A 53,432-nucleotide genomic window follows, 5' to 3' on the forward strand; every position below is an offset into this window, starting at 1 on the left:
AAAATAAAATCCCATTATTGCTTGAAATTAAAAAATAAGAGTTTTAAATTGAAAATTCAATATTCAATTTTTCCCTTTAAAAAAATAATAGGAATGGGAAAAATCCCATTTAAACTTTACGAATATTTTCAAAAGCCTTTTCAATAGCTTCTTTTTGATTCATGTCTTCACATGCTTTTTTAACACGTTCCAAATCTGCGCGGGTTTCAGGATATTTAGGAACCGCACTGCATCCTCCGTCATCAATTTTGGATATTTCAAATGTACCTATTTTTTTAGCAATTTCTGTAATCTCTTCCTTATCCAATCCTATTAACGGAGACAATATAGGCATTTCAACACCATATCTTGTTGCAAGAATGTTTGACAGAGTCTGTGAAGCCACCTGCCCGACACTGCTTCCGTCAACTATAGCATCAGCACCCAATTTGAGGGCTAACTTTTCTGCTATGTGATACATTCCAGATTTGCATAAAACACAGGTCATTTTCTCAGGAGCGTAATCTTTAGCAGTCTGAAGATATTCTCCATAATCCACAATACGTTTTTTAATTGGAACTCCCTGAGCATATATGTTGAGCTGGTCAACCAATGCATTGAAGTTTTCTGTAACTTTCGGACCTGAAAAAGGATCATTGTTACAGTGAAGAGCCACCACTTCACATCCTCTTTTCATCATCAGGTATGCTGCAACAGGAGAGTCTATACCGCTTGACAATAGCACAATAACTTTTCCCTGTGTTCCTAACGGCAATCCACCAGGACCCCTGATTTTTTCATGGAAAATATAAGTATCATTTTCTCTTACTTCAACAAAAATTGTTAAATCCGGATTTGTCAAATCAACTGGTGCCAATACAACGTTTCTTACAACACCACCACAGTGGGCCGCCATTTCCTGTGAAGTAAAATCATGTTTTCCAACACGACGGCATTTAATTGCAAATTTGGTGTTTTCATCGATTAATCCTTCTGAAACCAACTCTTTAACATAAGCAGATAATGTTTCATCAATTTGCTCATAGGTTGTTTGTGTGGAAGTTGCAGGAGAATATGAAACAACACCAAAAACCCTGTTGAGTTTTTCAATTCCATCTTCAAAGTCTTCAGGATGAATATAAATTCTTCCCTGGTTTCTTTCTACATCGCATTCAAAAGTAGCTTTAATATTTTTAACTAGCTTTCTTTCAAAACGTGACCTTATCTTTGGACTTTTGAGTCCTATTTCACCATATCTGGCAATAATTAAATCATAATTCATAATAACATCTCTTTTTAGTGCACGCTGAAAAAAATAGCAATCCCTTCTATACTAGTTTTTTAAAATATAACAGCAAGTATATTTTTAAGGTTAATGATTATAAAAGTTTTTGTAAAAAAAGAAAAGGAGGATATAAAATATCCTTAAATTAAATCAACAGCAGTTTGGATAGCTTCATCCATCTTGTCAGTGTTTTTACCTGCACCTTGTGCTAAAGTCAGACGGCCTCCGCCGCCACCGCCAAGCACACCTGCTGCAGTTTTAATGATTTCATTAATCTTAACACCACTGTCAATTGCACTTTGGGAAGCTGCTCCTACGATTTTACCGTCACTGTTACCCATAATGACAACATCAGCCTTGCCGTTGTCGGTAAAGTCAGTAGCCATTTTCTGAAGCTCCTTGAAGTCAGCTTCGATTAACTGATGAACGACTTTAAGGCCATTGATTTCATCATACTCATCTGCAAGGGAGTTCATTTTCAGTGATGCAATTTCGGATTTCAAGCGGTCAATTTCATTTTTCTGTGCTTTCCATTCTGAGAAGAATCTGTCACAGGTTTTTGGAAGCTGGTCGTTTTCGACCTTGAATATTGATGAGCTTTCACGTAATATTTCACCGTCATGCTGCATTGAATCGATTGCTGCAAGACCTGCTGAAAAGTCAATCCTTTCAACACCGTCCTGAACCCTTTCGGTCTTGTTGATTTTAATCGGTCCGACAACACCTGTTCTCAGTACGTGTGTACCTGCGCATGCCTGTACGTCAACTCCCGGGATTTTAACTACACGAATCATTTTACCCGGAACGATACCTCCCTGGTAAAGGACAAATCCATATAATTCCTGTGCCTCGTCCCTTGTGTGGAATTGAATGTCCAGGTCAATGTTAGCCATAACGTATTCGTTAGCCAGTTTTTCGATTTCATTGAGCTCTTCCTGTGTAATACGTTTGTAGTGTGACAGATCTATACGTGCACGGGTCAGGCCGTTTTGTGATCCCGCTTGCCAGATGTGCTGGCCCAATACTTTTCTTGCAGCTGCAATCACCAGGTGAGTTCCTGTGTGGTGGCGTGCAAGGGTGATTCTTCTTGTCCAGTCAAGTTTACCTTCGACTTTTTTGCCAACCACATCATCTTCGAGGTCGCCATCTACATGATGCAATACGACATTGTCGATTTTTTCTGCATGTTTCATGTTAATGTCATTTCCGTCAATGGAAATGATACCAATATCGGAAGGTTGACCTCCTCCTTCAGGATAAAATACTGTTTTATCGAAGATTAAACATTTGTCCCCATCCTTTTCAACTAATCCTAAAACTTCGGCTTCAAATTCTTTTTGGTAGAAATCTTTATAGAACAATAAGTCTGTTTCAGGGAAGTCTACTTTGAATGTGGATTTTTTGTTTGATGTATCCTTTTCGTGAGCTCCTGCTACTTGAGTAAAGAAGTTATCCGGAACATTTACAGTAAAACCGTCACCTGCCATTTCAACAACGGTTTCAGGAGGAATTCCATGAGCATCATATAAGTCAATTAACATTTCAAGAGGCATTTCAGATTTTCCTTCTTTTTTAAGCCTTTTGATTGATCTTTTAACAATGCTTTTTCCTTTTTTAACTGTTGCAGCATATCTTTCCTCTTCCAAGGTGATGATGTTCATGATATGCTCTTCGGAATCTCTGATTTCAGGATAAAACTTGGATAGGAAATCAAGTTGAATTGCCATTACATCAGCTAGGGACTCTTTCATGTCCAACTCTTTCATGAATCTTATGGTTCTTCTTAAAACCAGTCTTGCCAAGTAACCTTCTTTAACATTGGATGGAATGATGCCGTCAGCAATCATGAATGCGAGACATCTTGTGTGGTCTGCAATGATGTAGATAGCTTCCATCGGTTCGGCAGCTTTTAAGTATTCTTCTAATGATAAATCTAAACTGTCTGCAACTTGTTGTCTGAGTTCCTTTAAATCACCGATATCTTCGATATCCATCATTCCTGCAATCTGAGCGTTTCTTCCTTGGATATCCTCATTTATTTCAACACCAGTCAATTCTTTGAGTTTGTCAACAACAGGTGCGAAACATGCATCGTATGCAGTTGGAGTTCCCTGTGAAATCCATGCAATACGTTCTAAACCGTAACCTGTATCCACAACCTTGATTGGAATTTCTTTTTTAGAACCGTCTTCCAATGTTTCGTATTGGATGAAAACCAGTGTTGCAAGTTCCACTCCTCTGCAGCAGACTTCGTAACATGGCCCTTCGTTACCTCCACCACTCCACCAGGATTTGATGAAAGTAATTTCTTCAGTGTTAATTCCGATATGATCAAAGAATTTATGACATAATTCTATTGTACGGTCTTCCCAGTAAATGAAGTCATCTTCCTTGTTAATTACAGTATGGGTCCCCATTGTAAAACAGGTCATATGACGGCCGGTTCTTCCAACATTGTCAACATCGTTGAGTCTGATTGAAGGCTGAGCCATTTCAATAGGGTTAGCCGGAGGTTTGACAAGACCTGATGTAATCCAAGGCTGGAAACAGAATATAGATGCTCCAACTAAAAATACATCATCCCTCCATCTTTTAGCCAGTACGGGATATCTGTGGACATGAGTGTGTCCTTCACTTTCTAAAAATTCTCTAAAAACTTTCTGGATTTCATATAAATTGTATGGTTTATCGGTTGCAGGATTTGCAATAAACTCATACTCATCACACGGAGCATCACCACAAGTATCTCTATCTACTTGAGAGTAAAACTCCTGTCCGCAAGTTTTACATGTTTGTTTTTTGTAACCAAGTTCATCAAAAATTTCTACCATATAAATCAGTTCTAATAATTTATTAGTATATAATATATTTTTAATTTAATAAATAATTAGCGAAAAATTTGATAAAAAAGGTTGTAATGAAAAATAGATTTAAAATTAGTAAAATAAGTCAGTAAAAAAAGATAAAAAAAGAAAGGTGATAGATTTAAAAAATCTATCCGAAGAGAGCTCCTAATCCAGCCATAGCTTCTTCTTCAGAAGCTTCTTCTTCTTCCTCTTCTTCTTCCTCTTCTTCTTCAACAGCTTCAGCTGCTGCAGGTGCAGCTGCAGGTGCTGCTGCTGCCATAGCAGTAGTTTCCATAGCTTCGTCGATGTCAACATCTTCTAAAGCTGCGATTAAAGCTTTGATTCTAGCTTCATCAGCTTCAATTCCTGCTGCTTCGATAATACTTTTAACATTTTCTTCGTTAATATCTTTTTCTGCACTGTGCAAAATCATTGCCGCATATATATATTCCATGTTATCACCATTAATTTTTTAAAGTGTTAGTTTTTATAATAATAAAAATTTTAATTTTAACCGAAGAGAGCTCCTAACCCAGCTGCTGCTTCTTCTTCACTATTTTCTTCTTCTTCCTCTTCTTCCTCTTCTTCTTCGACAACTTCTTCGACTACTGGAGCAGCTGCTACAGCAACACTAGAAAGTTTTTCAGCTAATTCGTCATCGATAGCACCAGGTGCGTCAGCAACTTCGGATGCTAAAGCTAACATTTTAGCTTGTGCTAAACCAATGATTGGTTCTGAAGTTTCAGAAGTCATTATTGCTGCTTCTACACCGACATTAATTGCTCTGGTGTATGCAAGAGTAATGATTGTGGAAATAGTTTCATCAGTAGGGATAGCTGCGTTTACAGATAAGTTGAATGCACTTCTAAATGCATTTTGTACGTCAGCTAATGTTTGTTCTTCGTCGATTGCTAGTACATCGGAAGTATAAATTGATCCTTCTTCATATACTGCTTTTAAGTCCATTCCTACTTCCATTGGATTAATTTCCAATCTGGATAAGGTTGCTGCTACTTGTTTGGATACTTCTTCGCCAGCTTTTACGACAACTGTTTCTTTTTGTACGCAAATTTTACCTTTATCAATTTTAGCAGGAATTCCAACTTGTTGTAATTCACCTAAAAATGGACCTGGTTCAAATCCTGTGTCCCCTTCAGGTACAACAATATCGTCTACAGCAATTGATCCTGGTTTTGCAGGAGCAGAAGTTTTACTGTCTTCTAATATTTTGTACAATTTGAAAGGATTCATTTCAGTTGCAACGAGTGCAATTTGACCATCCATATGTTCTGATAAATCAACAATGTTGGTTTTTTCAGCATTACAATCTTCAAGAGCTAATTTAATAAGATTTATTTTAGACATTCTGATTACAGCATTACCTTTTAATGTTTTTCTCATTTCTTGGAGCTGTTTTGCAGGAATGTTTTCTAAATCAACAAGACCAATAACATCGTATTCGTCAATTATTGCTTTAAGCTCTTTAACTTCTTCCTTTTTCCATTCAGCAACATGAGCCATTAGATCACCCTCACTACTGGTCCCATAGTTGTTTTAATAAACATGGACTTGATTTGACTTCTTCCTTTTTCTAAATTGCGGTCTAAGACTGTAAGAACAGTTTCTACATTTTCAGCTATATCTTCGTCTGACATGTCTTGGCTTCCGACAACAACCTGAATACTTGCTTGTTGTTTTACACCAACTTTGACAGTGTTCTGTAACCTTTCTAAAAGAGGAGCTAATTTGATACTTGCAGGCACTGGTTTTGGCATTTTTCCACGAGGACCTAAAACTGGACCTAGGAATCTACCAACGAGTGGCATCATATCAGCTTGAGCTACTAAGAAGTCAACAGAGTTAGCCATTTTTTTAGCTGCTTTTCTGTCTTTTCCAAACTCTTCTAAATCTCCTTTATTAATTACAGTGTCAAGACCAGCATCTTTAGCTTGAACAATGAGTTCCCCATCAGCAATGACTCCGATTTTAACATCTTTGCCACGGCCGTTAGGAAGAGTAACTTCCTCATTAAACCTATTTTCTGGCTTTCTGACATCTAAGTCACGGATATTAATAATAATATCTACGGACTCAGTGAAGTTTCTCGGCTTAGATTGTTCTTTTGCCTCCTTCACCGCGTTAATTACATCTTGTGTCATATTCATCCCCCATGAACATAAGTTCATTGGATTTTTTTGGTTTCATGAGAATCATTACAAGAAAAAAATTCTTAAACGATTGCATGAATTAAAAACAGTATATCAATTATAATAAAATTATAACGTCATATACACTGTTACTGTTAACTTAAATTTAAATTTTGTAGACAATATCTATTCTACTAAGATATCGTCGTATTCACCAGCATCTACTGCTTTTTGTGCTTCTCTAGGGTCTTTACCATCTACAGAAATACCCATACTTACACAGGTTCCCATAACTTCTTTTACACCTGCTTTGTAATCGTTAGCAAGTAATGAATCAAATTTCATTCTAGCGATTTTTAAAGCGGTTTCAATTGGTAAGTCATTTACAATGTCTAAACCTGGTTCATGAGAAGCTTTTTCGATGCCTAATTCTTCCATGATAAGTGAAGTAGTTGGAGGAGTACCAATTTCAATTTCGAATTCTTTAGTATCCCTATCAACACTAACGATAACAGGTACTTTCATTCCTGCAAAGTCAGCGCTTTTTTTATTAATTTCTTCTACTACTTGCATCATGTTAATACCGAGAGGTCCTAAAGCTGGGCCTAATGGAGGTCCAGGAGTAGCGCTTCCACCTTCGATAAGAACTTCGACTGTATCTTTAGCCATCAGTCAGCCTCCTTTTGAATTATTCTTATTTGATCAGCTTTAACAGTAACTGGAATAGGTACTGCTGCCTCTATTAACTCAAGGACGACTTCTTCACGTGATTCATCAATACGAACCACTTTCGCCCTTTCACCTTTGAACGGACCAGAAATAAGCTCAACAATACTTCCTTTTTGTATAGAGGAAATAATTGGCTCTGGTTTTAAGAATCTTTTTGCTTCATCGAAAGTAATGCCAACACTACCTTCAACTACCCCTCTTAAATGTTGTACTTTTAAGTCAGGGTTTCTGAGATCTATTTTTGTTGAAGATTCAACTAAAATATATCCTTTTAAAGATTCTGGGACAAGAATTGAGGAAATACCTATACCATCAATGGTTCTAGCTTTACGAGCTAAAAGTCTAGCTACATTCCTTTCTTGACCTGCAGAGGTCTTAAGAGCATATATGGAACTATTAGATTCTTCCATGAAAAATTCACCTATTTTAATATTTGACTAAGTTAATGAAGTCCCACGCAATGTGGTTCTTAGGTAATTCACAATATATTGTGAAAATTTACTAAGCTATCCCCCACCTTCAATTGGGTTTAAAACAATCATCTATTTGATTAATTTACTTATAAACTTTTTAAAGTCTTATTTTCGTTAATCCAAAAAGATAAATTCATACATTAAGTTAAAAGTTATTATAAAAGCCATAATTATTCAAGAATATATAAATTCCCGAAAATTAGAATTCTATAATATGAATATCTATTGCTTTAATAGTATATAAAAGTTTTCAAAAAAATAGAATTTTGAAATAAAATATAAAATTACAAAAAATTTTATTATAAAAAAAAGGGATCAAAAAAATGAAAATTGGTTTTAGATACCAATTAAGCTACCTGCTAAAACGATAACAAAACCAATAACACCAACGATTAAAACACCGATGGAAACAACTTTGGCCAGTTCTCTGTATTCTTTAGCATCAGGTTTTCTTGAAACTTTTAATACTCTTTTACTGTCTTTTATAAATTTATCAAAACTTTCTTGCACGTTCATTTAAATACCCTTTAATAAAAAAACTATGAAATAATCATAATTTAATGAATTATAATAAAATAATAGTAATATAATAATTTATATTTTATACATTAATAAATGTTTGTATTTTTTAAAAAAAATAAGTAAATGGAATTAGAAAATTCCATCAATGAAATCATCCAATTGGTCATTTGCAGGTTCTGTTTCCGGAACATCTTCAACATAATCATCATCAGAATCTTCACTTGGATTATAATTGGATTTAATACCAGAAACAACCACAGTAGTCCTGACCATATTTTGGAGACTTTCATCAATTTGAGTACCCCAAATAATATTAGCTTCAGGATCAAGTTTATCAGCAACAACTTGGACAATTTTTTCTGCTTCATGTAATGTTAAGTCTGAACTACCAGATATGTTTACTAAAGCACCAGTTGCATTTGAAATATCAATGTCTAATAATGGGCTGCTTAAAGCTTCATGTACAGATTCTAAAGCTCTGTCTCCAGAATCAGATTCTCCCATACCAATCATAGCCATTCCAGAACCGCTCATAATGCTTCTGATATCAGCAAAGTCTAAACTTACAAGACCTTTCTTGGTAATCAATTCAGTAATTCCTTTAACTGCTCTTCCAAGGATTTCATCAGAAACCATGAATGCTTTGTTCAATGGCAAGTTAGGAGCAACTTCTAATAATTTATCATTAGGAATAACAATGACTGTATCTGCGGATTCTTGAAGTTTTTCTAAACCTTGTTCTGCATTTTCTCTTCTTTTAATTCCTTCTGCAGAAAACGGCATGGTTGAAACAGCGACTGTTAATGCTCCTAATTTTTTAGCTATTTTAGCAATGATTGGAGCTGAACCAGTACCAGTTCCACCACCAAGACCACAGGTAACAAATACCATGTCTGCGCCTTCTAATTCATCCCTAATTTCATCTTCACTTTCTTCAGCGCATTCTTCACCAACAGATGGTTCTCCACCTGCTCCTAATCCTTTGGAAGTTTGTCTTCCTAAAAGGATCTTTTTGCTTGATTGACTGTAAAATAAATCTTGAGCATCAGTATTGACTGCGATAGTTGTAGCGCCTTCAATACCCATTTCGTTTAATCTTGAAATAGTATTGTTTCCTGCTCCACCAGCACCAACAACAAAAATATTAGTTTTTACGCCTTGAATAATACTAATTAAATCTTCATCTATATCAGAAGAGATTTTTTCTGGCTGTTTCTCTTCCATTCTTTGTTCGGATTCTTTGATTGCATCATCTATAATTTTCACAAGTTAACCCCACTTACTCTGCTAATAAAATTAATTGTTAAATATTTCTATCGTAACTAATATTTAAATGCACCTACTATTTAAAGTATTATGAAATTTTTACAAAAATCAAAAAAATATTTAATCCCTTGGCATTGCAATAATTTCATGGAACTGAAGGTTGAATAAATTCTTGGAATTGACCGGAGTTAAAATAACTGCAGTGTCAACACCATGTGCCCTTCCTCCGATAGCAATTATTTCTTCACCGACAGGAATTAAACCTGCATCACAAGCCATTAAAGAGATTTCAGCTGCAACTTTAACACCATGGGAAAACATTCTTAAAGTGTCGGCTACAACATCCAAAGGTGAATATCCTCCATACTTATTAGTAACACCCCTGGCAGCACCGCTGAAAGCATGCAATCCCTGGAAGGTTTTGATTCCTTCATTTTCCAATTCCTTAATCATTTCCTCTGAAATGTCTGACTCGTTGTCGCCGCTGAATCCCACATTGTGTGAAACATTGACTATTGTAATACTGTCATCGTCAATAGCCTGGCTTAACTTCAATGCGGATTCGCCTGTGGAAGATGCAATTAAAATATATTTTATATTGTCTGCAAGTTCCAATTTGTCTTTAACAGCCATAATCAATTCATCAGTATAATCATCACCTTGTTTATCAAAATATGTTATGAATTTTCTTGCCATAATCACACGACCTAAAATAGATAATTATTATAATCCCTATTATGTTATATTAGTATGTAATTAATTTTTATTAAAGATTTTTATGAAAGATTTGAAAAATATAAAACATGTAACAAATGGAGAATACATAGTTATTCCAATAGAAACAGGTTATATAAAGCCCAATGAAGATTTAAGTTCAATAATAAATCCTGCCATTGAATTGATGGAGGATGGCGATTATCTAGTTATTGCAGAAACACCGATTTCAGTTTCCCAAAACAGACTGGTGGATGAATCCCAATACAAACCGTCACTTACAGCAAAATTCCTGACAACAGTCTGGAGCAAATACCTCTGGGGATATGTTTTCGGCCCAATTTTGGGAATTAAAGAAAGGACAATAAAGAATCTTAGAAGATTGCCTGAAGAAACAAAATCCCACAAGGAGGTCGTGCTTCAATTGTATGGTTTAAAACATGCCCTGAAACCGGCTTCAGAAGCGGGAATCGATTTGAGCAATGCGCCTGGAACTTTCGTCTCATTGCTTCCTGAAAATCCCGAAAAGGTTGCAAAAGAAATTAAAAATGAAATAGGAAAAAATGTTTGTGTCATGATTATCGACACCGATGCGACATACATGAAAAACGGAAAATATTTTACAGGACTTCCGATAGCCATTGACGGGATTGATGCCGACAACGGATTTTTCGGATATGTCAGGGGCCAGCTTTCTGAAAATATGGGATCAACACCTTTGGGATGCAGTGAGAAGATGGATGTTGAAACTGCCCTGAAGATAGCCAACATTGCAGAAGATTATCAAAGGTCACTGTCCACGGAAATGAAAACAATTCACAGCGTCAAAGAGGTGCTGGGCAGTGAAATCGATGAGGTTACCATAGAGGCACTTGATTCAATAACCCACACCCCTGCCGTCATCATTAGAAAACAATAAATATTAAAAAAAATAAATCTTAACATTAATATAATATATTTTATTTTTTGTTTCATAATAGAATATAATAACATTAAAGCGTTTAGGGGAAATTAAATGATAGATGATCCATTAGTAAAGACATTATTAACAAACGTTGTTGAAGATGAAAGTAACTTACCTATTGTTGAAGCATTAATCGATGGTGTGGAAACCGATGAAGAAATAGCAAAAAAAACTGAAATCAAATTAAATATTGTTAGAAAAGTGCTTTATAAACTTTACGATTTAGGATTAGCCAGTTATAAAAGAAGCAAAGACCCCGAAACCCAATGGTTTACATATTCTTGGAAATTTGAAAAAGACGAAGTAATCAACCATATTAAAAAAGATTCAGAGCAATATTTAAAAATGCTCACTGATGAGCTTGAACATGAAGAAAACAACATGTTTTTCATTTGTCCTGACGGCCATGTGAGATTTGATTTTGATGATGCTTCAGATTATGAATTCCTGTGCCCTGTTTGTATGAACGAATTAGAATTCCAAGACAATGCTGAAAACATCAAACAGCTCAAGGAAGACTTGAAAATGGTTGAAAGTAACTTTAATTCATTCAATAAAAAAAATATTTAAACCGATAAAATGGAGATAGAATTACTCAAAAAAGAGAAAACTCCTGAAAATGTTATTGAACATTCAAAAGCAGTTTATAATAAAGCTATGAAAATAGCTTCTAATTTTAATCAAGCAGATTTGGATTTAATCCGCAAAGGCGCACTTTTGCATGACATTGGGCGGTCAAAAACCCATGGCATAACCCATGCAATAGTAGGTGCTGAAATCGCCCGCTCTTACGGTTACAGTCAGGATGTGCTCAATATTATTGAAAGACATATCGGTGCCGGCATAACCGAAAGTGAAGCTGTAAAACTTGGTTTGCCCGCTAAATCATACGTTCCCCAAACCTTGGAAGAAAAGATTGTGGCTCATGCAGACAATCTGATTAGCGGAAGCGAAGAGGTTGACGTTGATTTTGTCATTGCAAAATGGAAACGCAGAATTGAAGATCCCGACGACAATATTGAAAGACTGCTTAAACTAGATGAAGAATTAATTAAACCTTTTGAGGAATAAAATGAAAGTAATATGCTCAAGTGAAGAATCTTTGTACCGTCCTGAAGCAGTTAGATGGAGGCAAAGAATGGAAATGATGGAACCTCTTGGAGAGACCGTCGTTTTATTGCCGTGCAGTATGAAGAAACCTTATTCTAATTCCAAATCACACCAGAAATTCAGAAAATTAACAAGGTCATTTCAAGAACTTATTGTTACTTCCCCTTTTGGAATTTGCCCAAGGGAACTTGAAAATACATTTCCGATACAGTCCTATGACGTGAGCACCACAGGCAAATGGTCAGAGGATGAAATTGAAGAGAGCGGAAAACTGATAGAAAAATACACCAAGGGCAAGAAAATCGTGGCTAATCTTGCCGGAGGGTACTTGCAGTCCCTTGAAGCCTACTGTGATGATTTTGTTAATGTCTGTGTTGATGAAAGACCGACATCCCCTGAATCTCTTTACAACTTAAGAATGGAACTTAAAAAACATCAAAAGATTAACAGAAGGGACAAGACCCTGCATGAATTAAGATCAATTGCAAAATACCAGTTCGGTGAAAACGGTGATAAATTCATTCCGGACAATGTTAAAACCAAAGGAATGTACCATAAAAGAATCCTGTCCGACGGCAAACAGCTTGCATTGCTCAACAAGGATCATGGACTGTACAGGCTAAACCTTCCAGGTGGAGAAATATTGAAAGATATGGGAATAAATATAGTCAACATTGATTTTAATCTTGAAACCAATACCGTATTTGCACCGGGAATTGAAAAGGCAGACCACAGCATCATCCCGAATGACGAAGTTGTCGTGGTTAAAGACGATAATGTCATCGGAGTGGGCAAAGCCATTATGACCGGCTGTGAAATGGAAGAATGTGACAATGGTATTGGTGTGAAAATCAAACATAGATTTAAATAACATTTTGTTAATATAACAACATATATAAATACTAGAAATATTTATACTAATAAATACAAAAAATAGGAGACTACTTATGTCAGAAGATTTAGTAAATGATATTAAAGACGCAGTTTCTGTAATTAATGACCCTCACATGGGCATAAGCATTGTAGAAATGGGTATTGTACAAAATATTACCGTAGACGGAGATCAAGCTGAAATTATCCTTAAACCAACCAATCCTGGATGTATGAGTATCACCCGTATTGCAGCTGATGCAAAAGTAAGAGCTGAAAACGTCGAAGGTATTGAAAAAGCAAAAATTATCGTTGAAGGACATGCTATGGCAGAGTCAATTAACGAAATGATTAACAGATAAATTTTTAAATTTTAACTAAAAACTACGATATAACCGAAAGAGTTATATATAGTAATAAATATATGTATAAGTGTTGACAGTTAACTGTCACACTAATTATATAGGCTAGTGGCACAGCTTGGTTAGCGCGCTCGGCTGATAACCGGGAGGTCATGGGTTCGAATCCCATCTAGCCTACTTCTAACTATTTTTAAGATATTTTCATTTACATAACAATTTTATCTAAATTTTACCCGATTTTTTCACAATAATTATATACCATTTCGAACATATTATAACATAATTGTACAAAAAGTTGGAATGATGATTAAAATGTGGGAAAAAATAAATGAAAAATTTAAAAAGTATCCTGCACGTATAAGAGTTGCAGAAAAAATGATCGAACTTGGACTGTCCATTAACGAGGACGGGAAAATATACTGTGGAAATCTTAAAATAAGCGATAAAGCACTAGCAACAGCAGCAGACGTAGACAGAAGAGCCATTAAATCAACTATTGAAATCATCAAAGAAGACGAAGAATTAAACAACTTGTTTTCAAACATAATTCCCGCAGGAACATTACTAAAAAACATTGCAAAAAATCTGGAGCTAGGCGTAATCGAAATTGAAGTAGGTCCCGAAAGCGAAGGGATACTTGCAGCTACAACAAATCTAATAACAAAAAAAGGTATTGGCATCAGACAAGCATATGCAGAAGATACAGAGCTTCAAAGAACACCAATATTAACAATAATTACTGAAGAACCTGTAAAAGGGGATTTAATAAATGAATTTTTAAAAATAAAAGGAGTAACAAGAGTATCAATCTACTGATACAGACCGGAGTCGATTCTTGCTTGTTCCATTTCTTTATCTTCTTCTTCAAGAACTTCTAAAAGTTCTTCCCAAGCTTCTAAAGATTCTTTAGCAGCTTCTTCAGTTAATTTTTCTATTGCAAAACCTGCATGGATTAAAACATAATCCCCAACTTCTACTTCAGGTAAAAGGTCTAATTTTGCTTGTTGTCTTGCTCCACCAAAGTCAGCAACCAACAAATTTTCTTCCCTATCTATTTCAATAACATGAGCGGGTGCCGCAATACACATAATTCCATCTCCAAAATTTTAATATATACATTATTTACTAAATGATATTATATAAAATTATCTAAATAGGTGTTTTAATGAAGAATATTGTTATTGGTTCCGGCCCTGCAGGAAGATTAGGGTCTCTCGAACTTGGAAAATTAGGTGAAGACGTTACTTTAATTGAAAAAAACCATATAGCAGGTACTTGTTTGAATGAAGGATGTATGGTTGTATGTGCATTAACAGACATTACAAAATATATTGATCTGACCAACAGACTCAACAATCACGGATTCATCAAAAGCCAACTCGACATTTCATATGAAAAAATCGTTGCAAAAATAGTAGAAACCCAAGAAAAACTAAGGCATTTAAACCAGCTGGAAAATGAAAGTGTTGGAAACACTGTAATCTACGGTGAAGCCATCATTGATGAGGGAAATGTTAGTGTAAATGGAGAGAGCTTTGAATACGATAACCTGATGATAGCTACCGGTGCAAGACCATTCATTCCGGACATCAAGGGCAGTGAATATGGTCTTACCAACAAAGACATTTTAAAACTGGATGACATTCCTGAAAAACTGAACATCATCGGCGGAGGAATAATAGCCTGTGAAATAGCCAATATCTACTCAACATTAGGCAGTGAAGTCAATGTTATTGCAAGAAGCTCATTTTTAAAGGAAATCAGTGAAACCACCAAAAAATATGTTTTGGAAAACATAATCCCTGATGTTAATGTTTTGGAAAACACCAATGTCAGTGAAGTGTTTAAGGACAAGGTTTTAACTGATAACGGCGAGGAACTGGAAGGACAGGCATTTTTTGCTACCGGAAGGACCCCTAACAGTGAAATTGCAGAAGGCATCGTTGAGCTTAACAGTGACAAAACCATCAAAGTCAATGAAATGATGAAAACAAATGTTGAGAATATATATGCTGCAGGAGATGTTACCGGAGGATACCAGCTGACACCAGTAGCAAGAATGGAAGGTATCACAGCTGCAAGGAATATGGCAGGATATCCGAATAAAGTAAGCTACAATTGCATTCCTCAAACATTGAGTTTGAACATGGAAGTCAGTTTTGTTGAAAATGAAAAATCACAATGCAGTGAAGATGACAAGCAAACCATAGGAATTCCTGGAATTGCAGGACCTCACGCATTCTGGAACATTTTAACTGGAGATACCGGTTACACCGAAGTGGAATTCGATAAGAAAAACAATAAAATAAATAGAATCAATTCCATATCCCCATCATCCACAAGTGACGTGGCATATCTGTCATATTTAATGAGAATGGACTATGATTTGGATGATTATGGTGACTTTTTAGAAATACACCCATCTACTGATTCAAATTATAAAATAATAAAGAATTTGTGGTTATAATATAACCCTTATTCTAACTTTTTTAAAATTTTATCTATTAATTCATCACCAGCATTCAGGCATTTTTCAGCATAAATACGGTTATTTTTCTTCATGGAATCGTAATTTGCGAAAGCTTCATCAATACTTTTGCAGACATCTCTTATTTCAGATTCTATTATAGCTCCTTTATATACACCGGCCATATTCTGATATCTTCCCCATTTTACTTTAGTTAATGTGATTATAGGGATTTCGGAAGCGACTGCCTCTTCAAGTGATACGCCATCATCTGTGAGAACTGCCAAATCAGCATATTTGAACAGGTGGCTGATCCAGTCAATGTATCCTGCATAGATGATTTTTTCATTATCTATTGAATCCAGATACTCATCATGCAACGGCAAACCAAGCAAAACAAGATTATATTCATCACTGCATTTGGAAACAATGTTAATGGCATCTATCATTCCTTTAAAGATTGATGAACCTGATGAAAACATGATTGTTTTTTTATTTTCATCAAAATTAGGATATTCCTTAAGTTTTTGAAGTGCTATCTGGGCATCTCCCTTACCAATATTTTCCGCTAAAGGATAAAATGTCTTATCAATGTTTTTAGGTAATGTTTCCCATCTGAACTTGTCTATTTCAGGAAACAGATAACACTGATTGAATTTAGGACATACCTTTGAATCAAGCGGTGTTGAGATTAATGAAAATGCAGGTTTTCTTGCAAGTTTAGCACCTATTGAACCTACAATAGCTCCTCCGCCTAAAACACCAACAACAAAATCATAATTCTCTTTTTTAATCAGATTTCTTGCTTTGAATGTTGCTGCAACCAGTTTCAATGCACCTTTTGCAGCTGATAATTTGGTGGCCGCATGACCTCCTGCCTGAGGAATTGATATTTTATGCCATGAATAACCGTTTTTCTTAAACAGAATCCCCGGTGCGGATTCGTCAAGAGCTATTTCACATGTCACGCCTCTTTTTTCAAACAGTTTTATGACATTCAATGCAATAGCTGCATCACCGCCCAAACCTCTTCCGGTAACTACTACTAAAGCTTTCATGTTATGGCCTGCCTAACCTTAGTTTTGATTCTGATGGAACATATCTTTGAGGATGGTGCGCATGAGGATTGTACAGCAATCTTCTGAAACCTAAACTGATCAGTAAAGGATTGGTTACTTCATATTGCTTGTCTTTGAAAATCCATTTTCTGAACATGTCTCCTAATCCCCCGCCGGTCAGTACATCCATGAAATAATCTCCGAAAGTAGGGTCCAACAGCCTTAGATTTTGTCTGAAGAAGACTTTCAGGTTGTTTCTTCTAACGAATGCAATCAGTGCAGTGGTTACTATGAACAGTACTATTAAACTCCATAGTCCTCCGACCAGATAAAATGAAACTCCGAGTGCTATTGCAAATACATGGTTTCCGACTTCACCAAGCATGATTTTTCCAGCAAAGTCCAATGGACAGTACCCCAGACATACCACAAGAAGCAGGACAGGAGTGTAGAATGCAGGAAGTTCAGCAACATCCGGAGATCCGAAAATTACCATAAGAATCATTGTTAAAACAGACATTATCATTGTCACAATACATGTGGAACCAGGCTGCATGTCTGAAATGTTCAACGGTTGAACGAGAAGCGCGATAAATATTGAAGATACTCCCAAACCTAAAATGAAACCTGCAATCATCACAAGAATCATTCCGATTCCGCGTGAAAGCTGACCCCATTCAATTCCGAACGGAGATTTTTTTCTTCCGAGAATATCATCAATCAATGCAAATACACCGATAATTAAAATTAGGCTATTGTATCCCGGTAAAAAGTAGAGTGACAAAATAATGAATGGAATTATTCCTACTGCTCTTGGAATTCCGCCACGTACATTGGGAAATAAATTGCCCATATATCCCCTTTTACCAAGGAATCTGAAAATGATATCGACGATACCTGTTCCAATGAGGGAAAAGAGAAAAACAAAAATCAATGCTAAAAATATCGATGTATACATCATATAAATCACAATTCAAAATTACTATAAATAAATTTACTAGTTAATATTATATAAAATTAAGTTATTTCGTATCTTAAAATGGCCGCCATACCACCTAAACTTTCGAGCTGTTTACCGCCTTCATGTTCACTGCTGATAACCATGACTGTACCTTTCATATTTTCAACCATATCCATCAAATCACCCATATTTTCACTTGCGACCTTTGTATCGAGGATTAAAAGTTCACCAACGGCACCAAGGTTGATTGCGTTTTTGACTTCCTTTAAACCGTATGCAATTTTGGATGAATTTTTGCCTATTTGTTCGAGAAGCCTGTTGATGGCACCCATTTCGATAGCTACCCTGTTTTCGGCAGTCAGCTTCTCGACTGTGCCTTTTTTGAGAACTTCACTGATTCCGACACGGCCTCCTGAACCTGTCGGTTCAATGACGGACATCTTGGCCAAATCCTTATGCTTTTCCTTTAGATAATCATAAAAATCGCTTTTGACAAAACCTGGACCTGCAAGAACAATGTTTTGTATCGAATCAAATTTCACTATTGACTCAACTACTTTCTCATAAAATTTAATGATATTTTTCTGGCGGTTTTTATCCACAATTCTTTTTCCTGAAACGTTTCCCTTAATCGGACCATAATATTCGATTCCGAACTGTCTCATCAACCCTAAAGTTGCAGTGTCATCTTCAAGAACAACTATTATTGCGGATAATTTTTTAGAAGCGTCAATAGCCTGGTTAAGTCTTTTAATAGCCCATTTAGACCATCTTTCCTTTACAATCTTCAATGGAGTGTTGAGCTTAACCTCCAAGGTGTGGTGTGAACCTAAAGGAATCAGATCTTCCGGCCCTCTTGTGATTACTCCTGTCAGTCTTAATTTTCCTGTGAACAAATGAAAGGAAATGTTTTCAATTTCCAGACCCAGATAAAATGTTTTTTTAACTCCCCTGTCACTTCTGAGTTTATCTCCGGTATTGTCCTGAATACGACGGGTTGTCTTTGAGGATGCATTGTCTCCGACTTCAACGATATGGGAGAGATGCCATAAATCGTCCAGTGTTTCAGGCACAACCTCGATTATTCCTTCCTTTGTATCTTGATTTATAATTTTCATGCTTTCAAAAATATTATATTTTAACTTATTAATGAAATTTGCCCAAGGAGCATTTCACATTAACGGTTGAAAATTCCACATTGCATCCTAATCTTCATAAGGGTATATATCCCCATTCAAATTCAGACTGAATTTCAAAAATGCTTAATGTTAATGTAAATTACAGCTTATAATTCAACAAACATCCACTCAACAGTGCATTTTAATGAAGGTTATATATTTAAAGAGATAAACATTAAGTACATGAATGTTGGAATTATTGGTGGTAGTGACGGTTTAGGTAAGACACTTGTATACTATTTTAGAGACGAGTTTACAGTTTACATCAGTGCAAGAGACCACAAAAAAGGCAGAGCAGTGGCTGAAGAATTGAATATCAACTATATTGAATCCAATGCAGGATTGGCCAATATCAGCGATATTCTAATCATTTCCGTACCTATCCAACATACAAGCGATGTGATTCGTGAAGTTGCTCCTTTTATGAAGGACGGGTCTGTGATGATTGACGTTACCTCCATTAAAGAGGAACCTTCCAATACTATGAAGGAAGTTTTACCCGAAACAGTTGAATACATTCCAACACATCCTGTTTTTGGTCCAAGAACCACAGAACTTGACAATCAGGTCATTGTACTTACTGCAGATAAGAAAGGCAAATGGTATGAGCGAGTTTATAATTATCTGGCAAACCAGAACATGAGGATTATTGAAACCACTCCTGAAAAGCATGATTTCATGATGAGTATTGTCCAGGTTCTGACTCACTTCTCATTTATTTCCACAGCATATGCTTTTGAAAAGCTGAAAGTGGACATTAATGAAACCGAGGATTATGAAAGTCCGATTTATAATCTGATGATTGATGTGATTGCCCGTATTGTTGCGCAGAATCCGTATCTGACATACAATATACAGTCCATGAACAGCAATGGCCCAAATATAAGAAATACATTTGCAGATGCAGTTCTGGAACTTAGGGACGTCATCAATAATGCTGATGAAGATGAATTTGTTAAAATCGCCATTAAAGCTACAAAGAATATGGGTGACATTAAAAATGCATTGGGTAGAAGTGACAAGGCAATTTCTGCTTTAAGTCATGAGTACGGCCTGTTGCATAAATCTGTCGGAAAAGAAGTTGGATTAAAACACATTTACTCCGGAAAAATCCATGTTGGAGTTCTGGAAAGTGTTGACGGCAAAACTGCAGTTTTAAAATCTGGAAACAAAACCAAAAACCTGCGTATTGCAAATATTGATGTTTTAAGTGATGCTGAACTGCAGGAGTGGAAAATCCATAATTTAAAACATGAAAAACAGTCAATCAGCTGTGTATTTTCTAAAAATGTGAATGTTAATGTTATTGAGGATACCGTGCTGAATATGGACAATATCATTGATATCAGACTGATTGATGCGTATAACGGCCCGCAGATTGATGAAAATTCTATAAGCCTGACTTTTGAGGTTGAGGCATTGTCAAAAAGTGACATTGAAAATGTGATAAAATTATTCACAGGTTTTGGCGGAACCATAAGATAATTTGTTTTAGTAAATGCGAACAAATATTAAACTGTCTAAAAGTAACTAAATTTTCAATCAGTCTATAACAACTTATTTTTTTATTTTTTTTAATATCTAAATAAATAAACTTATCATCTTTGTAATACCTGAAATAACATTCTTTTTTACAACATTTAAACTGTTTTTAATGGGAATTTAAAAAACACCAAAACCGAAACCTTTATATAGTAAGACATACACAGATATCTTTGTCAATAAAGTTACAAAAAGTAACAAAAAGATTTTGACACATTACAGTTATTTACATTACAGCCAATCAAGGAGATGATTAATATGGCAGAAAATGAAATCACACTAAAAGTTGCAGAAGCAATTTCACAAAAGGACGTGGGTCAGGGAGTAGCAAGACTTGATCCAAACATCATGGATGATTTAGACATCCACGAAAGAGATTTAATAGAAATTGTTGGTGAAAGAAAAACTGCAGCTATCGCTCTTCCTTCTCAAACCGACATTGGCCTGGGAGTTATCAGAATTGACGGATTAGTCCGTAAAAACTCAGGAGCAACCATCGGAGGAGAAGTCACAATTAAAAAAACCAAAGCAACTGAAGCTAAAAAAGTTGTTTTAGCACCAATTGAAAACAACATTCGTGTACAGGGTGACGTTCGTGGCCTGTTTGCAGGAAAAGTAATGGTTCAGGGAGATATCATAGGATCACAAATAAGAGCCCCAAGACCAAGGATGGGCTTTAACAGTCTTTTTGATGAACTGATGGACTATACCCCTGCCATGAAAGAAATCAAATTTGCAGTAGTGTCCACAAATCCGAAAGACATCGTTATTGTCGGCCCGAACACTGAAGTGCAGTTACACGAAAGTCCAGTGGACGTAAGCAAAATCGAAGGTGTCGGAAACCTCGTTGATGTCAGCTACGAAGACATAGGAGGACTAAAAGAAGAAGTCAAAAAAGTAAGGGAAATGATTGAAATTCCTTTAAAAAGGCCTGAACTCTTCGAGAAATTAGGAATCGCACCACCAAAAGGAGTGTTAATGCACGGACCACCAGGTACCGGTAAAACATTACTAGCTAAAGCAGTAGCTAGTGAAAGTGATGCCCATTTCATCGCAATCAATGGGCCTGAAATCATGAGCAAATATGTGGGCGGATCCGAAGAGAACCTAAGGGAATACTTCGAAGAGGCTGAAGAAAACTCACCTTCAATCATATTTATCGATGAACTTGATGCAATTGCACCAAAAAGAGAAGAAACCAATGGAGAAGTTGAAAGAAGAACCGTTGCACAGCTTCTTACATTGATGGACGGTCTTAAATCCAGAGGACAAGTGGTTGTAATCGGTGCAACCAACAGACCGGATTCACTTGACCCTGCACTCAGAAGACCTGGAAGATTCGACCGTGAAATAGAAATCGGAGTACCTGACACCGAAGAAAGAAAAGAAGTTCTTGAAATCCACACAAGAAATATGCCTCTTGCAGACGACGTTGATTTGGACAAAATCGCAAATACCACTCACGGATTTGTAGGAGCTGATCTCGAATCATTATGTAAAGAGGCAGCAATGAGAGTAGTAAGAAGAATACTTCCTGAAATTCAGAATGACGAAGAAATTCCAAAAGAAGTAATGGAAAAAATTGTTGTAACCGGCGATGACTTTAAAAATGCTCAAAAGGAAATCCAACCTTCCGCACTCAGAGAAGTGCTTGTCCAAATCCCAGACATCAAATGGGATGACATAGGAGGTCTCGAAGATGTTAAACAGGAACTTAAAGAAGCTATAGAATGGCCTTTAAAACATCCTGAAACATTCCAACGCTTAGGAATCAGACCACCTAAAGGAACATTGCTTTACGGAATTCCTGGAACAGGTAAAACATTGCTTGCAAAAGCAGTGGCAAGCGAAAGTGAAGCCAACTTCATTTCAGTCAAAGGCCCTGAACTTCTATCCAAATGGGTAGGAGAATCCGAAAAAGGAGTTAGAGAAGTCTTTAGAAAAGCAAAACAAGCTTCCCCAACAGTGATCTTTTTCGATGAAATAGATGCAATAGCCAGTGCACGTAGCGGAAATGACACTGACAGCGGAGTTACAAAAAGAGTAGTTAATCAGTTGCTAACTGAAATGGACGGCCTGGAAGAACTTGAAGACGTTGCAATCATTGCAGCAACCAACAGACCTGACATCCTTGATGCAGGATTAATGAGACCTGGAAGGTTTGACAGACACATTCAAGTTAAAGAACCTGATGAAGAAGCAAGACTTGCAATCTTTAAAGTACATACAAAAGACATGCCTTTAAAAGACGATGTAGACCTCAAAAAATTAGCTAAAAATACAGAAGGATACGTTGGAGCAGACATTGAATCCGTATGTAGAGAAGCAGCAATGTTAACACTAAGGGATAACCTCGAAGCTAGTGAAATTCCATACAAATACTTTAAAGAAGCAATAGAAAAAGTGAAGCCAGGGAATAACAAACAAGACGAACAGTTAGTTCAATATATGTAGGGAAGAAAAACACTTCCCTCACTTAATCTTATTGATTTCTAACCATATTTATCCGGGAGGGATACAGAAATCTCTCCCTAACCTCCATTATATAATTAAAAACAAATATCTATTTTTTCGAAATCAGATTCGGTAGAATCATATTATCCGGCACTTTAAAATTGTGAAATTGTTGTGCCCCATATTTTATGAATTTGAATTTTAATCCTCCAACGCCATATTTCGGATTATATCCAAAAACATTTTTATATTCATCCAGATCATTGCGCTCTTTTTTTAATTCATTGAAAACTTCATATAATGCTTTTGTATCATCAATGGCCCTATGAAAATTAACTTCTTCAACTTCATAATACCTTACAGCATCTATTAGTTTATGAGGATATTTTTTTCTGTCTTTCAATACAGTCAGAGTATCCAGCCAGTCCAGTTTAGACAGAAGCCCGTATGCCTCATCAGGATAGTATTTCTTCAGCAAAAAGTAAATAAAAGACAAATCGAACTGGGCATTGTGTGCAATCATTAACGCATCATCAAGGAGGCGCTCCCTCAAATCAGATGCCACCTGTTTTTCACTTAAACCTTCATTTTCAAGCATGGCATCAGTAATGCCTGTGATTTTAGTAATTTTAAATGGCAACGACTTTTCATATTTAATGAATTCATCATATTCTTCAACGATTTTGCCATCCACAACAGTAATCATTGCCAGTTCTATAATCTGACAGTTCCTGCAGTTCAAACCGGTTGTTTCAGTATCAAAAAATATCTTTTTAATTGTAATGCCTCCAGTTAAAGCAACTTACGAGGAGAATCATCCTTGTTTCTCGGATAATCATTGGTTGTTAAAGGTTTGTTGATTTTTTTAAGACGGTTGTCCAAAAATCTTCTTCCGTCCTCGCTTGCACAGAATATTGGTACCTTTAACCCGTAGTAATATGGTTTATGCTCATCGGCATAGTCGCTGACCTCTTTTGAGGCGCAGGCAGTTACGATATCCCCATTTTTAAATACCATTTCTGCTTCCTCTGCACTTACGCCTGTTGTATGTGCAACAAAGATATATACATTGACATCGTCATCAACAGGATACTGGCGAAGTTCCTTTATCATAGGTGAAGGAATTACGGTTATGGCAATGTTTTTATAGCCTTTTTCAATAGCTATCTTCAATCCTTCCAGTTGGTTAAGCTCTGCTGTTTCCGGATCAAGTACAATGCTTCCTGTATCTTCAAGTTTTTTAATTACTTCAGGTATAGGAGTGGTGCTGATGAGACCTGACACTCTTCCACCGACTCCCTGTACAACACGTGGATTTGTCATGATTACTGTTCCTGCACCGTCACATGCGCCGACAACACAGTCTATCTCTCCGTTTTCCATGTTTGTTTTTAAGATTTCGGAAATTCCGACGGTTACCAGGTCGTCCATTTCAATGACCCTGTCTGGAGTGCACATTCCAAAGTCCTGAATACGGAAATTGATGTTTTTGCGGATGAATTCCTCGTTGAGTTCATCTACCTTATGCATTGCATGAAACATTGGACAATATTTCATTTCTGATGAACCAACTTCTGTAATCTCTCCGTTTTCAATAACGACTCTAACTTTACCTAATGTTTCTATCACATGTCTATCTTCAGCCATATAACCACCATCATGTAATTTTTTAAAAATTATTATATAAAAATAATTTTGTTAAATAATTCTATATAGTATGAACAGAAAATATTATTAATGATTAGTCAACAAGAGGGATGAATTTGACTCAGAAAAGTGAAGCGCAAAAAGGTAATGTCACTCCTGAAATGGAGTTCGTTGCAAAAGAAGAAAATATAGATGTGAACAAGTTAGCCAGATTGATAGACAAGGGATTAGTTGTAATTCCAAAAAACATAAATGGTCATTCAAAACCATGCGGTATTGGTGAAGGACTTAAAACCAAAGTTAATGCAAATATCGGTTCATCATCAAAAATCGACGATATAGAACTGGAAATCAACAAGGCCAAATTAGCTCAGGAATATGGTGCTGATGCACTGATGGATTTGTCAACCGGTTCGGATTTAAGGCTGTTCAGGCAAAAAATTATGGATGCTGTCGACTTATGCATCGGGACAGTACCTATCTATGAGGCAGGTGTTGTTACACTAGCTAAAAACAAAGAAATCATAGATATGGACCCTGACGATATCTTCAAGGCCATTGAAAACCAGGCAAAAGAGGGAGTGGACTTCATGACACTTCACTGCGGCATTACAAAAGATCTTGTTCAAAAATTAAAAGATGCAAACAGAATGATGGGCATTGTAAGCCGTGGAGGAACATTCATGGCCTCCTGGATTAATCACAACGATGAAGAAAACCCATTATACAAAAATTACGATTATCTTTTGGAATTATCCTACGAATACGACATTACATTATCATTAGGCGACGGCCTGAGGCCAGGCTGTCTGGCTGATGCAAGCGACATCCCTCAAATTCAAGAACTTGTTAATCTGGGCGGTTTGGTTAAAAGAGCTCAGGATGCCAATGTCCAGGTAATGGTTGAAGGGCCGGGACACATGCCTCTCAATCAAATCAAGGCAAATATGGAAATTCAAAAAACAATATGTCACGGCGCTCCGTTTTATGTATTGGGTCCTCTGGTTACCGACATCGCACCTGGTTACGACCACATTACAGGCGCTATAGGAGGAGCTATTGCCGCATCATCAGGTGCAAACTTCCTGTGTTATGTAACTCCTGCAGAACACCTTTCCCTACCAAGTCTTGAGGACGTTAAGGAAGGAGTTGTAGCATCCAAGATTGCAGCTGAAGCGGCTGATGTTGCCAAAGGCCTTGACTCAGCATGGACTAGAGAAAAAGCAATGGCAAAGGCAAGAAAAGAATTCGACTGGGAAGCTCAATTTGACCTCGCACTGGACAAGTCAAAACCAAGAAAATACCGTGACAAATGCGAACTTGACGATGATGAAATGTGTGCAATGTGCGGAGAATACTGTGCAGTTAAAATAGCAAAAGGAGAATTTTGATGAAATATCAGGAATTGGTTGATGTCTACTCTGCACTAGAGGCAACTACAAAAAGACTGGAAAAAACAGAAATAATTGCAGAATATCTAAAAAAACTGGATTCAGAAACTATTGAAAAGGTAGGCCTTCTGATTTTAGGTGTCGTATTTCCTGCCTGGAGTTCTGAAGAAATTGGAATCGGAGGTAAACTTGTTGAAAGGGCAGTTGCTGAAGCTGTAGGAACCACACAGGCAGCAGTGGAAGATGCAGTCCGTGATGAAGGAGATATCGGTCTTGCATGCATTAAGCTATATGCAAAAAAATCCCAGATGACCTTTTTCTCACAGCCTCTGACAATTGACTTTGTTTTCAACAGCCTGCGCAAACTGTCACAAATCAGCGGTTCAAGGTCAACCAACCGTAAAATTGCAGTCATTTTGGAATTGTTGAGCCAGGCAAGTGCAACTGAAGCGAAATACCTTACAAGAACAATTACAGAAGAGCTTAGAATAGGAGTGGGCGACGGTGTTGTCCGTGATGCAATAGCTCAGGCATTCAATATCGACAAGGCAGTTGTTGAGCGAGCCCAAATGCTTACAAACGATTTTTCAGTTGTTGCACGTACCGCAAAAGAGGAAGGTGAAGCCGGACTTAAAAAACTTAATTTAACACCTGGAACACCAGTCAAGCCAATGCTTGCGCAGTTGGCGCCTCCACTTGATGAAATCATCCCTGAGATGGGAACTGCAATATGTGATACAAAGTATGACGGAATAAGACTTCAGGTTCACAGAAACGGAGATGAAATCAGAATATTTACCCGCAGACTTGAAAACATCACTCATGCGCTTCCGGAAATCGTTGAACTGTTCCGTGAGCATTTGCCTCATGAAAACTACATTGTGGAAGGTGAAGTGATAGCTACAAGAGATGGAAAACCACTACCGTTCCAGAATGTCCTTCATAGAGTCAGAAGAAAACACAATGTTGAGGAAGCTATGGAAAACGTTCCGTTGAAGTTATATCTCTTTGATGTATTGTTCTACAAGGTACCTATGATAGACGAGCCACTTATGAAAAGGCGTGAAACATTGGAAGAGATTGTAGACACATCCGTCGATGAAATGAATCTGAGTACCTTAAAAATCGGAACTCCAGACAACATCAATGAGATTCAGGAGCTGTTTGAAACTTCCATTAAAGACGGACATGAAGGAATCATGATTAAAGACTCACAGGCACCATACATTCCAGGACTTAGAGGCAAAAAAATGCTTAAATACAAGGCAGAGCCTGAAACACTGGATATGGTTGTGATTGGCGGAACATACGGAATCGGTAAAAGAGGGGATTTCGTTGGATCATACCTGGTGGCCCTTAGAGATGAAAATGATGATTTTAAAAGTGTGGCATATGCTGCAACCGGACTTGATGACGCCACCCTTGAATACTTAACTGGGAAAATGAAAGAGCTTGAAATTTCAACAAAAGGTCGTGAAATCAAGGTGGAACCGAAAATTGTTCTGGAAATTGCATTTTCTGAAATTGTAGAATCTCCGGAATATGAAACCGGTTACTCATTAAGGTTCCCTGTCGTTAAAAATATAAGAAAAGATAAAAGTCCGATGGATGCAGATACCGTGGAAAGACTGCTTTCCATGTACCATACAGGAAATTAATTTTCAGGAAGTGCCTTGACGCTTCCAATCACATATCTTGTCAGAGGATATACAATCATTTCATAGACTGTCTTGAACAATGCTTGCGCAACTATCATTATAATCAATGCTTCAACAGGCATTGTTCCTAAAAATCCTATTGTTATGAAAATAATCGCATCCAAACCTTCACCGAATAATGTTGAGAGTATGCATCTGAAAAACAATTTTTCTTCGTTCCATTTTTTCAAAACCACCATCAGCTTTGCATTAACAAGAGAACCTGCCAGATATGCGATGAAACTGGCAATAAGCAATCTCAATGTGGAACCCAACACAACACCAAATGCATCTGAATTTTCAAAAAATTCAGGCGCCGGAAGCAGGATAGTTATATTGTAACAGATTACGGCAACAAGATTCATCAAAAATCCAAGCAAAATTACTTTTCTTGCCTTTTCATAGCCGTATACTTCAGCAAGAACATCATTGACAATGTAGATTATCGGAAATATTATTACACCGCAGGGAAGGACAACTGAGAAAAAATCAAATGTTTTTCCGGCAATGATGTTTGAGATTATCAGTGATGCTGTAAAAACTCCTGTAAGCATTGCATACAATTCTGTTTTTGTTAAGTTTTCAAACATGATAATACTATATTTTCAATGCTAAATAAATTTTACAAGTTGAAATCCTATCGGCTATTTTTAATTGAAAACACAATGAAAACTTATGGAAATCACAGATGACAAATTATTGAAAATAGCTTTGATAACTTCACTTGTTGGAATAATCGGCCTTCTGATATTTACACCAACGATTGAAGTTAAAAAAGTAAAAATAGAAGACATAAATCGTGGAATGATTGATGAGGAAGTATGTATTGACTGCGTTGTAACGGAAGTAGCATCATCAGCATCGAAAAGCAGTTATTTTTTAACCGTCAATGACGGCACGGGCCAAATGCCCCTTATAATATTTGAAAGCCAGGCTGCCGAACTTCAATCATCCAATATGGACATTCACGACTTTAAAGATAAAAAAGTGGAAGTTAAAGGAACCATAACCGAATACAATTCAGATTTGGAACTGATTTTATCAAGTGGTGACAGCCTGAAAATAACCGGTTGATAAATAGTTATTTATTACTTGAAAACAAAAGTAACATCATTAAAATGTATAGGAAATAATAATATGTCTGACAAAAAACGATTATTTGGTACTTTTGGTGTGAGAAGAACTGCAAATGACGTTTTAACTCCAGAATTTGCATCAAGACTAGCAGCATGTTACGGTACACAAATTAAAGGAACTGTTGCTGTTGGCGGAGACCCAAGAACCTCCACGGTCATGTTAAAAGAAGCAGTTAAAGCCGGACTTTTATCAAGCGGTTGTGACGTAGTGGATTTAGGAATTTTACCAACACCAGGAGTTCAGTATGCAGTACGTAAATATTATGACGGAGGAGTAATGATTACAGCATCACATAACCCTCCACAATATAACGGACTTAAATTTTTAGACGAATTCGGTATTGGAATTCCTGACGATGTGGATCTTGCAATTGAAAAATTATACTTCGATGAAGAGCCTGACAGAGTTCCATTCAACGAAATCGGTCAACTTTACCACAATGACAAGATTATCGAAGAATACGTTGATGAGGCAATCTCCAAAGTGGATGTTGAAGCAATCCGCAAAGCCAACCTGAAAGTTGTTGTAGACTGCGGATCCGGAGCAGGATGTTATACCGCCCCATACCTAATCAGAAAATTGGGATGTGAAGTCACTACACTCAACGCTCAGGCAGACGGATTTTTCCCAGGCCGTGACCCTGAACCTATTGAAGAAAACCTTCAGGAATTAATCAGCGTCGTTAAAGAGCTTGGTGCTGATATCGGTCTTGCACACGACGGAGATGCTGACAGAACCATTTGCATTGACGAGAAAGGTAATTTTGTTTTAGGTGATAAGACATTCACACTTGTTGAAAAACAGATGCTTAAGGAAAACAATGGAGGAACCATTGTAACCACCGTTGCAACTTCCCAGGCAATTTATGACATTGCAGACGAATATAATGGAAATGTCATAGCCACCGCTGTTGGAGACTTGCTTGTTGCACGTAAACTCAAGGATGAAGACGGACTCTTTGGTGGAGAGGAAAACGGAGGATTGATTTTCCCTGATTTCGTTTATGGAAGAGATGCAGTAATGACTGTTGCTAAAATCCTGGAAACAATTGCAAAAGAAGGCAAACCTTTATCCGAACTCGTAGGAGAGCTTCCGGTTTATTATGCAAGTAAAATGAAAATCGAATGTCCTGACGATGAAAAAGAATTTGTAATGAAAAGCATAGCCGAAGAAATTCAAAACACCACCGACTTTGAATTGGATTTAACTGACGGTGTTAAAATCCTAAAAGAAGACGGCTGGGTAATCATCAGACCATCAGGAACAGAACCTATTTTCAGATGCTTTGCCGAGTCCGACTCACAGGAAAAAGCTGACGAAATGACAGACTGGGGAATAGGTTTAATTAAAAAATATAAAAAATAGAATCTTGCCCCATTTCTAGTTTTAATTATATTGATTGAAGATATAATTAAAACTAACTTTAACTTTAAAACCATCATTAAAATAATAGCTATTTTTAAAATAAAAAAAGTTGATTTTTAAATAAATGAAAATATCATGTAGCATCTACATGAACTTGGCTAAAAGTTTTCCAAACATTCTTCTTTTAGGAAAAATGCATCCTCATTGTCAGGGTTTCTAAGCAATACCTTGTTGAAACTGTCAACAGCCTCTTCGAATTTTCCAAGTTCCATCAGAACGACACCCTTGTTTAACAAAAAGTCAATATTATGTTTTTCCAAAGATATTGCCTTGTTAAAGCACTCCAATGCCTCATCAAATTTACCCAAATCAATGTACGCATTGCCCATTCTATTTATTGCGCTTGCATCCATGTCGGCATCATCCAAACACACTTCAACAGCCTTATCAAATGACTGGATAGCTTCTTCCAATTTGCCCATGTCAGTTAACAGATTCCCCCTTGCGTTCCACACTTCAGGATTTTCACCGTCAATGACTATGAGCTTGTCATAAACTCTTAATGCCGCATCATATCTTCCAAGCATTTCTAAAATAAATCCTCTCCAGTACAATACAATCGGACTGCTTGGACGGTAGTTGTATGCGATTGTGCTTGCTTTATATGCCTCTTCAATTCTTCCGTCGTTTAAAAGAGCAATAGCTTTATTGTTTAGAATGTATTCGTTGTCAGGTTCGATTGCCAGAGCCTTGTCATAGCATTCAATAGCTTCATCGAACTTGCCTAACCTGGAGAGATTATCCCCCTGCTTGTTTAGAAGATAAACATCATCAGGGTCAAGGCGAAGTGCCGCTTCATAGCACATTGTGGATTTGTCGAATTTACCGCTGTCGAAAAGAATGTCGGCCCTTTTGGTAATCATTGCCTTTTCATCAATCTTATCGCCTTTCCACTCATTGATGTTGAGTTTTTCAAAATAAATAATTTGGAATTCGTCATCATCGTTGATTTGACCGCCGTACATCTTTTTGAATTCCCTAAGCATATCATAAGAGTCTTCAAAACCTTCCTTTCTGGCCAGTTCATCATTATCCTTGATGTCTTTAAAGGAAATATTTTCGACGCTTGTTACCAATGCTTCAAAAATCTTCATTTTTTCCTTTGAAACCAAATTCCAATAACAATAAAGTCTGTCTCCTACCTTAAGCGGAGTTTTCCATGCTTTACGTATTGTTCTGGTTTTTTTACCAGTGATTACATCAATATCATTACTTGAAAATGATAAAATAGGCACTTCAACTCCTCCTTAAATTTATTCAATAACCTGTTCACCGAATTCCCCGGATTTAACTTTAACCTGGCCCTTGAAGTAGGGCTTAATCTCACGTGCTAAGTCGGCTAAATCATGCGGATTTGGAACTTCAACTTTTTCCAAAGCAGGATCTAACACATTCCTATTTCTAAATTGCTGTATAGTATAGATATCTGCTTCAATATCATCAACAAGATTGATAATATCTTTTTTTGTGTGTAATGTTGGAACATATGTAGTTCTGGCTTCCAGATAAACTCCATCATATTCATTGATAAGTTCCATTGATTTTTTGACTTGAAAACCAACGTTTGAACCTGTTATTTTTCGGTATTTTGAAAATGTAGTTTTAACGTCAAGTGAAACGAAATCCAGGAGATTTAAATCAAGCAACTGTTTAAGTTTGTCCGGATATATTCCACTTGTATCCAATTTAGTTTTAAGACCAATTTCGCGAACGTAAGTAAATATTTCTATCAATGCATCAATCTGCATTAACGGTTCCCCACCTGATATTACCACAGCATCCAAAAAGTCCTTTGATGAGTCTATTTCATGTTTGATTTCTTCAAAGGATTTTTCTGTGGAATCCTCAAGAAGTTCCACATTATGACAATATCTGCAAGTTAAAGGGCATCCGGACATGAAAATAACCAAAGACATATTTCCATGAAATTCAACAGATGATATTACTGATCCACCTACATACATTAGTTTAAAACCTCTTTAATAATTTCTATAAACTTCTTATCCTCTTCCAGAGTACAAATACTTATTCTAATCCAGTATTCATCAAGACCTTTAAATGAAGTGCAGTCCCTTACTATTATTCCTTTTTTCATAAGCTCCCTTGCCAGTTCTGCTGCTGTAAAACCAGTGTCCTTTATTCCAATCAGCATGAAGTTGGACTTGGATGGGAAAACATTCAAAGAGTCTATTTTTGACAATTCTTCATACAGATATTCTCTTGACTCAATTCCCTTTTCTATGGATTCCTTAATGTAATCCTTGTCCCTGAATGTATTGAGGGCAGCTACAAAAGACAATCGGGTAAGAGAGAATACCGGTTTAATCCTATGCATATATTCTATAATCTGCTCGCAGGCAAGGCCGTAACCGATTCTCATTCCTGCAAGACCCAGTACTTTGGACATTGTACGGATAATGAATATATTGTCAAATTCATTGATTAAATCTTTATTAGTTACCTCTGAATATTCGAAATAAGCTTCATCTATAACAATCAGTATTTCAGGATTTTTAGATGCAATATCTGATAAGGTTTCCTTATTTATCAGTGTTCCTGTAGGATTGTTAGGGCTGCATAGGAAAATCATTTTGGTTTTTGGAGTGATTGAATCGAAAATTGAATCCACATCCAACTCGTTCTTATCCAAATCCCATTTTGCATATACCGGACGGGCACCGTATTGCTGGAGCAGATATTCATAGTACATATATGACGGTAAAGGAACTATAAATTCATCTCCTTCATCTATGAATGTTTTTGCAAGCACGTCAATGATTTCATCTGCACCGTCTCCTCCAACGATGACCTGATTGTCTTCAACGCCGGAATATTGTGCCATTTCATGAACCAGCTCTTTCAGCTGAGATTCAGGATATCTGTTTATGGATTTGATTTCATGCCTGATAGCTTCCATGGCTTTTGGAGATGGACCCCAAGGATTTTCATTGGAACCCAATTTAATAATTTCATCTTTATTCAATCCGAATTCCTCGGCAATCTCGCCCTGAGACCTTCCGGGAACATATGAATCCATTTCGTCTACAATCTTTCTTGCCTTCATTATTAATCTTCCTTATACTGTTTGGAAAGTTTTACATAATTGTCTGCATTATCCTGAATGTGCTGTATCTGTTCAGGACTGAGCTGCTTAACTGCTTTGCCTGGAACTCCCAGAATCAAACTTCCTTCAGGAAATTCCTTACCTTCACTTACAACAGCTCCTGCACCAACAATAGAATTCTTTGAAATGTGTGCACCGTTTAGGACAGTGGCGTTCATTCCGATTAGAACATTGTCATCCAATGTGCAACCGTGAACAACTGCGCCATGACCAACGGAAACGTTGTCTCCGATAACTACAGGAAAACCTTTTGTGCAGTGAACTACACAGTTATCCTGAACATTTGAATTGTTGCCTATGGTTATGGAATCAGTATCGCCTCTTAAAACGGCTCCATGCCAGATTGATACGTCTTCTCCCAATTCAACATTTCCTATTACTTGTGCACCTGGGCATATTACAATAGAGTCTTTTTTATTTTCCATAATATCGCCAATTTATTCTTCTTTTTTCTTATTTTTGTCTTGAATGATATGATTTTGTTTTACCAATACTCTTGTATCGGAGGGTACATCATCATAAAGCAAAACCCCTGAACCGATAGTGGCGTTGTGGCCTACTTTTACACCCGGTGAAAAACTGGAGTTGATTCCGGTTTTTACGGAATCTCCAATAATGGATCCGAGCTTACGCCTTCCGCTGTCTATCATCTTATTTTTAATTTTGGTTTTAACTGAGCGATTGTCAAATCTCAAGTTTGCAATGTTGGTTCCTGCAGCTATGTTACAGTTGGAACCGATTACTGAATCTCCAACGTAACTCAAGTGACTGACGTTTGTATTTTCCATAACAATGGAATTTTTGATTTCAACCGCATTTCCAACATGTACATTATCACCAAAGTAAGAATTACCTCTAATATATGAATTAGGACCTATGTCACAGTCTTTTCCTATGTAAACATTTCCTTCAATGTAAACTCCTGCACGGATTATGCTTCCCTCATCCAGAAAGACTTCACCATGGATATGAGCTCCGTCCTCGATAGTTCCTTTTATTTCAGTGGTTAACTGACCAATTAGCTCTTCATTAACTTCAATCAGTTCCCATGGACGACCGACATCAATCCAATCCTTGTTTGTTTTGTGTCCTATTACCTTTTTGCCGTCTTCAATCTGGAGAGACACTGAATCTGTGATTTCATATTCACCCCTCTCTGAGAGTTCTGTTTTGGCAATTTTTGAGAAGATATCCTTATTGAAAATGTAAATACCCGCATTTACAAGATTGCTTGGTGCTTCCTCTTTTTTAGGTTTCTCTACAATGTTTTTAATGTTTCCATCTTCGATTTCAACGACACCGAATGCAGAAGGATCCTCCACTTCTGTCAATACCATCAGGGTGTCAGGATTCATGTAATTAAATTTTTTGATGATTTCGTTGATGATTTCATTGTCTAAGATAATATCTCCGTTTAAAACAATCAGACTGTCTTCGATGAAGTCTTCACCATAAGAAATAGCATTTGCAGTACCTAAGAAATCTTTTTGTGTCTTGTAAGTGATATTTACACCAAATTCACTGCCGTCACCGAAGTAATCCCTTACCATCTCTTCTTTGTAACGGACTATCAATAATATATCTTTAATTCCATTATCTCTCAATGATTCGATATTGTATTGAATAATAGGTTTTCCGGCAACAGGCAACATGGTTTTAGGCTTTGTTAGTGTTAAAGGCCTCATTCTAGAACCTTCGCCTGCACTTAATATAATCGCTTTCACTTTTCTATCCCCATAAAAATTATATAATAATATTATATGTTTAATTCTTTACCTATAAATTAATTTCTCTAAATCAAATAACTAATTTTAAATAATAGTTGCAATATAGTAAAACTATATTAGCCATGCTAATAGCAAAACACAAAGGAGATAATAAAATGACTATATATGTTTGTTTACATTGCGAATACAGATTCGATTCAGAAAAAGGAGACCCTGCATACAACATTCCTGCTGGAGCAACTCCTGCAGACATGCCAGATGACTGGGTTTGCCCAGAATGTGCTGCTTTAGGTATTGAAGCATTCATTGCAGAAGAAGAATAAATACTCTTCTTCTATTTTTAATTTTTTACACCACCGAAACCATGCCTCGATTGACAACATTTTAACATTTATGTATTTTTCATCAATTTTTTTAATTTAACAATTTACTTTTTATTTACACTCTGACAATTTCAATCATAAATTGAATATTATTAAAAATTATACTATTAAATTAAATGAAACATCTAATTTTTTATATTATAATATACAAAAATAATTTCATCAACAAAGATGGAGATTATTATGAAATTTTATAAAAAAAGTTTAATCATTCTATTTTTATTGATAATTACCATGGGAGTTGTCTGTGCAGAGGACATCAACGATACAGCACAGGACACTCTTGAAATAGATGACTCCCCGATTGTTCTTACCAATTCAACATCCCAAACATATGATGATCTCTCAGAATTGGTTGACAAGTCAGGTGATTCAATAACACTAGAAAGCGATTACAAATATAATCAAGGAACTGATAAGGTTAAAAACATCGAACTTTATAAAAAAACCTTAACCATTGACGGCAATAACCATGCCATTGATGGAGATGGAAAAACAATCTTTCTCAAAATAGAAAAAAGTGACGTGACTTTAAAAAATATGGTTTTGAGAAACTTCAATGATGCCTCAATCATAGTTATAGGCAGCAAACTGACAACATTCAACGTAACTTTTGAAAACATTACTGGATTGGACTACGGTGCTGCAATATACTGTTCAGACGACAGTACCCTTACAAGTACCAATGACAGATTCGTAGAAACCTACGCTCCAAATGCAGGTTCTGCTATTTTCGGATCAGAGTCCAAAATCAACATAAACAACGGAACTTTTGAAAACAAAAATCCGATTAACTGGAGTCTGATTTATGGAGATGGCTGTGAAATAAACGTTTATGAAACCACATTTGCAAATTTAAACTCAAAATATGCAACTGCAATTTACAACACATTCAATACCACCATCAAAAAGTCAAAATTCATAAATTTACATGCAAATGCAACTGCAGGAGCTGTTGCCGTTAAAAGTAAAAATGATCAGGGTTTGACCTACTTAACAGTAATTGACAGTGAGTTCATAAATGTCAGCGCCGCCAAAAATGGAGGTGCAATATTTACAGACTTCAATGGAAACGGACTCAAAACATATGAAGGACTTTTAAGCATTGTTAACTCCACATTCACCCAGTGCAGCGCTGATTTTGGAGGAGCAATTCTCCACTTAGCAAAAGCAGTTGAATTAATTAACTCTACTTTCACACAAAACAGGGCAAATGAAGCAGGTGGAGCATTATACAGTTCAAATGCATATGTCCTCTTCAATGCAACCACATTTAAAGAAAATGAAGTTGACACCATCAACGGACTTGGTGGAGCAGCATATATTGACGCTGGAGTAATGGTCATCGACAAATCTTCATTTGAAAACAATGCTGCAGGCAAAGGTGGAGGAATTTACACATTTTCTACAGGACATACAATTGTCAATTCCACATTTGCAAACAACGGAGAAGACATACACACCAGCTATGAGGACAATGGTTCTACAATAACAGACTGCGGAGAGTTAAACTCCATCCTCGATAACAGAAACTCCAGCATTACAGTAAGATACAATGGAGAACCAATCATATTGAATCCGCAAACAATAAAAGGATCAGCCAGTGATTCCTACTTCAATTTAAGAGATCAGGGATTAGTAACTTCAGTTAAAAATCAAGGTTTCATGGGTGCATGCTGGGCATTCGGTGCAGCAGGAGCATTTGAATCTGCATTTTTAATTGCAACCGGAAAAACAATCGATATTTCAGAAAATAATATTCAGGACTTAGGTTTAATCTATTCACCTTACGGAGTGGCCACCAATTTGGAAGGTGGAAACTATCTTACTTCAACATCCTATTTCGTAAGCTGGCTCGGTGCAATAAACACTGAAGACGACAGCTACGATGAACTTGGTAAAATCTCAGCAGTAAACTACAGTCCAAATGCATACCGTGCTGTGGAAGCTATTTTTGTAGATATTAAAGATAAAGCTGCAGTTAAACAAGCCTTAACCAAATACGGTGCAATGAACCTGCATGTATATGGTGCAAATTCAAACGACAAATCATATAACCCTAAAACATATGGCGTATATAACTCCAAATATGGCGGAAACCATTATGTCACACTGGTCGGATGGGACGACAAATATTCAAAAAATAATTTCGCAACACCTGCCCCTGGCAACGGAGCCTGGATTTGTAAAAACAGCTGGGGAACCGATTGGGGAGACGGAGGATATTTCTACATTTCCTATTATGACAAATCCCTGGCAGCACCTGCAGTGGGATTCATATTTGAAAATGTAAATTACTATGAAAAACTTTACCAAAACGAATTGAGCGGATGCTACGGATTCAATCCAAGCTATGACACCTACGGACAGGTATTTACAAGTGAAGATGGAGACATCATTGCCGCAGTCGGAACATACTTCCAAAAGGCAAAAACTCCATACAATATAACCATTTATGTGGATGATAACGAATGCTACAGCCAGGAAGGTGTTTCAAAACATGCAGGATACGAATGCATCCCACTAGACAGTTATATTGCTGTAGATGAAAATTCCAACTTTGAAATCAGAATACAGTCCAGTTCAGTACCTATGACCAAATATAGCAGAATGCCTACAACTGAAGGTAAAAATTATGTAATAGACATTGCCGGTGAATTCATTGACGTCGCAAAAGATAACTTAATAGCACCTGTTAAAGCATACACCTTCAAAAACCCTCAAATCAGTAAAAACATCGTGAAATATTACTCTACAAACGAAACAATATTTACCGTGAATAATGTTTACGAGACTGACTTCCTGCCTATCTCATTTGATGACAAGAATATGACAATGACTATTACAAACGGCAGCGGAAGTATTTCCCTAGGTGTTTTAGAGTCAGGAGCAAATCCTGTAATTATCACATATAAAAACCAAACCTTTGCAAGCATAATCTATATCAAACCGACCATAGACTGTGAAGGTACATATGAAGTAACCGTGGCATACAACACCAAACTGACATTAGAAAATGTCAAGTTCTTAGACAGCGAGGGAAATCCTCTTGAAAATTTAACTGTTACAGTCAAATTCGACAACAAAACAGTATCCGATACCGTGACTGGTGTAAACGGATCCATGCCAATCATAGTAACAGCAGGAAACAAAATCGGAAAACACTATGTGTACTATTACAATCCGGTTACTACAGAAAATGCGACAATTACAGTCAGTATTGTTTCAAGATTCAGTGGAAACTCCAATGTCAACATGTATTACTATGACGGACACACCTATAAAGTGCGCTTGAGAGATGACAATGGAAAATATGTTGGTAAAAATGTGCTTGTAACCATTAAAATCGGTAAAAAGTCATTTAAGGTTAAAACCAATGCTAACGGTTATGCAGTTTTAAAAATACCAAGCACAATAACTCCTGGAAAATACACAATTTCTGTAACATACATGAAACAGACTGTTAAAAACACATTAACTGTAAAACAGGTACTTAAAACCGCTAAAACAGTTAAAGTTAAAAAATCAGCTAAAAAATTGACTTTGAAAGCTACCCTTAAAAAAGGTAAAACTGCTTTAAAATACAAGGTTGTCAAATTCAAAGTTAACGGTAAAACATACAAAGCAAAAACCAATAAAAAAGGAATTGCAACACTTACCCTTAAAAAAGCTGTGATTAACAAACTTAAAGTCAAAAAATACACCGTTAAAGTAAGCTACTTAAACGATGTTGTAAAATCAACCCTACAAGTTAGACGTTAGAGATTAAACTCTCTAACATTTCTTATTTTTTTAAAAAAAAAAGAGTTTTGAAGATAAAAATATCTTCATAAGTTTTCATTAATTATTTTTACACACACATCCTTAATCTCTTCAGCCCTTTGAGCATCACGAGATTCCAGTGTGATTCTTATATAGTCTTCAGTTCCGGACGGTCTTACCAGTACCCAGCTGTCATCGGTGAATGTCAATCTTACACCGTCAATGGAATTAATGTCTTCAATGTCATCAAAAGCTGATTTGAGCAATTCTTCCATGTTTTCCATGACTTTAACCTTAGCCTCTTTAGAGCAGGTTATTTTTTCACGGATATTCGGATATGATGGAATTTCAGCTAAAAGATCGGACAATTTACCTTTTTTAGATACCAGCTCTGCCATTCTCAAACCGGATAAAATTCCGTCAGGACACATGCAGAAGTCAGGGTGCAGCCATGTTCCTGAAGGCTCTCCTCCGAATGCAGCATCTTTTTCAATAATCACTTCAGCAACATTGACGTCACCGACAGGAGTTCTGAATACCTGGCCGTTTACTGATTCGTCCATGCATAATCCCGCATCCACAGTTGTTACTACATCCCCATCAAATTCTTTTGAGATTAATGCTAAAAGTGAATCAAATGGAGAAATGTTTCCTTTTTCATCAACGGTAATCATTCTGTCAGCATCACCGTCATGAGCTATTCCCAAATCTGCTCCAATTGCTACAACTGTTTTCATAAGATTTCCAAGATTTTCAGCATTCGGTTCAGGGTTTCTTCCAGGGAAAAATCCGTCAGGCTGAGAGTTTAAAGTAGTGACTTCGCATCCTGCTTTTCTAAATACTAAAGGTGATATTTCGCTTCCAGCACCTGATGCACAGTCGATTACTACTTTCAGACCTTCCTTAATGTCGACCATATTGACCAAATCATCAATATACTGGCCTTTAATCTGTTCATTAATGCTTAATTTACCTATTTTATCCCATGGAACTGAAATGTATGATTTTTCTGCATAAATTTCTTCAATTTCTGATTCCTGTTTAGAAGTATATGCCATTCCGTTCTTGTTCCATAATTTTATTCCGTTGTATGGGGAAGGATTATGGGAGGCGGTAAGCATAACTCCCGCATCGGCGTCCAGTTTTTCGGTAGCGTAACCTACTAATGGAGTTGGAACCATGCCGATTTTTACTACATTAACTCCGCTTTCCAAAAGTCCTGCACATATAGCCTGGTCAAGCATTTTATTTGTTGTTCTTGTGTCATAACCAATTACAACAGTACCTTCATTTCCCAAATAATATGCAAGGGATTTACCTACATTCAGTGCAAGCTCACAGGTTACTTCAGAGCCTATCAGTCCTCTGATTCCTGATGTTCCGAATAGTTTTTTAGCTACCATTTTTTCCACCTATGCTCCGAACTTATGTGCATAATTCATTAGGTCCATCATGATGTTCATTACGTCAGATCCTCTGATTCTGTTTAAACCGCCTTTTGCGCATGCGCGTTCTGAGAATTCGGTAACGTCATCAGTTCTTACTTCAGGGCCTCTGATTAAAACAGGTACAGGGTCTCCTGAGTGGTTTTTGACTGAAATTGGAGTTGAGTGGTCTGCAGTAAGGTAAATGTAAACGTCTTCAAGTTTTATGAGTTCGCTCATTACGACCTCATCAACTTTTTCAATGAATTCCTTTTTCTCTTTTGTCTGGCCGTCGTGACCTGCTTCGTCCGCACCGTCAATGTTTATCAGGAAAAAGTCATGGTCTGAGTTTTTGACCTGGTCGATAATTGTATCACGAATGTTTTCAAGATTGGTGTCGATACCTCCGGTTACATCTTCCATTTCAATGATGTCCATACCGGCAAATCTTCCAATACCCATAATAAGACCTGTTTCTGCAATACAGGCAGAATTTACTTCATATTTATCATTTAATGATTCGACAACAGGTACTTCACCTGCTCCACGAGGAATGACTATGTTTGCAGGAGGTTCGCCTTCTTCAATTCTTTTAAGGTTTACCGGATGGTCTTTTACCATTTCATAAGTTTTTACAACAAGTTTGTTTAGGATGTCTGCAGTTTTTGCCGCTTCAGGTGTGTCATCCAAAGGTTTGACCTCTTTAGGTTTGTTTCCTTCCACCTTAGGGTCTGCGTCACTTACTTTACCTGAAAGACCTTCACCTCTTAAAACAAGAACAGCCCTGTGACCGGTTGATTCCTTAAAGATGATTTTAACATCAGGATAGTCTTCCAGAACCATTGTGTTTAAAACATCAACAATCTCTTTGGTTCCTTCCTTGATTCTTCCTGCACGTCTGTCGGTTACGATTAAATCTTCATCTGCAGTTGAAAAGTTACATCTGAATGCAATATCGCCAGGCAATACGTCCACACCTACACCATTAGCCTCAAACGGACCTCTTCCTGTGTATACTTCATAAGGGTCGTAACCTAAAATTGATAAGTGTGCAGTGTCACTTCCAGGGATTATGCCCGGAGCGATTGAATCCATAATACCAGTAATTCCTTCTTCAGCCATCTTATCCATATTTGGAGTATTTGCAGCTTCAAGAGGAGTTTTATTTCCTAATTCTTTAATAGGACGGTCACCCATACCATCCATAATTAAAATAAGACCTTTCATAAATATCACCTAAATTATAATATTATAAAATTTATTTCTAATAGTTAAAATAATTATTTAAAAAAAATAGTTTAGAAAACAAATGTCATCAATAAAATTCCGATAAGAGCACCTACAATTGTGGCCATCAGGTTCACATGCTCATTTGTAAGCCATCCCTGGTTTTCAAAAAGGGCGCCTAAAATACTGTCCGCAAAACATCCTGCAGTTCCGGAAACTACAGACACTACAATTGCCGGTGCGAAATCAGAAAGAACACCTAAGAAAAATGCGGCAAGACCGATAATGGCGGCGCCAAGTACAGCTATTCCAGTTCCCAGAGGAGAAATTGCACCGTTAGTGCCCGGATCTACCTTTTGAAAATTGGTTATTAATCGAGGATGATGGTCTAAAACACCGATTTCAGAAGCCAGAGTATCTGCAGTTGCAGTTGCAATAGCTCCTATGAAACCTCCTGCGAATGTAAGATAGTATCCTCCGAATGCAGCCATGAAACATGCAACAACACCATTGGATATAACATTTTTGGAAGTTCTTCTTCCTTCAAACTGGCCCAATGACATTTTATATTTTTTTGAGTATTTAGTGGCCAGTAAAGACAATACTAGAAACAGAACAATTAACAAAAGCCAATGAACTCCTGCTGAAAAAATAATTATAATACCCATTATAATCATAACGGCTGAACCAAACAAATCCAGAGATTTTCTTCTGTATGTGATGAACCCTAAAATAAACAGGAGGATTACATATGCCCAATTAATCATTAACTGCTCAACCATAAAATACACTTCTTCTCTCTTTTTTAAATAATGTTTGTTTAAAATTATATAAAAAGATTTACATAAATAGCCGATTTTTCAATTTTTCAGTAACCCCTGCAAAAATGGGATTTTTAAAAAATATTTTTATCTAAATGGTGCAAGAATACCTTGACTTCTTCAAGTCGAGGATGAATTGCACCATTTGATAAAAATTATAACCAAATAGAGGCCGATGCCTCTATAATTCTTTTTTTTAAAAAAATGTTTGCATAATCATGAAAATATTCCAAAATTTTCAGACCAAAAAATCCAATCAAAATTACATACAATATAAATGAAATAATGAGCAATTATTTTAAAATAAATATTAAAAGTCATAATTTAATAAGATGTAAATTCGATTAAAATAAATATCTCATTAAAAAATATTAAAAAGAAATAGAGTAATCTACATCAACTGATAATTTTTTTAAAAAATAGTAAAAATTAGGAAAATTTATTTCCTAAATCTTCTTCTAATTTCATTTGATCCGATTGTTAACAATACCAATAACAATATCCATAAAGGATTACCTGTTGGATAATCAGATAAGCTGACTCCACCTTCACTGACATCCAATGTGATTTCATTTGAACCGTTTCCATTAGTGCCGTTATTGTTATCATTAACAACTACATAAGTTACAGTAGTAGTTGGACCATATTTGTCATCACCGGAGTAAACTACAGTAGCCTTATAAGTACCAGCAGCCAATCCAGGAATGCTGACTATTGCTTTTCCATTAAATACCTGTGCAGTATATGTTTTGCCGTCAATAGTTATTGTTACGATTCCTGTTGCATCCGTTGGAAGTTTGATTGTTACTGTTGCATCATCACCTACCATAATTTCATCACCAGTGGCGGAAATTTTTGATTTAGCCTTTTCCACAGTGAATTTTACAGTAGTTGAATTTTCCAGATACTTGCCGTCACCACCATAAGTGACTTTGGCAGTGTATTTTCCTGCTGCAAGTTTAGGAACAATCACTTTAGCAACACCATTGACAATATCGCCATAGTAACCTACACCATTGATTTCTACAAGCACTTGACCTATTGCATCTTTTGGAACATTGACTGTGATTACTTCGTCTTTACCTGCAGTAATGTCTTTTCCGGATGCTGATATGGTTGATTTAACTTTAGATACAGTGAATGAGACTGAAGTTGAATTTTCAAGATAATTATCATCACCACCGTATTCGATATGAGCTGTTTTATCGCCTGCAGTCAGGTCAGGAATGCTGATTTCTGCTTTTCCGTCTTTGATTTGGCCAGTATATGATTTACCATCCACTTCAACAGTTACGGTTCCAGTAGCCTTTTGAGGAACATTAACAACAATTACAACTGTTTCACCAACATTTATGTCATTAGCTGCAGCATCAATTGGAGCATTATATTTTGGAACTTCTACAGTGATTTTATCTGTTTTGCTTGCATAATTGTTGTCACCAGAGTAATAGATTTCAGCTTCATGCACTCCAGGAGTAGCATTTTCCAGATTGATTACCGCAGTACCGTTTTCAACTTTAGCAGTGAAAGTTTCATCGCCAATTTTAACGGTTACATTACCCGTTGCGTCTTCAGGTAATTTTATGACAAGTGTGCCGTTGCCCTGATCGACTTCATCTATTTTAGTGTCGATTTTTGACACTGTGAATAATGTTGTATTGGTTGCAGGCAGGTATTTTTCATCACCGTTGTATCTTACACTGACGTAGTATTCTCCTTTTGGAAGACCGGATATTACCAATTGACCGTTTCCTCCGCTTACTGCGACTGTGTATTTTCCAGCACCTTCGGTTGTGGTTAAAGTTCCGTCGTCCAGGTTGAAGTTGTATTCCTCACCGTCAATGATAACAGTGACGTTTCCGGTAGCATCATTTGGAACAAGCAGTTTGATGTTTTCGTTTTCGCCTACCATGATGTTTGTTGCCATTGGAATTACGAATGATTCAATCTTTTCAACTTTAAATGTAGCTGAAGTATGACTTGGCATGTATTGGTCATCTCCAGTGTATGTTACATTAACATCATATACTCCATTTGTTAAATGTGGAATTTCAGCAACGCCAGTGCCGTTGGTAATGTTTACATAATATCCAACGCCATCAATGTCAATTAAGACTTGTCCTGTTGCATTTTCAGGAAGTTTTACAGTGACTTTTAGAGTTTCTCCAACATATATGTCTTCAACTGTTGCAGTCACTTCAGTAGGACGTTTGTCTACTTCGAATTGGGCAGTAGTTGTATTTGCGTTGTAGTTTTCATCACCATCATATTTTACAAATACTGATTTTTTGCCTTGATCTAAGTTTTCAACTGAGAATGTTGCTTTGCCGTCTTCGATTGGAGCAGTGTATGTTTCACCATCGATTTCAATAGTGATAGAACCAGTAACTCCTTCAGGAACATTAACTACTATTGTTTCTTTATCTCCTACTTTGATGTTTTCTACAGTTATGTCAAGTGGAGTGTCCAGTTTAGCTCCTTTTATAACTGAGGTAGTATTAGCCGCTTCATGAGTATCGTCACCGGAGTAGATGATTTCAACTTCATGGTCGCCAGGAGTTACATTACCATCCAATTGAACAACAGCAGTACCATTAACAACAGTAGCATTATACTCTTTATCTCCAACCTTAATTGTGACATTGCCTGTAGCATTATCACCAACAACAACCACAACAGTACCATTACCTTGGTCGATGACCTTCATATCCGGAGTTTCTTTAGCTTTCTCAACAGTTAAATTACCAACTGAACTGTTTCCAGCATAATTATCATCACCAGAGTATTTAACAGCAATTGTGTGATCACCATCAGTTAAATTATCAACTGTGACAACAGCCTTACCATTTTCAACAGGTACTGTGTAATCTTTACCGCCAACACTAACAGTCACATTACCAGTAGCATCATCAGGCACAGTAACAGTAACAGTTACAGACTCACCCTCTTTAGCATCACCAATTTCAACTTCAATAGGAGCATCATACTTAGGAGCAGTAATCTCAGAAGTAGCATTAGCCGCATCGTGTGTATCGTCACCGGAGTAGATGATTTCAACTTCATGAGTACCAGGAGTTACATTACCATCCAATTGAACAACAGCAGTACCATTAACAACAGTAGCATTATACTCCTTGTCACCAACCTTAATTGTAACATTACCTGTAGCATTATCACCAACAACAACCACAACAGTACCATTACCTTGGTCGATAATCTTCATGTCAGGAACAACCTTAGCCTTATCAACTGTTAAATTGCCAACTGTGTAATTAGCAATGTAATTGTCATCACCAAAGTATTCTATAGCAATAGTGTGATTACCTGGAGATAAATCATCTACAGTTACTACCGCTTTGCCATTTTCAATAGGTGCAGTGTAGTTTTTACCACCGACACTGACAACAACATCTCCAGTAGTTCCTTCAGGAACTTTAACTGTGATTGTAGTGTTTTCACCTTCTTTAGCTTCACCAATTTCTAAGTCAATTGGAGTATCGTACTTAGGAGCTGTGATATTTGCATCGGTTGAAGTAGCATTATGAGTATCATCACCTGAATAAATTACTTCAATTTCATGAGTACCAGGAGTTACATTACCATCCAATTGAACAACAGCAGTACCATTAACAACAGTAGCATTATACTCCTTGTCACCAACCTTAATTGTGACATTACCTGTAGCATTATCACCAACAACAACCACAACAGTACCATTACCCTGATCAATGACTTTAACATCAGGATTTACTAAAGCCTTCTCAACAGTTAAATTACCAACTGAACTGTTTCCAACATAATTATCATCACCAGAATAAACAACAGCAATAGTATGATCACCATCAGTTAAATTATCAACAGTAACAACAGCCTTACCATCCTCAACAGGTACTGTGTAATCCTTACCGCCAACACTAACAGTCACATTACCAGTAGCATTTTCTGGAACTTTAACAGTAATTACAGTAGGTTCGCCCTCTTTAGCATCACCAATTTCAACTTCAATAGGAGCATCATACTTAGGAGCAGTAATCTCAGAAGTAGCATTAGCAGCTTCATGTGTATCGTCACCGGAGTAGATAACTTCAACTTCATGAGTACCAGGAGTTACATTACCATCCAGTTCAACGATAGCAGTACCGTTAACAACAGTAGCATTATACTCTTTATCCCCAACCTTAATTGTGACATTGCCTGTAGCATTATCACCAACAACAACCACAACAGTACCATTACCCTGGTCAATGACTTTAACATCAGGATTTACTAGAGCTTTCTCAACAGTTAAATTACCAACTGAACTGTTTCCAGCATAATTATCATCACCAGAATATTTAACAGCAATAGTATGATCACCATCAGTTAAATTATCAACTGTGACAACAGCTTTACCATTTTCAACAGGTACTGTGTAATCCTTACCGCCAACACTAACAGTCACATTACCAGTAGCATCATCAGGCACAGTAACAGTAATTACAGTAGGTTCGCCCTCTTTAGCATCACCAATTTCAACTTCAATAGGAGCATCATACTTAGGAGCAGTAATCTCAGAAGTAGCATTAGCCGCATCGTGTGTATCGTCACCGGAGTAGATAACTTCAACTTCATGAGTACCAGGAGTTACATTACCATCCAATTGAACAACAGCAGTACCGTTAACAACAGTAGCATTATACTCTTTATCACCGACTTTAACAGTGACATTACCGGTAGCATTATCACCAACAACAACCACAACAGTACCATTACCCTGATCAATGACCTTCATATCCGGAGTTTCTTTAGCTTTCACAACAGTTAAATTGCCAATAGTATAATTAGCAACATAATTGTCATCACCGAAGTATTCTACAGCAATAGTGTGATTACCAGGAGTTAAATCATCAACAGTTACTACCGCTTTACCGTTCTCAATAGGTGCAGTGTAGTTCTTACCACCTACACTGACAACAACATCACCAGTAGTTCCTTCAGGAACTTTAACTGTGATTGTAGTATTTTCACCTTCTTTAGCTTCACCAATTTCTAAGTCAATTGGAGTATCGTACTTAGGAGCTGTGATGTTTGCATCAGTTGAAGTAGCATTATGAGTATCATCACCTGAATAGATTACTTCAATTTCATGAGTGCCAGGAGTTACATTACCGTCTAAAGTTACAACAGCAGTACCGTTAACAACAGTAGCATTATACTCTTTACCATCCACTTTAACAGTCACATTACCAGTAGCATTATCACCAACAACAACCACAACAGTACCATTACCTTGATCAATAACCTTCATGTCTGGAACTTCTTTAGCCTTTTCAACAGTCAGATTGCCAATTGAATAAGTGCCTGTGAAATTGTCATCTCCAGTGTAGACAACAGCAATAGTATGATCACCAGCAGTCAAGTTATCAACAGTAACAATAACCTCACCATCTTTAACTGTTCCAGTGTAATTCTTACCACCAACATTGACAATCACATCACCAGTAGCACCATCAGGAACTTTAACAGTGACATTGAACTGTTCGCCTTCCTTAGCCTCACCAATCACAACATCAATTGAAGAATCATACTTAGGAGCAGTTATGTTAGCAGTGGAGTTAGCTGCCTCATGAGTAGCATCACCTGAATAGATTATCTCAACTTCATGAGTACCAGGAGTTACATTGCCATCCAATTGAACAACAGCAGTACCATTAACAACAGTAGCATTAAACTCTTTATCTCCAACTTTAACAGTGACATTACCAGTAGCATCATCACCAATAACAACCACAACAGTGCCGTTGCCTTGATCAATAACTTTCATGTCCGGAGTTGATTTGGCTTCTTTAACAGTCACATTACCGATTGTGTAGTTAGCGGAGAAGTTACCGTCACCAGAATACTCGACAACATAAGTTTTATTGCCGGCAGTTAAATCATCAATAGTAACAACAGCAACACCATCCTTAATCTCACAAGGATACTCCTTACCATCAATATAAACGGTTACATTACCAGTGGCGCCATCAGGAACCTCTACAGTAACAACCAACGGTTCGCCTTCAGTAACCTCAGAAGCATCGACTTTAACCTCAGTAGAATACTTAGGAGCAGTTATCTCAACTGTAGCGTTAGTTGCCTCATGAGTATCATCACCAGAGTAAATCACATCAACTTCATGAGTTCCAGGAGTTACATTGCCATCCAATTGAACAACAGCAGTACCATTAACAACAGTAGAATTATACTCCTTATCACCAACCTTAATAGTCACATTACCACTAGCATTATCACCAACAACAACCACAACAGTACCATTACCTTGATCAATAACCTTCATGTCAGGAACAACTTTCGCTTCATCGACTGTAAAGTTACCGATAGTGTAGTTTGAAGCGTAGTTATCATCACCGGCATATTCAACAATGAGTGATTTGTCGCCGGCAGTTAAATTGCTTATAGGAATTGTAGCAGTACCGTTAACGATTTCAGCAGAGTACTTTTGACCATCAAATGTTACGGTTACATTACCAGTAGCATTTTCAGGAACTTTAACAGTGATTGTAGCGGTTTCCCCTTCTGTGACTTCAGTAACATTGACAACGAACGGAGTATCATATTTAGGTCCGATTATTGTTGTATTGACTGTAGAGTTGGTGTGAGTGTCATCACCAGAGTATATGACTTCAACATCATTAACGCCAGGAGTTAAATTACCCACTTGAACAACAGCAGTACCATTAACAACAGTAGCATTGAATACATTATCTCCAACCTTAATAGTCACATTACCAGTAGCATTATCACCAACAACAACCACAACAGTACCATTACCATGATCAACAACAACCAATTCAGGAACTGCCTTAGCATTGCCGACAGTGAAGTTGACTGTTGTGTAGTTTGAAGTGTAGTTGGCATCACCGGCATATTCGATGATTGCTGTTTTGTTTCCTGCGGTTAAGTTTTCAACAGTTATGACTGCAGTTCCGTTGTCGATTTCAGCAGTGTATTTTTGACCATCAATTGTTACAGTCACATTACCAGTAGTATCCTTAGGAACTTTAACAGTAATTGTAGTATTTTCTCCTTCTTTTCCTTCATCAACAGTGACAGCAAACTCAGTATCCAGTCTTGGAATGGTTACGGTGCCGTTTACTGTTGAATTGGAATGTTTATCATCACCGGAATAGACGACTTCAATATCGTTGACGCCAGGAGTTACATTTTCTAATGTGATTACGGCAGTTCCGTTGACTATTTCTCCGGTGAAGTTTTTACCATCAACATAAACAGTTACATTACCAGTGGCATTTCCGCCAACGACCACAACAACTGTTCCGTTTCCTTGATCAATGACTTTGATATCCTCGGAAGTTACATTGACTTTGGATACTTCAAGTTTTGCTGTGGTATTGCTTGGTCCGAATCTGTCAGTTCCGGCGAATGTGACATTTACTGTGTAGTTTCCAACATCCAGTCCTGGAACGACAAGTATTCCGTTACCTCCAGCAACATAAACTGTGTAATTTTTACCATCAACATTTACGGTTACATTTCCGTTCAGTTCTTTAGGAGCAGTAATGTTGATTATTGCCATGTCTCCCACTGTGATATTTTCCACTTTAACGGAAATGTCTGCTTTAGTTATGTTTACATTAAAGCTAGATGAATTATCTGCTGTATCCCAGTATTCGTCTCCTGAGTATTCAGCAGTTACATGATAAGTTTTATTCAATAAATTATCGACTTCAAGGGCTATTTCTTGGCCAGGTACGATATCCGCATGATATTTTGTTCCGTCCACATCAATTACAACGAATCCTGTTGCGTTATCAGGGAGGTTTATAATGATTTTTGCAACTTTACCTGCAGAAGTATCGTTAACATCAATTGTGAGGGTCGGTTTGACTTTAGTCACATTGAATATTGCTGAAGTCCAATTGCCTCTGAAGTTGTTGTCTCCTTCATAGATTACGACAACACTGTGGTTTCCTGCTGGCAGATTGGTTAATGTGAGGTTTGCAGTTCCGTTTGTTATTGGCCTTGTGTAGTTTACGCCGTCGACATTGATTGTTACATTGCCTGTTGCGTTTTTATTGCTGAGTGTTACGTTGATTGTCTCTTTTCCACCGGTTGCAATATCGTCCACATCAACGTTGACTGTAGTATTGTCTGCGTTTACAAAGAAGAGTGCAGTAGCAGTAGCCTTATTGTAGTTTTCGTTTCCGTTGAAGGTTACTTCAACAGGATATTCACCTACATTCAAGTTATATAGATATTCATGAGCTTTTTCATTATATGTAGGGAGCGGATTATGTGCTGCTCTGAGAACTACAATAGCATTATCATCTTCTCTTAAAACAATAGTTTCTTCAGTTCCGTTTACTTTAATTGTAACATTGCCCTCAGCATTTACGCGAACGATAATGTGTTCGACTCCACCATAGGTTATGTTTTGAACTTCAATTGTAATTGTTGGATCTTTCTTGAATACTGTGAAGTTCGCTTTTGCTGAACTGTCTGTGTAGTTTGCATTACCTTTATAATCCACACGTACAGTATAATTGCCTGCATCCAGGAATACTGGCAAGACATATTCATAATTAACTATATCAATATTGCCGAAAGCAGTTACCATATCTCCGTCTGTAGCATTGAATATGAAAATATCAACTTTACCAGTAGCATTTACATAAATTGTGAATAAGCTTTCCTCGGAGTATGTAATGTTTTGAGCAATTACATAAATCGGCATGACTCCTTTTTCCACTGTGAATGTGTTGTTTGCAGTTGCATTCATGTATTTATCATTGCCTGCGAAGTAGATTGTCACATTGTAGTTACCTGCAGCCAAGTTTTCAACAGTCAAGTTACCTTTACCTTCAATTATGAATGCAGTGTAGTTTCTGCCGTTGATTTCGACTTTTATTGGGGCAGTAATGCTTTCAACAGATTCAAATTTGATAAGCTCTTTAGCACCATATGTAATGTCGGTTCCGTTCACGCTGAATGTAGGTTGGATTCTTAATATTGTGAAGTCAGTGCCGTTGGTGCTTGAGAGGTATTGGTCATCACCGATGTAGGTTACGTTTACAATGTATTTGCCGTTTTCTAAGTTCTTGATTACAATAGAACCGTTTCCGTTTGTAGTGTTTACAGTATAGTTGGTTCCGTTAACGTTTACGATTACATATCCTGTAGCGTTTGCTGGAATTGTTACATTTACGATTGCATCCATGCCAACCACTGTTGCAGAAGCTGTTACGTTTACTTGTGAACTGCGTTTGGTTACAGTGAAGTTTTGAGTAGTTGAGTTGAATACATACTTGTTGTTGCCTTCATAGATTGCAACAACTGTTTTATTACCATAGGTTAGATCTGCAACGTAGAATGTTGCATTTCCTTTGTTGTCAGTCACATTGGTGTATTTCTTACCGTTGATTTCGATTGTTGCGGTTCCACCAGCAATTTCTTTAGGAACGCTTACGATGACTTTGACTGTGTCGCCGACTTTGGCATCAGCAACTGTAATGTTCATTGGAGTGTCCCATTTGATTACATGGAAGTTGGTTGTCACTGTCTTGTTGGCATATTTGGCGTCACCGAATGTGGCATTAACCACATATTTGCCTGCAATTATTTTATTCAAGCTCAATGTAGCAACACCATGATTAATTGTAGCGTTTCCAGCAAATGAACCGTTTACATAAATTGAGACATTGCCGGTTACATCCTCTGGGACATTGACAACGATGGTAGTGTTTACTCCGACTTTGGTATCAGGAGCAGTCACGTTCATGTCATAACATGCAAATTTATGGACATTTACCTTATTTATTTGAGTGGTTGATGCATTTGTGAAGTTTCTATCACCACTATAGTTAGCTATGACAGTGTAATTACCTACATTTAATTGTTTAATTACGATTTTTGCAACACCGTTTTCAATAGGGCTTGAGTAGTTTTCACCGTTTACAGTAATGTTAATGTTACCAGTAGTGCCAGGAGTAATGTGGACCACGACAGTAGCGTTTCTAGCAGAACTTACTTCAACTGTTTCAATTGTGATTACAGGAGTGACTTGTCTAACTTCAAATGATCTGTTAACCTTATTGGTGTTGTTGACATTGTATCTGCCGTCACCGGAATAGTTAGCATAAACTGTGTAGTTATCGGCTGCAAGGCCATCAACAATCCAGTTGACCTTACCTTTAACGACAGGTAAAGTTATATTTCTGGTTTCATTGATTCTGATTGTAATGAAGCCGGTTGCATCAGGTCTAACAGTGACTGTGATGTTTGCATTTTGAGCATAATCAATACTATCAACACTAATGACCATAGTAGTGTTCACTTTGGTCATTTCAAATGTCTTGTCGTTGTTAGTATCAGTCAAGTATTGGCTGTCACCAAGATATGTTGCATGGACATAGTAGGTTCCGTTTCCAAGACCTTTGATTTGTACGGATCCAGCGCCACCAGTTAGGTTAATTGTGTAGTTAGTGCCGTTCACATTAACAGTCACATATCCTGTAGCATTGCTTTGCACACTGACCTCAATGGTTGCATTGCCACCAACTGAATTTCCTCTGGCCACAACACTTAAATCAGACACACGTTTGGACACAGTGAAGTTACTGGTAGTAGAGTTAAACATGTATTTAGCATCTCCACCATAGGTTGCAACAACAGTCTTATCACCATAAGTTATGGAAGGAACAGTAAAGCTAGCAACACCATTAGCATCAGTAGTAGACT

41 protein-coding genes and 1 tRNA gene are annotated in these 53,432 nt (G+C 37.0%); 16 read left to right on the top strand and 26 right to left on the bottom strand.

The window, feature by feature from the left end:
* Positions 1-109 precede the first annotated feature (109 nt).
* The 10 genes from thiI to E7Z81_RS08835 form a co-directional block, all read right to left on the bottom strand.
* Complete coding sequence (gene thiI, locus E7Z81_RS08790; protein ID WP_292746486.1) at positions 110-1,261, bottom strand: tRNA uracil 4-sulfurtransferase ThiI; 1,152 nt, start codon at positions 1,259-1,261, stop codon at positions 110-112.
* Between the two features lie 143 nt (positions 1,262-1,404).
* A complete protein-coding gene (gene alaS / locus E7Z81_RS08795) occupies positions 1,405-4,095 on the bottom strand; it encodes an alanine--tRNA ligase (RefSeq protein WP_292746489.1) in 2,691 nt (896 codons plus the stop codon).
* A gap of 163 nt (positions 4,096-4,258) precedes the next feature.
* Positions 4,259-4,564 carry a 50S ribosomal protein P1 gene (rpl12p, locus tag E7Z81_RS08800; RefSeq protein ID WP_292746491.1) on the bottom strand — a complete coding sequence of 102 codons (306 nt, stop codon included), beginning with the start codon at positions 4,562-4,564 and terminating at the stop codon, positions 4,259-4,261.
* A 56-nt stretch (positions 4,565-4,620) separates the two neighbouring features.
* Positions 4,621-5,631, bottom strand: a complete 1,011-nt coding sequence (locus tag E7Z81_RS08805; RefSeq protein ID WP_292746493.1) for a 50S ribosomal protein L10 — start codon at positions 5,629-5,631, stop codon at positions 4,621-4,623.
* Positions 5,631-6,269: a 50S ribosomal protein L1 gene (locus E7Z81_RS08810; RefSeq protein ID WP_292746495.1), complete on the bottom strand. Its 639-nt coding sequence runs from the start codon at positions 6,267-6,269 to the stop codon at positions 5,631-5,633. Before E7Z81_RS08810 ends, E7Z81_RS08805 begins: the two co-directional genes overlap by 1 nt.
* Positions 6,270-6,443: 174 nt before the next feature.
* Positions 6,444-6,926: a 50S ribosomal protein L11 gene (locus E7Z81_RS08815; protein WP_292746497.1), complete on the bottom strand. Its 483-nt coding sequence runs from the start codon at positions 6,924-6,926 to the stop codon at positions 6,444-6,446.
* Positions 6,926-7,396: a transcription elongation factor Spt5 gene (locus E7Z81_RS08820; RefSeq protein WP_292746499.1), complete on the bottom strand. Its 471-nt coding sequence runs from the start codon at positions 7,394-7,396 to the stop codon at positions 6,926-6,928. The genes E7Z81_RS08815 and E7Z81_RS08820 overlap by 1 nt, the downstream gene beginning before the upstream one ends.
* Before the next feature lie 399 nt (positions 7,397-7,795).
* Entirely contained in the window at positions 7,796-7,975 is a 180-nt protein-coding gene (locus E7Z81_RS08825; RefSeq protein WP_292746501.1) for a protein translocase SEC61 complex subunit gamma, read from the bottom strand.
* A 135-nt stretch (positions 7,976-8,110) separates the two neighbouring features.
* Positions 8,111-9,247 carry a cell division protein FtsZ gene (ftsZ, locus tag E7Z81_RS08830; protein ID WP_292746503.1) on the bottom strand — a complete coding sequence of 379 codons (1,137 nt, stop codon included), beginning with the start codon at positions 9,245-9,247 and terminating at the stop codon, positions 8,111-8,113.
* A gap of 120 nt (positions 9,248-9,367) precedes the next feature.
* Positions 9,368-9,943: a pyruvate kinase alpha/beta domain-containing protein gene (locus E7Z81_RS08835; protein WP_292746505.1), complete on the bottom strand. Its 576-nt coding sequence runs from the start codon at positions 9,941-9,943 to the stop codon at positions 9,368-9,370.
* An 82-nt stretch (positions 9,944-10,025) separates the two neighbouring features.
* Here E7Z81_RS08835 and E7Z81_RS08840 point away from each other — a divergent pair, with 82 nt between their 5' ends.
* The 7 genes from E7Z81_RS08840 (at position 10,026) to E7Z81_RS08870 (ending at position 14,083) form a co-directional block, all read left to right on the top strand.
* Entirely contained in the window at positions 10,026-10,880 is an 855-nt protein-coding gene (locus E7Z81_RS08840) for a coenzyme F420-0:L-glutamate ligase (protein WP_292746508.1), read from the top strand.
* 96 nt (positions 10,881-10,976) lie between these two features.
* Entirely contained in the window at positions 10,977-11,495 is a 519-nt protein-coding gene (gene tfe, locus E7Z81_RS08845) for a transcription factor E (RefSeq protein ID WP_292746510.1), read from the top strand.
* Between the two features lie 9 nt (positions 11,496-11,504).
* On the top strand, positions 11,505-11,996 hold the full coding sequence (locus tag E7Z81_RS08850; protein ID WP_292746512.1) for a TIGR00295 family protein: 492 nt from the start codon (positions 11,505-11,507) through the stop codon (positions 11,994-11,996).
* Position 11,997: 1 nt separating this feature from the next.
* Positions 11,998-12,906 (top strand): DUF5591 domain-containing protein, encoded by a 909-nt coding sequence (locus E7Z81_RS08855; RefSeq protein WP_292746514.1) that lies wholly within the window; start codon positions 11,998-12,000, stop codon positions 12,904-12,906.
* A gap of 76 nt (positions 12,907-12,982) precedes the next feature.
* On the top strand, positions 12,983-13,267 hold the full coding sequence (locus tag E7Z81_RS08860) for an iron-sulfur cluster assembly protein (RefSeq protein WP_292746516.1): 285 nt from the start codon (positions 12,983-12,985) through the stop codon (positions 13,265-13,267).
* Between the two features lie 102 nt (positions 13,268-13,369).
* Positions 13,370-13,444, top strand: a tRNA-Ile gene (locus tag E7Z81_RS08865).
* A 123-nt stretch (positions 13,445-13,567) separates the two neighbouring features.
* Positions 13,568-14,083 carry an amino acid-binding protein gene (locus tag E7Z81_RS08870; RefSeq protein ID WP_292746518.1) on the top strand — a complete coding sequence of 172 codons (516 nt, stop codon included), beginning with the start codon at positions 13,568-13,570 and terminating at the stop codon, positions 14,081-14,083.
* Here the strand turns inward: E7Z81_RS08870 and E7Z81_RS08875 are convergent.
* On the bottom strand, positions 14,077-14,355 hold the full coding sequence (locus tag E7Z81_RS08875; RefSeq protein WP_292746520.1) for a HypC/HybG/HupF family hydrogenase formation chaperone: 279 nt from the start codon (positions 14,353-14,355) through the stop codon (positions 14,077-14,079). The genes E7Z81_RS08870 and E7Z81_RS08875 overlap by 7 nt on opposite strands.
* 77 nt (positions 14,356-14,432) lie before the next feature.
* On the opposite strand from E7Z81_RS08875, the gene E7Z81_RS08880 reads away from it, so the two are divergent.
* Entirely contained in the window at positions 14,433-15,734 is a 1,302-nt protein-coding gene (locus tag E7Z81_RS08880; protein ID WP_292746522.1) for an NAD(P)/FAD-dependent oxidoreductase, read from the top strand.
* A gap of 8 nt (positions 15,735-15,742) precedes the next feature.
* Here E7Z81_RS08880 and E7Z81_RS08885 read toward each other — a convergent pair whose 3' ends face one another.
* The 3 genes from E7Z81_RS08885 to E7Z81_RS08895 are packed head-to-tail and all read right to left on the bottom strand — an operon-like array spanning position 15,743 to position 18,871.
* The gene (locus E7Z81_RS08885) at positions 15,743-16,792 is read right to left on the bottom strand and encodes a glycosyltransferase family 1 protein (protein WP_292746525.1); all 1,050 of its coding nucleotides are present in this window, start codon (positions 16,790-16,792) and stop codon (positions 15,743-15,745) included.
* A gap of 1 nt (position 16,793) precedes the next feature.
* Complete coding sequence (locus tag E7Z81_RS08890) at positions 16,794-17,753, bottom strand: cell wall biosynthesis protein (protein WP_292746528.1); 960 nt, start codon at positions 17,751-17,753, stop codon at positions 16,794-16,796.
* A gap of 56 nt (positions 17,754-17,809) precedes the next feature.
* Positions 17,810-18,871, bottom strand: coding sequence for an mRNA surveillance protein pelota (locus E7Z81_RS08895; RefSeq protein ID WP_292746532.1), 1,062 nt, complete (start codon positions 18,869-18,871; stop codon positions 17,810-17,812).
* Positions 18,872-19,105: 234 nt separating this feature from the next.
* Between E7Z81_RS08895 and E7Z81_RS08900 the strand changes: the two genes are divergently transcribed.
* Both E7Z81_RS08900 and E7Z81_RS08905 read left to right on the top strand, forming a co-directional pair.
* The gene (locus E7Z81_RS08900) at positions 19,106-20,416 is read left to right on the top strand and encodes a prephenate dehydrogenase (protein ID WP_367263181.1); all 1,311 of its coding nucleotides are present in this window, start codon (positions 19,106-19,108) and stop codon (positions 20,414-20,416) included.
* 315 nt (positions 20,417-20,731) lie between these two features.
* Positions 20,732-22,927, top strand: coding sequence for a CDC48 family AAA ATPase (locus tag E7Z81_RS08905; RefSeq protein ID WP_292746537.1), 2,196 nt, complete (start codon positions 20,732-20,734; stop codon positions 22,925-22,927).
* A 109-nt stretch (positions 22,928-23,036) separates the two neighbouring features.
* Here E7Z81_RS08905 and E7Z81_RS08910 read toward each other — a convergent pair whose 3' ends face one another.
* Together E7Z81_RS08910 and E7Z81_RS08915 are read right to left on the bottom strand one after the other, a co-directional pair.
* Positions 23,037-23,711 (bottom strand): PolC-type DNA polymerase III, encoded by a 675-nt coding sequence (locus tag E7Z81_RS08910; RefSeq protein ID WP_367263183.1) that lies wholly within the window; start codon positions 23,709-23,711, stop codon positions 23,037-23,039.
* An 8-nt stretch (positions 23,712-23,719) separates the two neighbouring features.
* Entirely contained in the window at positions 23,720-24,574 is an 855-nt protein-coding gene (locus tag E7Z81_RS08915; RefSeq protein ID WP_292746540.1) for a methanogenesis marker 8 protein, read from the bottom strand.
* A gap of 116 nt (positions 24,575-24,690) precedes the next feature.
* Here E7Z81_RS08915 and thiC point away from each other — a divergent pair, with 116 nt between their 5' ends.
* Both thiC and E7Z81_RS08925 read left to right on the top strand, forming a co-directional pair.
* Positions 24,691-25,965, top strand: a complete 1,275-nt coding sequence (gene thiC / locus E7Z81_RS08920; protein ID WP_292746542.1) for a phosphomethylpyrimidine synthase — start codon at positions 24,691-24,693, stop codon at positions 25,963-25,965.
* Positions 25,965-27,623 carry an ATP-dependent DNA ligase gene (locus E7Z81_RS08925; RefSeq protein ID WP_292746546.1) on the top strand — a complete coding sequence of 553 codons (1,659 nt, stop codon included), beginning with the start codon at positions 25,965-25,967 and terminating at the stop codon, positions 27,621-27,623. Before thiC ends, E7Z81_RS08925 begins: the two co-directional genes overlap by 1 nt.
* Here the strand turns inward: E7Z81_RS08925 and E7Z81_RS08930 are convergent.
* Positions 27,620-28,252 (bottom strand): queuosine precursor transporter, encoded by a 633-nt coding sequence (locus E7Z81_RS08930; RefSeq protein ID WP_292746549.1) that lies wholly within the window; start codon positions 28,250-28,252, stop codon positions 27,620-27,622. The genes E7Z81_RS08925 and E7Z81_RS08930 overlap by 4 nt on opposite strands.
* A gap of 85 nt (positions 28,253-28,337) precedes the next feature.
* On the opposite strand from E7Z81_RS08930, the gene E7Z81_RS08935 reads away from it, so the two are divergent.
* Together E7Z81_RS08935 and glmM (E7Z81_RS08940) are read left to right on the top strand one after the other, a co-directional pair.
* On the top strand, positions 28,338-28,736 hold the full coding sequence (locus tag E7Z81_RS08935) for an RNA-binding protein (protein WP_292746552.1): 399 nt from the start codon (positions 28,338-28,340) through the stop codon (positions 28,734-28,736).
* A 63-nt stretch (positions 28,737-28,799) separates the two neighbouring features.
* Complete coding sequence (gene glmM / locus E7Z81_RS08940) at positions 28,800-30,164, top strand: phosphoglucosamine mutase (protein ID WP_292746555.1); 1,365 nt, start codon at positions 28,800-28,802, stop codon at positions 30,162-30,164.
* A 158-nt stretch (positions 30,165-30,322) separates the two neighbouring features.
* Here glmM (E7Z81_RS08940) and E7Z81_RS08945 read toward each other — a convergent pair whose 3' ends face one another.
* The 5 genes from E7Z81_RS08945 to glmU are packed head-to-tail and all read right to left on the bottom strand — an operon-like array spanning position 30,323 to position 35,072.
* A complete protein-coding gene (locus tag E7Z81_RS08945; protein WP_292746559.1) occupies positions 30,323-31,459 on the bottom strand; it encodes a tetratricopeptide repeat protein in 1,137 nt (378 codons plus the stop codon).
* 18 nt (positions 31,460-31,477) lie between these two features.
* Entirely contained in the window at positions 31,478-32,188 is a 711-nt protein-coding gene (locus tag E7Z81_RS08950; protein ID WP_292746561.1) for an anaerobic ribonucleoside-triphosphate reductase activating protein, read from the bottom strand.
* Positions 32,188-33,288 carry a histidinol-phosphate transaminase gene (hisC, locus tag E7Z81_RS08955; protein WP_292746563.1) on the bottom strand — a complete coding sequence of 367 codons (1,101 nt, stop codon included), beginning with the start codon at positions 33,286-33,288 and terminating at the stop codon, positions 32,188-32,190. The genes E7Z81_RS08950 and hisC overlap by 1 nt, the downstream gene beginning before the upstream one ends.
* A gap of 2 nt (positions 33,289-33,290) precedes the next feature.
* Positions 33,291-33,773, bottom strand: coding sequence for a gamma carbonic anhydrase family protein (locus E7Z81_RS08960; RefSeq protein WP_292746566.1), 483 nt, complete (start codon positions 33,771-33,773; stop codon positions 33,291-33,293).
* 12 nt (positions 33,774-33,785) lie between these two features.
* Positions 33,786-35,072, bottom strand: a complete 1,287-nt coding sequence (gene glmU, locus E7Z81_RS08965) for a bifunctional sugar-1-phosphate nucleotidylyltransferase/acetyltransferase (RefSeq protein ID WP_292746568.1) — start codon at positions 35,070-35,072, stop codon at positions 33,786-33,788.
* A 158-nt stretch (positions 35,073-35,230) separates the two neighbouring features.
* On the opposite strand from glmU, the gene E7Z81_RS08970 reads away from it, so the two are divergent.
* Entirely contained in the window at positions 35,231-35,398 is a 168-nt protein-coding gene (locus E7Z81_RS08970; protein WP_083495800.1) for a rubredoxin, read from the top strand.
* Positions 35,399-35,641: 243 nt separating this feature from the next.
* A complete protein-coding gene (locus E7Z81_RS08975; RefSeq protein ID WP_292746574.1) occupies positions 35,642-39,220 on the top strand; it encodes a C1 family peptidase in 3,579 nt (1,192 codons plus the stop codon).
* A gap of 65 nt (positions 39,221-39,285) precedes the next feature.
* On the opposite strand, the gene glmM (E7Z81_RS08980) is transcribed toward E7Z81_RS08975, so the two are convergent.
* From glmM (E7Z81_RS08980) to E7Z81_RS08995, 4 genes are all read right to left on the bottom strand, one after another.
* Positions 39,286-40,623, bottom strand: a complete 1,338-nt coding sequence (gene glmM / locus E7Z81_RS08980; RefSeq protein WP_292746577.1) for a phosphoglucosamine mutase — start codon at positions 40,621-40,623, stop codon at positions 39,286-39,288.
* A gap of 9 nt (positions 40,624-40,632) precedes the next feature.
* On the bottom strand, positions 40,633-41,871 hold the full coding sequence (locus E7Z81_RS08985) for a 2,3-bisphosphoglycerate-independent phosphoglycerate mutase (RefSeq protein WP_292746580.1): 1,239 nt from the start codon (positions 41,869-41,871) through the stop codon (positions 40,633-40,635).
* 71 nt (positions 41,872-41,942) lie between these two features.
* Positions 41,943-42,653: a TIGR00297 family protein gene (locus tag E7Z81_RS08990; RefSeq protein WP_292746583.1), complete on the bottom strand. Its 711-nt coding sequence runs from the start codon at positions 42,651-42,653 to the stop codon at positions 41,943-41,945.
* Between the two features lie 478 nt (positions 42,654-43,131).
* The gene (locus E7Z81_RS08995; RefSeq protein WP_292746586.1) at positions 43,132-53,331 is read right to left on the bottom strand and encodes an Ig-like domain-containing protein; all 10,200 of its coding nucleotides are present in this window, start codon (positions 53,329-53,331) and stop codon (positions 43,132-43,134) included.
* Positions 53,332-53,432: the final 101 nt, after the last annotated feature.

Origin of the sequence: Methanobrevibacter sp. (assembly GCF_015062935.1) — an archaeon.
Lineage (GTDB): Archaea > Methanobacteriota > Methanobacteria > Methanobacteriales > Methanobacteriaceae > Methanocatella.

Excerpts from the sequence above, each read along its gene's own strand:
- thiI (WP_292746486.1), bottom strand. The coding sequence starts at position 1,261 with ATGAATTATGATTTAATTATTGCCAGATATGGTGAAATAGGACTCAAA.
- alaS (WP_292746489.1), bottom strand. The coding sequence starts at position 4,095 with ATGGTAGAAATTTTTGATGAACTTGGTTACAAAAAACAAACATGTAAA.
- rpl12p (WP_292746491.1), bottom strand. The coding sequence starts at position 4,564 with ATGGAATATATATATGCGGCAATGATTTTGCACAGTGCAGAAAAAGAT.
- E7Z81_RS08805 (WP_292746493.1), bottom strand. The coding sequence starts at position 5,631 with ATGGCTCATGTTGCTGAATGGAAAAAGGAAGAAGTTAAAGAGCTTAAA.
- E7Z81_RS08810 (WP_292746495.1), bottom strand. The coding sequence starts at position 6,269 with ATGACACAAGATGTAATTAACGCGGTGAAGGAGGCAAAAGAACAATCT.
- E7Z81_RS08815 (WP_292746497.1), bottom strand. The coding sequence starts at position 6,926 with ATGGCTAAAGATACAGTCGAAGTTCTTATCGAAGGTGGAAGCGCTACT.
- E7Z81_RS08820 (WP_292746499.1), bottom strand. The coding sequence starts at position 7,396 with ATGGAAGAATCTAATAGTTCCATATATGCTCTTAAGACCTCTGCAGGT.
- E7Z81_RS08825 (WP_292746501.1), bottom strand. The coding sequence starts at position 7,975 with ATGAACGTGCAAGAAAGTTTTGATAAATTTATAAAAGACAGTAAAAGA.
- E7Z81_RS08835 (WP_292746505.1), bottom strand. The coding sequence starts at position 9,943 with ATGGCAAGAAAATTCATAACATATTTTGATAAACAAGGTGATGATTAT.
- E7Z81_RS08840 (WP_292746508.1), top strand. The coding sequence starts at position 10,026 with ATGAAAGATTTGAAAAATATAAAACATGTAACAAATGGAGAATACATA.
- tfe (WP_292746510.1), top strand. The coding sequence starts at position 10,977 with ATGATAGATGATCCATTAGTAAAGACATTATTAACAAACGTTGTTGAA.
- E7Z81_RS08850 (WP_292746512.1), top strand. The coding sequence starts at position 11,505 with ATGGAGATAGAATTACTCAAAAAAGAGAAAACTCCTGAAAATGTTATT.
- E7Z81_RS08855 (WP_292746514.1), top strand. The coding sequence starts at position 11,998 with ATGAAAGTAATATGCTCAAGTGAAGAATCTTTGTACCGTCCTGAAGCA.
- E7Z81_RS08860 (WP_292746516.1), top strand. The coding sequence starts at position 12,983 with ATGTCAGAAGATTTAGTAAATGATATTAAAGACGCAGTTTCTGTAATT.
- E7Z81_RS08870 (WP_292746518.1), top strand. The coding sequence starts at position 13,568 with ATGATGATTAAAATGTGGGAAAAAATAAATGAAAAATTTAAAAAGTAT.
- E7Z81_RS08875 (WP_292746520.1), bottom strand. The coding sequence starts at position 14,355 with ATGTGTATTGCGGCACCCGCTCATGTTATTGAAATAGATAGGGAAGAA.
- E7Z81_RS08880 (WP_292746522.1), top strand. The coding sequence starts at position 14,433 with ATGAAGAATATTGTTATTGGTTCCGGCCCTGCAGGAAGATTAGGGTCT.
- E7Z81_RS08885 (WP_292746525.1), bottom strand. The coding sequence starts at position 16,792 with ATGAAAGCTTTAGTAGTAGTTACCGGAAGAGGTTTGGGCGGTGATGCA.
- E7Z81_RS08890 (WP_292746528.1), bottom strand. The coding sequence starts at position 17,753 with ATGATGTATACATCGATATTTTTAGCATTGATTTTTGTTTTTCTCTTT.
- E7Z81_RS08895 (WP_292746532.1), bottom strand. The coding sequence starts at position 18,871 with ATGAAAATTATAAATCAAGATACAAAGGAAGGAATAATCGAGGTTGTG.
- E7Z81_RS08905 (WP_292746537.1), top strand. The coding sequence starts at position 20,732 with ATGGCAGAAAATGAAATCACACTAAAAGTTGCAGAAGCAATTTCACAA.
- E7Z81_RS08915 (WP_292746540.1), bottom strand. The coding sequence starts at position 24,574 with ATGGCTGAAGATAGACATGTGATAGAAACATTAGGTAAAGTTAGAGTC.
- E7Z81_RS08925 (WP_292746546.1), top strand. The coding sequence starts at position 25,965 with ATGAAATATCAGGAATTGGTTGATGTCTACTCTGCACTAGAGGCAACT.
- E7Z81_RS08930 (WP_292746549.1), bottom strand. The coding sequence starts at position 28,252 with ATGTTTGAAAACTTAACAAAAACAGAATTGTATGCAATGCTTACAGGA.
- E7Z81_RS08935 (WP_292746552.1), top strand. The coding sequence starts at position 28,338 with ATGGAAATCACAGATGACAAATTATTGAAAATAGCTTTGATAACTTCA.
- glmM (WP_292746555.1), top strand. The coding sequence starts at position 28,800 with ATGTCTGACAAAAAACGATTATTTGGTACTTTTGGTGTGAGAAGAACT.
- E7Z81_RS08950 (WP_292746561.1), bottom strand. The coding sequence starts at position 32,188 with ATGTATGTAGGTGGATCAGTAATATCATCTGTTGAATTTCATGGAAAT.
- hisC (WP_292746563.1), bottom strand. The coding sequence starts at position 33,288 with ATGAAGGCAAGAAAGATTGTAGACGAAATGGATTCATATGTTCCCGGA.
- E7Z81_RS08960 (WP_292746566.1), bottom strand. The coding sequence starts at position 33,773 with ATGGAAAATAAAAAAGACTCTATTGTAATATGCCCAGGTGCACAAGTA.
- E7Z81_RS08970 (WP_083495800.1), top strand. The coding sequence starts at position 35,231 with ATGACTATATATGTTTGTTTACATTGCGAATACAGATTCGATTCAGAA.
- E7Z81_RS08975 (WP_292746574.1), top strand. The coding sequence starts at position 35,642 with ATGAAATTTTATAAAAAAAGTTTAATCATTCTATTTTTATTGATAATT.
- glmM (WP_292746577.1), bottom strand. The coding sequence starts at position 40,623 with ATGGTAGCTAAAAAACTATTCGGAACATCAGGAATCAGAGGACTGATA.
- E7Z81_RS08985 (WP_292746580.1), bottom strand. The coding sequence starts at position 41,871 with ATGAAAGGTCTTATTTTAATTATGGATGGTATGGGTGACCGTCCTATT.
- E7Z81_RS08990 (WP_292746583.1), bottom strand. The coding sequence starts at position 42,653 with ATGGTTGAGCAGTTAATGATTAATTGGGCATATGTAATCCTCCTGTTT.
- E7Z81_RS08995 (WP_292746586.1), bottom strand. The coding sequence starts at position 53,331 with ATGTTTAACTCTACTACCAGTAACTTCACTGTGTCCAAACGTGTGTCT.